This is a genomic window from Streptomyces sp. NPDC006207, assembly GCF_040613835.1.
GTDB lineage: Bacteria > Actinomycetota > Actinomycetes > Streptomycetales > Streptomycetaceae > Actinacidiphila.
Genome location: NZ_JBEXSX010000005.1, coordinates 1 through 56,989, shown reverse-complemented (window position 1 = coordinate 56,989; position 56,989 = coordinate 1). Strand labels below are relative to the sequence as shown.

Sequence of the window (56,989 nt, the reverse complement as noted above, 5' to 3'; positions counted from 1 at the left end):
CGGGGAGGCGTAGTTCTCACTGGCGATGAGCTTGAGCGAGGCACGCTGGTCCTCGATCTCCTGGCCGATGGCATCGGCCACGCGCGGCTCGACGCCCCTGATCACCTCAAGGGCACTGCGGAAGGCGGTGGATTCGGTGGAACCACTCGTCATGTCAGACCTCCTGCTGCACGGCACGGCATACGGGACGGCCCAGGCGCACGGCACACAGTTCACGGGCCGCTCCCCGATGGTCAATCCCATCCCAGCGCGCCAGTCACGACCCGTGGCCAGCCTAGCAACGCCCGTGGGGAAGCCGCCCGGCGCGAGGTTTCTTCGCATCCGGGACGAGCGACGATAGAAAGGGGCCCCACCGGGCCCCAGCGCCACAACTCCCGACGTACCACGAACGGAGCATTCACGTGTCGACCGCCGCCGAGCACATCGCCGCCACCGAGGCGCACAGCGCCCACAACTACCACCCCCTCCCGGTCGTCGTCGCCTCCGCCGAAGGCGCCTGGGTGACGGACGTCGAGGGCCGCCGCTACCTCGACATGCTCGCCGGCTACTCGGCGCTGAACTTCGGGCACCGCAACGCCCGTCTCATCGAGGCCGCCAAGGCCCAGCTCGACCGTGTGACGCTCACCTCGCGGGCGTTCCACCACGACCGCTTCGCGCGCTTCTGCACCGAGCTGGCCGACCTGTGCGGCATGGAGATGGTGCTGCCGATGAACACCGGTGCGGAGGCCGTCGAGACGGCGGTGAAGACGGCCCGCAAGTGGGGCTACCGGGTCAAGGGCGTACCGGACGGCCAGGCCAAGATCGTCGTCGCCGCGGACAACTTCCACGGGCGGACGACCACCATCATCAGCTTCTCCACCGACCCCGAGGCCCGCGCGGACTTCGGCCCGTACACCCCCGGCTTCGAGGTCGTCCCGTACGGCGACCTGGCCGCGCTGGAGGCGGCGCTGGACGACCGCACCGTGGCCGTGCTGATGGAGCCCATCCAGGGCGAGGCGGGGGTCCTGGTGCCGCCCGCCGGGTACTGGGCGGGCGTGCGCCGGCTCACCGAGGAGCGCGGGATCCTCTTCATCGCCGACGAGATCCAGTCGGGACTGGGCCGGACGGGCCGGACCTTCGCGTCGGAGCACGAGGGCGTCGTCCCGGACATGTACGTGCTGGGCAAGGCGCTCGGCGGTGGCGTCGTCCCCGTCTCGGCGGTCGTGTCCTCCGCGGAGGTGCTCGGGGTCTACCGGCCCGGCGAGCACGGCTCCACCTTCGGCGGCAACCCTCTGGCCTGCGCGGTGGCCCTGGAGGTCCTCGCGATGCTGCGCACCGGCGAGTACCAGCAGCGGGCCACCGAACTCGGCGACCACCTTCACCACGAGCTGGCACTGCTGACCGGCAGCGGCGCCGTCACGAAGGTCCGCGGCCGCGGTCTGTGGGCGGGCGTGGACATCGCCCCGGAGCACGGCACCGGCCGGCAGGTCTCCGAACGGCTCCTGGAGCGGGGTGTCCTGGTCAAGGACACCCACGGCTCCACGATCCGGCTCGCGCCGCCGCTGGTGATCTCCAAGGAGGACCTGGACTGGGGTCTCGACCAGTTGCGGGCCGTGCTGTCGGCCTGAGCCCCGGGAACCGGGTCCGGGTCCGGGTCCGGCCAGGGGTGTGCCCCGGCGGTCAGACGCCGTCGGGGCGGACCGCCGGGGACATCCGCGTCGTCACGCCGATGCGGTTCCAGGCGTTGATGGTGACGCACATGGCGATCAGCCGGGCCAGTTCCTCCTCGTCGAAGACCCGGGCGGCCTCGTCGTAGACCTCGTCCGGGACGCCACGCTCCCCGAGCCGGGTCACCGCCTCGCTCAGCGCCAGCGCGGCACGCTCACGCACGGTGAAGAACGGGGTCTCCCACCACACGGTGAGCCCGTTGAGCTTCTGCTCGGTCAGCCCAAGCTTGCGGGCGTCGTTCAGGTGCTGGTCCACGCAGTACGCACAGCCGTTGAGCTGCGAGGCACGGGCCTTGACCAGTTCCTTGATCACGGGGTCCAGGCCGCTGGCCGCCGCCGCGTCCAGCGCGATCATCGCCTTGTAGAAGTCGGGGGCAGCCTTGCCGAGCACCATGCGCGGCGCGTGGGCGGGCACCAGGTCGTCCGGGCCGAGGTCGGACGGAGCGCCGGCGGAAGTCGTGATCATCGTCATGCGACCCAACGTAGTGACAAGGTGGCCTCGGCCCGTGGTCCACTTGGAGGGTGAACGATTGGGCCATTTCAGGGGTCGACCTCCATCTGGACCTCGCCGGCGGCACCGGTGCGCGCGCCGGGCTCGAGGACGCGCTGCGTGAGGCCGTGCGCGACGGCAGGCTCTCCCCCGGCACCCGGCTGCCGTCCTCCCGGACGCTCTCCAAGGACCTGGGCGTCGCCCGCAACACCGTCGCCGACGCCTACGGGCAGCTGGTGGCCGAGGGCTGGCTGACCGCCCGCCAGGGCTCCGGCACACGCGTCGGCGACGGCTGGCGCGCGGCCGCCCCGCGCCGCGGCGGCCACGCCCGCGCCACCGCACCGCAAACGGAGGGCACCGCGGACCCCGCCGGCACCCCGGAGCCGGCCGGACCGCCGCAACCCCGGGAACAGGTCCCGTACGACCTGCGACCCGGCTCGCCCGACCTCGGCTCGTTCCCCCGCGCCGCGTGGTCCGCCGCCGCGCGCCGCGCCCTGGCGGCCGCGCCCAACGAGGCCCTCGGCTACACCGACCCGCGCGGCCGCCCCGAACTGCGCGAGGCCCTCGCGGCGTACCTGGGCCGGGTGCGCGGCGTGCGCACCACCGCGGAGCTCGTGGTGGTGTGCACGGGCTTCGTCCAGGCCGCCGGGCTGATCGGCCGTGCCCTGCGAACCCGGGGGGCCCGCAGCGTCGCCGTCGAGGCGCTCGGCTACCCACACACCCTGCGCATCGTGCGGAGGGCGGGGCTCACCACCGTCCCGCTGCCCGTCGACGACGACGGGGCGCAGGTCTCCCTCCTCGACGCCGGCGTCGACGCCGCGCTGCTCACGCCCGCGCACCAGTTCCCGTACGGCGCCCCGCTCTCCCCCGCGCGGCGCACGGCCGCGGTGGCCTGGGCCCGCGCCACCGGCGGCCTCGTCGTCGAGGACGACTACGACGGGGAGTTCCGCTACGACCGGCAGCCGGTCGGCGCCCTGCAGGGGCTCGCGCCCGAGCACGTCGTCTACGCCGGAACCGCCAGCAAGAGCCTCGCCCCCGGGCTGCGGCTGGCCTGGCTCGCCCTGCCGCCCGCCCTCGTGGAACCCGTACTCGCCGAGAAGGTCCTCGCCGACCACCAGTCCCCCGTGCTCGACCAGCTGACCCTCGCCGAACTCATCGTCTCCGGCGGCTACGACCGCCACGTGCGCCGGATGCGGCTGCACTACCGCCGCCGCCGCGACCGCCTCGTCACCGCGCTCGCCGCCCGCGCCCCCGCCGTGCGGGTGTCGGGCATCGCCGCCGGCCTCCACGCCGTACTGCGGCTGCCGCCCGGCACCTCGGCCGACGCGCTGGTCGCACGGGCGCGCGAGCACGGCCTCGGCCTGCAGAGCATCACCGACTTCGGCGGCACGGAGGACGACGCGATCGTCGTCGGCTACGGCGCACCGCCCGAGCACGCCTTCTCCGGCTGCCTGGAGGTCCTGTGCGCGCTGCTCGCCGCGCACACCGGCTGAGCACACGGAACGGCCCTCCGCCGCGCCCGTGCGGGGCGCGGCGGAGGGCCGTTCGTGGGACTCGGCGTCCCGGACTCAGATGAGGCCGAGGCCGCGGACCGCGTCGCGCTCCTCCTCGAGCTCCTTGACCGAGGCGTCGATGCGCGCACGGGAGAACTCGTTGATGTCCAGGCCCTGGACGATCTCGAACCTGCCGTCCTTCGCGGTCACCGGGAAGGAGGAGATGAGGCCCTCCGGCACGCCGTAGGAACCGTCGGAGACGACACCGGCGGAGGTCCAGTCACCCTCGGCGGTGCCGTTGGTCCAGGTGAAGACGTGGTCGATCGCGGCGTTGGCGGCCGACGCGGCGGAGGACGCGCCACGGGCCGCGATGATCGCCGCACCGCGCTTGGCGACGGTGGGGATGAATTCCTCGGCCAGCCACTTCTCGTCGTTGACGGTCTCGGCGGCGTTCTTGCCTGCGACCTCGGCGTGGAAGATGTCCGGGTACTGCGTGGCGGAGTGGTTGCCCCAGATGGTGAGGCGGCGGATCTCGCTCACCGGCACGCCGGTCCTCTTCGACAGCTGCGAGATGGCGCGGTTGTGGTCCAGGCGGGTCATCGCGGTGAAGCGGTCGGCCGGGACGTCCGGGGCCGAGGACTGCGCGATGAGCGCGTTGGTGTTCGCCGGGTTGCCGACGACGAGGACGCGGATGTCGTCCGCGGCGTGGTCGTTGATGGCCTTGCCCTGCGGGCCGAAGATGCCGCCGTTGGCCTCCAGCAGGTCCCCGCGCTCCATGCCGGCGGTGCGGGGGCGGGCGCCGACGAGCAGGCCCACGTTGGTGCCGTCGAAGGCGACGTTCGGGTCGTCGGAGATGTCGATGCCCTGGAGCAGCGGGAACGCGCAGTCGTCCAGCTCCATCGCGGTGCCCTCGGCGGCCTTGAGCGCCGGGGTGATCTCCAGCAGCCGCAGCTTCACCGGGACATCGGGGCCGAGCAGGTGGCCGGAGGCGATGCGGAAGAGCAGCGCGTAGCCGATCTGGCCGGCCGCTCCGGTTACGGTGACGTTGACGGGAGTGCGAGTCATTGCCTTCTCCTGGCCTTCTCCTGCTGGATCCCTTGCCGCCCCGGCAGCGTCCCTTGCCCCGGAACGGGGATCTCTCGGCGTCAAGAGACCCACGCCAGGCTATACCCGTGGCGTCGTGGCGGCTGCCACCCCCAGTGTGGCCCCGGTCACCGCCCCCGCGCAGCGGGGCCGGCCCGGACGCCGCACGGCCCGCGGGGCCGGCGGCGGTCGTCAGCCCGGCGGGGGTGTGGCGCAGCCGTGGGGGCCGGTGGTGAGGGTGGCGCAGGCGCGGGCGGCGCCGGGGGTGCGGACGGCGAGCATCGGCGTGTACGCCGCGGGGTCCTGGCCGATGCGACTGCGCTGGGAGCGGCGGGCCCCGCCGGCCTCAGTGACGCTGACCGTGTCGCCGGTGGCCCCGGCGGAGATGCGGGCCCAGGCGGCCGCACAGACCCGGCTGTAGCGCATCTCGACGTACGCGCCGCCCACCCAGGCCGCCGCGGCCGTACGGGCGTTGCCGCCGCCGCACCCCATGCCCTCCGGGTCCTTGCCGGTGCAGTCCTGGCCGGTGCACTTCACGCCCGCGGGCAGTCCGGCCGCCCGGGCGGTCGGGGACGGGCCGGGCCGCGCGCGGTCGTCCCCTCCCTCGCCGCCGGTCAGGAAGGTGGCGCCGACCACCGCCAGCACGACGGCCACGGCGCCCACCACGAAGAGCACGACCGGATGGCGCCGTACCGCGGAAGCGGAGGGAGAAGCAGAACCAGAAGGAGCATCAGAAGCAGAAGTGGACGCGGGAGCAGAAGCGAAAGGGGCCGGAGCCGGACCCGGGGCCGGGCCGAACTCCCCGAGCGCGGCGCGGGCCTCGGCGATCCGGAGCGCCTCCATCGTGACGTCGTGTCGGCCCTCGGCACGGCTCCAGACCCGCTCCGTGACCTCCCACATCGTGGTGAAGTGCGCCGGGTCGGCCCCCGTCGCCTCCGCGAGGGCGACCACGGCGTAACGGGGCGGCAGCAGCCGGCCGTTGAGGTACCGCTCCCACGAACTCCTGCTGTAGCCGGTCGCCTCGGCGAGGGCCGCGACGCTCAGGCCGCCGCGGTCGACCTGGCGCCGCAGTTGCTCGGTGAACTCCCGTACCCGCGGGTCCAGGTCATCGGCCAGTGGCCGCCAGCGGGCCATCTCCCGTTCCCCCTCTTGCTGTTGCCGTTCTGTCCCGGAAGGCTACCGTTGGAGATGCTTGGGGCGGCCCGTCCGGTTGCGCCCGTCATCCGATGCAGATGCCCAGGATGATCAGGCCCAGGCAGAGCCCCTTGCCGGAGCTGCGGCTCGGGGAGGGGGAGGGCGCCGCCGCCGGGGCGCTCGTCGCGGGCGGCGGTGCCTGGGTGGTGGGGGCGCCGCCACCGGGTGCCGCCGTCGTCGTCCCGCCCGTGACGGGCGGCGTGTGCGGGCCCTTGCCCGGGGCGGAGGACACCCCGCCGGTCTCCGCCACCTGCGCCGCGGGCGTGCCGCCGTCGGGGGACATGGCGCCCGCGGTACGGGAGGCCCGCGCGTCCGTCGCCTGCGCCGGGGGGACCGACCCGGGCCAGGAGGTGACGGCGGACCCGGCGGAGCCCGTGGCGGAGGGCGCGGGACCGGCCGGCACGCTGGCCGTGGGGCGGGCAGCCAGCGGCGCATCGGCCCGCCCGGTCCCGTCGGTGGCCACCCCGCTCGCCACGAGCAGCGCGAACACCCCGCCCAGCACCAGCCCGCCCGCGACCGTCAGCAGGGCCTTGCGCCGTCGCCGCAGGGCGTGCCGGGGCATCCCCTCGACGGGGGCCAGCGGGTCGAGCGGGTCGGCGTACGGGAAGCCCTTCATGGTGTCGGTGACCCCGCGGTCGGCGAGCTCCCACAGAGCGATCAGCCGGTCGTAGTCGGCGCCGCTGAGCTGGCCCAGCACCTCGACCGCGTCACGCGGCGGGATCCGCACGCCGTTGAGGTACTGCTCCCAGGCCCCGGTGCTGCTCGCCGTGTGCGCGGCGAGCGCCGGGACGCTCAATCCGCTGCGGTCCTTCATCCGGCGCAGGTGCACGGCGAGACGGCGCGCGCCACCGTCCAGTGTCTCGGGCAATGGCTCCCAGCGTGCCACCACGCACCCCCCGGCTCCGTCGGTCAACCCACGGTAGCGACGCACATACGCTCGATGCATGAAATCCGGAGAATCCTCATGCTCCCCGCGGGGTGACGAGTCCGGTCTCGTAGGCGAGGACGACCGCTTGGGCGCGGCTGCCGAGGTCGAGCTTGGACATCGTGCGGTTGAGGTGGGTCTTGACCGTCGCCTCGCTGATGAAGAGCAGGTCGGCGATCTCCGGGTTCGACAGGCCACGGGCGATCAGCCGCAGCACCTCCAGTTCCCGCGCGGTCAGCGCCGCCAGTTCGGCGGGCGGGGCGCGGTCCGCGCCGACGGGCGGGGCACCGGGGCGGGGCGGCGCGTAGGCCTCGATCAGCCGCCGCGTGACGCTGGGGGCGAAGAGGGTGTCCCCTCCGGCGACGGCGTGGACGGCGGCGATCAGCCGTTCGGGGCCGGCGTCCTTGAGCAGGAACCCGGAGGCCCCGGCGCGCAGCGCGGTGTAGACGTACTCGTCGAGGTCGAAGGTGGTGAGGACGAGGATCCGCGGCGGCGGGTCCGTCGCGGCGGCCAGGATGCGCTCGGTGGCGACGACCCCGCTGATCCCCGGCATCCGGATGTCCATGAGGATCACGTCGGGCGCGGTCCGCGCCGCGCGCTCCACGGCCTCCTCGCCGTCGCCCGCCTCCCCGACCACCTCGACGCCGGGCGCGGCGTGCAGCAGCGCGACGAGGCCGGCCCGGATCAGGAACTGGTCGTCGACGACGAGCACCCTGGTCATACGCCCGATGCGTCCCCTCGCCGCTCTGTCCCCCGCGCGGACGTGGGGAGCACGAGCCGTACCTCGAAGCCCTCGCCGAGCGGGCCGATGTCCACCGTCCCGCCGTAGAGCCTGGCGCGCTCCCGCATGCCGATCAACCCGTGGCCCGTTCCCGCGACGATTGTGGCCGGATCGGATCGGCCCGGTGGCGCTCCCGAACCGCTGCCCGGGCCGGTGCCGTCGTCGGTGCCGGTGCCGTCGTCGGTGACGGTCACCGTCAGGTGGTGCGGCTCGTAGGCGACCAGGACCCGGGCCCGCGCGAGGGGGGCGTGCTTGAGCACGTTGGTCAGCGCCTCCTGCACCACCCGGTACGCGCACAAGCCGACACCGGGGGCGACGGGCCGCGGCTCGCCCTCGATCCGCAGCTCGACGGCGAGGCCGGCCGCCCGCACCCGCTCGATCATCTCGCCCAGCCGGGTCACCGAGGGCATCGGATCGTACGAGGCCCAGCCCTCCTCCGGTTCGCCCGGCCCGGCGCGGAGCACCTTGAGCATGCGGCGCATCTCCTGGAGCGCCTCGCGGGTGGTGTCGGAGATGGTGTCGAGCGCGCCGCGGGCGGTCTCTGGGGAGGCGCGGAAGACGTACGCGGCCATGCCCGCCTGCACCGAGATCACCGACATGTGGTGGGCGACCACGTCGTGCAGCTCGCGGGCGATCCGCGCCTGCTCCTGCGCCACCGCCTCCCGGGCCCGGTCCTGCTGCTCGGTGCGCAGCTGCTCGGTGAGCCGGGCCAGCCGCTCCTCGCGCTTGCCCGACACCCGGGCGGACCGCCCGAAACGGCACATCACCAGGGGGAACACCACGGCCTGGGCGGCCACCGTGGCCATCGAGCTCTGCGCCGCCGTCAGCCCGGCGTACACCCAGACCGCGCCGGTCAGCGCTGCGCACGCCAGCCCGGTGCGGACCGGGCGCAGGGCCGCGACGGTGTAGAGCGCGAGCAGCGGAGCCATGGAGTTGACGACCGGCCAGTACCCGGCGGCGACGTACAGCGTCCAGGCGGCGCAGACGAAGACGCAGACACCGGCCGGCGCCCAGCGGCGCACCGCGACGGGCAGGTTGACCAGGGCGGTCAGCGCGTAGCCGAACAGGTCCAGCCGTATCCAGCCCCCGGGCGGCCGTTCGTGCCCCAGCAGCATGCTGGCGGCGGTGAAACCCACCGCCAGCAGGACGTCGACCAGCCCCTTTTTCCCCACGGGCGCAGCGTAGGCCCCGGCCGTACGGGTGTGCGTCAGTCCCCTGCCCTACCGCGGAAGTTGTACGTCCCCTTCCCAAAGGTCAAACCGGCACGGGACGACCTCCCGGCACCGCCGGCCGTAGCGTCGTCGCCGGGGGCCAGAGGGGGGCGCCCCAACACGACGGTGCCCCGTCCTCCGACGGGGGGAGGACGGGGTACCCGGTCGTGCGGGTGCCGCGCGGCGCCGGAGTTCCGGCTCAGACGGACATGCGCTTGCGCAGGTTCTCGTCGACGGCGGCGAGGAACCGCTCGGTCGTCAGCCACGGCTGCTCCGGGCCGACCAGCACCGCCAGGTCCTGGGTCAGCTGGCCGGCCTCGACGACCTCCAGGCAGGCGTTCTCCAGCGTCCCGGCGAACCGGGCGAGTTCGGGGGTGTCGTCCAGCCGGGCGCGGTGGGCGAGGCCGCGGCTCCACGCGAAGACCATGGCGATGGGGTTGGTCGAGGTCGGCCGGCCCGCCTGATGCCTGCGGTAGTGGCGGGTGACCGTGCCGTGCGCCGCCTCCGACAGCACGGTCCTGCCGTCGGAGGTCATGAGGACCGAGGTCATCAGCCCCGCCGAGCCGACACCCCGGGTGAGGACCCCGGACAGGATGTCGCCGTCGTAGTTCTTGCACGCCCAGACGTAGCCGCCGGCGCCCTTCAGGGCCGAGGCCGCCATGTCGTCGACCTGGCGGTGCTCGTAGCCCAGGCCCGACGCCTCGAACTCGCGCCGGAACTCGCCGTCGAAGACCTCCTGGAAGAGGTCCTTGAAGCGGCCGTCGTACTTCCTGAGCACCGTGTTCTTCGTGGACAGGTAGACGGGGAGCCCGCGCGCCAGCCCGTAGCGGAAGGCCGCGCGCGCGAACTCGCGGATCGAGTCGTCCAGGTTGACCATGCCGAGCGCCACACCGGCGCCCGGAAAGTGGTGGACCTCCAGCTCGACCGGGTCGGAGCCGTCGGCCGGGGTGAAGCTCAGGGCGAGGGTGCCCGCGCCGGGGATCCGCAGCTCGGTGGCCCGGTACTGGTCGCCGAAGGCGTGCCGGGCGATCACCACGGGACGGGTCCCGCCGGGCACGGCCCTCGGCACGTTCCGCAGGACGACGGGTTCGCGGAAGATCCCGCCGCCGAGGCGGTCACGGATGGTGGCGTTCGGGGAGCGGTACATCCCCTTGAGGCCGAACTCCGCGACCCGCGCCTCGTCGGGCGTGATGGTGGCGCACTTCACGCCGACGCCGTGCCTGCCGACCGCTTCCGCCGCTTCCGCCGTCACCCGGTCGTGGGTGGCGTCCCGGTGCTCGATGCCGAGGTCGAAGCGGACCAGTTCGATGTCGAGGTACGGCAGGACCAGCTCGTCCCTGATGAACCGCCAGATGATCCGCGCCATCTCGTCGCCGTCGAGCTCGACGACCGGGTTCCTTGCCTTGATCTTGGCCATGGGAGTCGTTCTCCCTCTCACGCCGGTGACGTGTGCCCGGGGTGCACGTCGTACGTCAGGACACTGGCCACACAGCGTAACCGGATCAACGCACGGAGAAGCGGACGACATCCTCCAGGAAGGGGATCTCCAGCACCGGGTGCGGCTGCGCCATCAGCGCCAGCAGCACGATCAGGGCGCCCAGCACACCGTAGGTGATCATGTCGGTGAAGCGGCTGCGGACGGCCAGCATGCCGACCGAGGGCAGCAGCCGGCGCATCAGCGCGCCCGCGAGCAGCGCCGAGCCGACCAGCACCAGGCCGGCCCGGGTGACGTCCGCGGCCACCAGCACCAGGCCGAGCAGCACCGCGCCGGAGACCACGAGGACCGGCCACTGACGGGCCGGGGCCGGGGCGTGGGCGCCCATGGCCCGGCCGCCGCCCTCGGGGCGCGCGGTGCCGCGGGTCAGCACCTGGAAGCGGCGGCTGCGGCCGGATTCGTCGGCCCCCTCCTCCGGCGCCGCCCCTTGCGTACGGGGACCCGTCCCGGTCATGCGTACCGGCCCTCCGCGGCCTCCACCACGTTCGCCAGCAGCATGGCCCGGGTCATCGGGCCGACGCCGCCGGGGTTCGGCGAGATCCAGCCGGCGACCTCGGCCACGCCCGGGTGCACGTCGCCGACGATCTTGCCGTTCTCGTCGCGGCTGACGCCGACGTCCAGCACGGCCGCGCCCGGTCGCACGTCCTCCGGCTTCACCAGGTGCGGCACGCCCGCGGCGGCCACGATGACGTCGGCCTGGCGCAGCTGGGCGGACAGGTCGCGGGTGCCGGTGTGGCAGAGGGTGACGGTGGCGTTCTCCGACTTGCGGGTCAGCAGCAGGCCGATCGAGCGGCCGACGGTGACGCCGCGGCCGACCACGGTGACGTGCGCGCCGTTGATCTCCACGCCGTGCCGCCGCAGCAGCTCCACGATGCCGTTGGGGGTGCAGGGCAGCGGGCCGCGCTCGTTGAGCACCAGCCGCCCGAGGTTCGTCGGGTGCAGGCCGTCGGCGTCCTTGGCGGGGTCCATCAGCCCCAGGACGCGGTTGGTGTCGATCCCCTTGGGCAGCGGCAGCTGGACGATGTAGCCGGTGCACTCCGGGTTGTCGTTGAGTTCACGGACGACCGCCTCGATCTCCTCCTGGGTGGCGGTCTCCGGCAGCTCGCGCTGGATGGACGCGATGCCGACCTCCGCGCAGTCGCGGTGCTTGCCCGCGACGTACCAGCGGCTGCCGGGGTCGTCGCCGACCAGCAGCGTGCCCAGCCCCGGGGTGACACCCCGCGCCTTGAGCGCCTGGACGCGGGTGGACAGTTCGGACTTGATCGCGGCGGCAGTGGCCTTGCCATCGAGAATCTGGGCGGTCATACCTCCATCTTCTCAGGTCCGCACACCAACGCTGGACAGCGGATGACGCCGCCCAGGACGATGTGGCCCGTCCCCAGTCCCATCCGCGCGAAAGAAGCCAACGTGAGCTACCCGCCCGGTCCCGGCAATCCGTACGGCCAGCAGCCGCCTCAGCAGCCCTACGGATACCCGCAGCAGCCCCCGGCCCAGCCCGGTTACGGCTACCCGACGCAGCCCCAGCCGCCCTACGGCGCCGTTCCGCCGCAGGCCCAGGGCCCGTACGGCTACGGCGGCCACCCCGGGGGCCCCGCCGGTCCCGTCCCGGGCATGCCCCCGTTCGCGAGCTGGGGTGCGCGGGTGGGTGCGACGCTGATCGACTTCCTGGTCGCCGGACTCGTGCCGATGATCCTCATCGGCATCGGCTACGCGCAGTTCATCGCCGAGGTGGTCGACGCGGCCCGCGCGTGCGACCAGAGCGGCACCTACTCCTGCCCCGCGCCCACGATGCCGGGTGGTGCCATCGCCCTGATCGGTCTGGGCTTCCTGCTGTCCCTCGCCGGCAGCCTGTTCCTGTGCTACCGCGAGGGCAAGACCGGCCAGACGCCGGGCAAGAAGGCCCTCGGCATCAGCGTGCTGCGGGAGTTGGACGGCCGTCCGCTCGGCTTCGGCATGGCCTTCGTCCGCCGGCTGTGCCACGGCCTGGACGGCGCCGCCTGCTACATCGGCTACCTGTGGCCGCTGTGGGACGACAAGAAGCAGACCTTCGCCGACAAGATCCTCAACTCGGTCGTCGTCAAGACCCAGTAGGCCCGCTCCCCCGGCCCCGTCCCCGCGAAGGAAGTGAGAAGTGAGCTATCCGCCCGGCCCCGGCGATCCCTACGGCCGGCAGCCACCGCAGCAGCCGTACGGATACCCGCAACAGCCCCCGGCCCAGCCCGGTCACGGCTACCCGACGCAGCCCCAGCCGCAGGCGCAGCCGCCGTACGGCTACCCCCAGCAGCCGCAGTCGCACGCGCCGTTCGCGGCGTACCCGGGCGGGCCGGAGGTCATGCCGTCGTCGGCCAGGACGGCCCGGGCGATGCTCTTCGTGCTCGGCGGGCTGCAGATCCTGGGCGGCCTGCTGCTCCTGCTCGGGGCCGCGGCGCTCAAGAGCGTGGACGACACCGACGAACTGACCATGCCCATCGGCCTGGTCTACGTCATGGGGGTGCTCTTCCTCGCCTTCGCCGTGCTGTCGATCGGCATGGGCGCCAAGTACAGCACCGGCGGCAACGGCACGCGGATCGGGTCCATCGTGATCGGCGTGCTGGTCGCGCTGAGCAGTGTCGCCACCATGATCAGCGGCGCTTTCCTGCTGCTCGCACCGCTCGCGCTCAGCGTGCTGCTGATCGTCTTCGCGGCGAAGGCCGAGACGGCGGCCTGGTTCAAGCGCCCGCAGTACTGAGCGGGTCCGCCCGCAGGCCGAAGGCCCCCGCACCGGCGGGGGCCTTCGGCGTTCCGGCACACCGGCCGGTCAGTGGAAGAAGTGCCGCGTCCCGGTGAGGTACATGGTCACGCCGGCCTTGCGCGCGGCCTCGACCACGGCCTCGTCGCGCACCGAACCACCGGGCTGCACCACGGCCTTGACGCCCGCGCCGGTGAGCACCTCCAGCCCGTCAGGGAAGGGGAAGAAGGCGTCGGAGGCGGCGTAGGAGCCCGCGGCCCGCTCCTCGCCGGCCCGCTGGACGGCGAGCTTGGCGGAGTCGACCCGGTTGACCTGGCCCATGCCGACGCCGACCGTCGCACCGTCCTTCGCCAGCAGGATGGCGTTGGACTTCACGGCCCGGCAGGCCCGCCAGGCGAACGCCAGGTCGGCCAGCTCGTCGGCGGTCAGCGGCTCGCCGGTGGCCAGCGTCCAGGTGGCGGGGTCGTCCCCGGCGGCCTGGAGGCGGTCCTTCTCCTGCAGCAGCAGCCCGCCCTCGACCGGACGGAACTCCGTCTCCGCGACGGGCGCCTCGGGGCAGCGCAGCACGCGGATGTTCTTCTTGCGGGCGAGGACCTCGACCGCGCCTTCCTCGAAGTCGGGCGCGACGATGACCTCGGTGAAGATCTCGGCGACCTGCTCGGCCATGGCCACGCTCACGGGCCGGTTGACGGCGATGACGCCGCCGAAGGCGGACAGCGGGTCGCAGGCGTGCGCCTTGCGGTGCGCCTGCGCGACGTCGTCGCCCACCGCGATGCCGCACGGGTTGGCGTGCTTGATGATCGCGACGCAGGGCTCGTCGTGGTCGTACGCCGCCCGGCGCGCGGCCTCGGTGTCGACGTAGTTGTTGTAGGACATCTCCTTGCCGTGCAGCTGCTCGGCGTTCGCCAGGCCCGTCCCGCCGTCGGTGTACAGCGCGGCGGCCTGGTGCGGGTTCTCGCCGTAGCGCAGCACGTTCTTGCGCTCGTAGGTGGCGCCCAGGAAGTCCGGGAAGGGGCTGTCGTCGGCGGGCGCGTACGAGCTCGCGAACCAGCTCGCGACCGCGACGTCGTAGGCCGCGGTGTGCTGGAACGCCTCGGCCGCCAGGCGCTTGCGGGTGGTGAGGTCGAAGCCGCCCTCACGGACGGCGCCGAGCACGTCCGCGTACCGCTCGGGGCTGGTCACGACCGCCACGGACGGGTGGTTCTTGGCCGCGGCACGGACCATCGAGGGGCCGCCGATGTCGATCTGCTCGACGCACTCGTCCTCCGAGGCGCCGGAGGCGACCGTCTCGCGGAAGGGGTAGAGGTTGACCACGACCAGGTCGAAGGGCTCGACGCCCAGCTCCTCCAGCTGCCGGCGGTGGTCCTCCAGCCGCAGGTCGGCGAGGATGCCGGCGTGCACCTTCGGGTGCAGGGTCTTCACGCGGCCGTCGAGGCACTCGGGGAACCCGGTCAGCTCCTCGACCTTGGTGACCGGCACCCCGGCGGCGGCGATCCGCCCGGCCGTCGAGCCGGTGGAGACCAGCTGGACGCCCGCCTCGTGCAGGCCGCGGGCCAGCTCCTCCAGACCGGTCTTGTCGTAGACGCTGACCAGTGCGCGACGGATCTCCCGCTTGGTACTCACGGCAACAGAACCTTTCGTCCCTCAATGCGATAGCCGTCGCGGGACAGCCGCCCCACGACGTCGACGAGCAGCGTGCGCTCGACTTCCTTGATGCGCTCGTGGAGCGCTTCCTCCGTGTCGTCCTCCCGGACCTCGACCGCGCCCTGGGCGATGATCGGGCCGGTGTCGACGCCGTCGTCGACGAAGTGGACGGTGCAGCCGGTGACCTTCACGCCGTACGCGAGGGCGTCGCGCACCCCGTGGGCACCCGGGAAGCTCGGCAGCAGCGCCGGGTGGGTGTTGACGAGACGGCCGCCGAACCGGGCGAGGAACTCCTTGCCCACGATCTTCATGAACCCGGCCGAGACGACCAGGTCGGGCTCGTGCGCGGCCACCGCCCCGGTCAGCGCGGCGTCCCACGCCTCACGGTCGCCGTGGTCGGTGACCCGGCAGACGAACGTCGGCAGCCCGGCACGCTCGGCGCGCTCCAGGCCGGCGATGCCGGACCGGTCCGCGCCGACGGCGACGACGTGCAGTCCCGCGTCGAGCAGCGCCTGCAGGTTCGTGCCCGAACCGGAGACGAGCACGACGAGTCGGGCGGGGCGGGAAAGGGGCGGAAAGACTGTGGCCACTGCGGGTCATCTCTCGGGATCCGGCGCTTTGGAGGATCGTACGACTCGAAGATCGCCGGAATTCCGGGGAACTCTACGAGGCCGTCGACCGTCAGCAACGATACCGGCACACCCGACCGCCCCCACGGGACGGGGGAGCGCGCGGGCGGTAGCGTCTGGGGTGAAGAACGGCGAAGTCACACGTCCCACAACTCGAGGAGTCGACGGCAAGGGGATGACCCAGGCAAGCATGAGCAGTGGCCGAGGCCGCGAGCAGGACAACCCGTTCGCCCCGCCGGCGGAGAACGCCCCCGAGCAGCCCTGGCAGCCGCGCCGGCCGGAGCAGCCCTCCGACTCCGGGGACGAGCGCCCCACGCCCACACCTCCTCCGCCGCCCCCGGCGTGGGGCGGCCAGTGGAGCGAGCGGCAGCCCGGCCGGCAGGACGGCGGCTACGGCGACCGCCCCGGTGGCGGCTACGGCGACGGACGGCGCCCGGACGGTCCGCGCTTCGACCCCACCGACCCCGCCCAGCGGCGTGCCCGCTACGCCATGATCTGCGGCATGTGGGGGCTGTTCTTCGCCCTCTTCCTGGGCTGGACGTACGTGGGGCTGCTGCTCGGCGCCCTCGCGCTGTACTGGAGCGTCAACGCGCTGCGGATGAAGCCCGAGGAACGGGCCAAGGCCCGCGCCGAGGCGGCCGCCCTGCTGACCGAGGGCGGCGCCACCCCTCCGCCGCAGCGGCCCACCGACCCCCGCAGCAAGCCGCAGCGCCCGGCCGCGCTCGGCGGTCTGATCATGGGCGGGCTCGCCCTCTGCGTCGTGGCGACGACCTTCACGACCCAGGTCGTCTACAAGGACTACTACTCCTGCACGCGCGACGCGCTGACCTCCTCGTCGCGCGACGCCTGCCAGCAGTTGCTGCCGACCCCGCTGCGCGACGTGCTCCACACCCCCTGACGCGCCGCTCGCGCCGGCCCCGGACGGAGGCTCAGGCCTCCGACGGGGCGGCGCCGGGCAGCGCGTCACCCCGCACCGCGTCGCCCTGCGCCTCCGCGTCCTCGCCCACCGCGTCCTCGCCCTCCACGTCCCGGCCCTCCGTCGCGGCGGCGGCACGGCGGACCCGCACCCAGCGCACCAGCAGGGCCGTGGGCGTACCGGCGGCCGCCGTCCACCCGGCCGCCGCGAACCCGGTGAGCCACCAGGACGGCCCGAAGTCCTCCAGCGCCCCGGTGCCCAGCGGCCCCGCCGCGAACCCGGTGAGCAGCGCCATGGCGATCCCGCACACCAGCCCGCCCAGGGCGGCGTGCGCCGCGGTGCGCCCGGGGCCGCACGGCTCCCGCCGGTCGACGGCGAGCACCCCCACCGCGACGCCGGCGAGCACCGGCACGACCAGCACCACCCAGGCCAGCGACGTCCCGGGCCCGGGCTGGGGCAGCGCCGCGAGGAGCGGGAAGTCCGGCAGCACCGGCTCCCCCGCCACGCCGGCCGGACGCACCACGGCCTGGGTGCCGAGCGCGAAACCGGGGCCGAGCGCATAGGCCGCGCCCCACACGGCGGCGTTCGGGATCAGGGCGACCGCCACCGCCAGCACCGCCAGCCGCCCGGACAGCGCCTCGCTGAGCCGGGTGAACGACGCACCCGCGGCACCGGGGTGCAACGCCAGGGTCACCGCCGTGAGCGCCGCACCGCCCGCGACGAGGACGCAGACGCCCGCCCCCGCCGAGCGCAGCACGACCGCGGTATCCCGCAGCGGCACCGTCACGGCCACGGTCACCCGGGACAGCCACGCGGGCAGCGGGATCCGCGGCCGCCCCCGCTCCGTCCAGGCCCCCGCGGCCGCCGCGAGGGCGGCGACGAGGGGCAGGTGCACCGCGGCACCGAGGGCGTCGCTGCGCACCGGCCCGTACGAGGTGTAGACGACCACCCCGGCGCCCACCGCGAGGTACCCGCCGATCAGCCATGCCACGGCGGACCGCGCGACCTCGTCGTCCGAGGCCGGCGCGACGGCGTCCGCCCCCGCCCGGTACAGCAGCCACACCGGGAACGCCATGGGCAGCAGCGGCGTGACGCCGATGGGCGCGGCGACGCCGGACAGGGTCTCGGTGCGCACCAGGCCGCCGCCGTGGGCGAGCAGCCAGCAGTCCGCGGCGACGTGGAGGGCGCCGTTCAGCCCGCTGTCGGGGAACGGCGAGACGACCCACAGGAAGAGCACGAGCATGGCGAAGCCGCCCAGGCCCAGGCCCGCTGCGACCACGCCGCCGGTGAAGGCGGGGGCGGACTCGGAGGTGCGCAGGGTCTCGTGGGCGGCCCGGATCCGGTGCACGATGTGGTTCAGGGCGCTTGCGGCACTCACGGATCTCATGCTGCCAAGAACACCCCCTTTCGCCGTGGCAGCATGCGAATGACCGTCGTGTCGCGGAATATGGCGTTATGCGTTTCTTCATTCGATCCGAGTGGTCGATCGCATGAGCCGCACATCCACGGCGAGGGCCGCGAAGGCCATCAAGAAGCGAAGGCGTCCCCGGCCGGCGAAGGCCCTCGGGGCGGCGCAGGCCGGGAACGCCGCGAAGGACCCGCAGGCCGCGCAGGCGGCCGGTGCGGGGGAATCGGGCGCGTCCGCGGAACGGGTGGAGCCGACGGGGGCCGAGCGGCCCCGCGACCCCGCCCCCGCGTCCGCTCCGCCCGGCAGGCAGCAGGCCCCGGAACCGGAGGCCGCGGGCAAGGCCGCGCGCAAGGCCGCGGACCCGGCCATCGAGGCCGTACGGATCGCCGAGGCCGCGCAGGCGGCCTTCGACGGGCTGTACACCCGCAACGCGCCCGCCCTGCTCCGCCAGGTCGAACTGCTCACCGGCAACATGCGGCTGGCCCGGCACGCCGTGCACCGCGCCTTCGACCTGGCCTGGCAGCGGTGGCCCGAGGTCGCCGTCGACCCCGACCCGGCCGGGTGGATCCGTGCGGAGGCGCACCACCACGCCCTCGCGCCCTGGCAGCAGACGCTGCCCTGGTACCGCACCCCGCCACGGGAGCGCAGCGCGTTCCAGCGGCTGCCGCGCGGCACCCGGCACGCCGTACTGCTCCACGACGGCCTGGGGCTGAGCCTGCGGCGCACGGCGGCGGAGAGCATGGCCACCACCTCGATGACCAGGCGGCGCATCGTCCGGGGGCGCGAGGCCCTGGGCGAGGGGGCGCCGGCCCGGCTGGGCGACCTGCTGGACGAGCAGCCGCAGCCGGAGTTCCCGGCGGCCATGGTGCGCGAACTGAGCGAGCAGTGGCTGCGCATCCGCACGGTGGGTGCCGTGGTGGCGACGGTGGTGATAGCGCTGGCGACCGCGGTCGGGCTGGTCTTCGGGCCGCTCAGCGACCGCGTCGCGGCCGACCACGGACCGGTCGGGCAGCGCACCTCCGCCCCCGTGCGCTGAGCGCGCCCGCGCACACGCACACGGGCCCGCCCCCCGGAGGGAACGGGCCCGTGTGCGTGCCTCCGTACGGAGGCGAGGATCAGCCCTGCAGGATGGCGCGCGCGAGGCGGGCCGTCTCCGACGGGGTCTTGCCGACCTTGACGCCGGCGGCCTCGAGGGCCTCCTTCTTCGCCTGGGCGGTGCCGGAGGAGCCGGAGACGATGGCGCCGGCGTGGCCCATGGTCTTGCCCTCGGGCGCGGTGAAGCCCGCGACGTAGCCGACGACCGGCTTGGTGACGTGCTCGGCGATGAAGGCCGCGGCACGCTCCTCGGCGTCGCCGCCGATCTCGCCGATCATGACGATCAGGTCGGTCTCGGGGTCGTCCTGGAACGCCTTCAGCGCGTCGATGTGGGTGGTGCCGATGATCGGGTCACCGCCGATGCCGACCGCCGAGGAGAAGCCGATGTCGCTGAGCTCGTACATCATCTGGTAGGTCAGCGTGCCCGACTTCGACACCAGGCCGATGCGGCCGGAGGTGGTGATGTCGGCCGGGATGATGCCCGCGTTGGACTGGCCGGGGGTGATCAGGCCGGGGCAGTTGGGACCGATGATCCGGGTCTTGTTGCCCTTGCTGCCCGCGTACGCCCAGAAGGCGGCGGTGTCGTGGACCGCGATGCCCTCGGTGATCACGACCGCGAGGCCGATCCCGGCGTCGATGGCCTCGATGACCGCGTCCTTGGCGAACTTCGGCGGGACGAAGATGACGGTGACGTCGGCGCCGGTCTTCTCCATGGCCTCGGCGACGGAGCCGAAGACCGGCACCTCGGTGCCGTCGAAGTCCACGCTGGTGCCGGCCTTGCGCGGGTTCACGCCGCCGACGATGTTGGTGCCCGAGGCGAGCATGCGCCGGGTGTGCTTGGTGCCCTCGGAACCGGTCATCCCCTGGACGATGACCTTGCTCTCCTTGGTCAGGAAGATAGCCATGATGTGGTGACCTGTCCCTTACTTCGCAGCCAGCTCGGCGGCGCGCTCCGCGGCGCCGTCCATGGTGTCGACCTGCTCGACCAGCGGGTGGTTGGCGTCGGTCAGGATCTGCCGACCGAGCTCCGCGTTGTTGCCGTCCAGACGGACGACGAGCGGCTTGGTGACCTCTTCGCCCTTGGACTTCAGCAGCTCCAGGGCCTGGACGATGCCGTTGGCGACCGCGTCGCAGGCGGTGATGCCGCCGAAGACGTTGACGAAGACGGACTTGACGTCCGGGTCGCCCAGGATGATCTCGAGGCCGTTGGCCATCACCTCGGCGGAGGCGCCACCGCCGATGTCGAGGAAGTTGGCGGGCTTGACGTTGCCGTGGCCCTCACCGGCGTAGGCGACGACGTCCAGGGTGCTCATGACGAGACCCGCGCCGTTGCCGATGATGCCGACCTCGCCCTCGAGCTTGACGTAGTTGAGGCCCTTGGCCTTGGCCGCGGCCTCCAGCGGGTTGGCGGCGGCGTGGTCGACCAGCGCCTCGTGCTCCGGCTGGCGGAAGTCGGCGTTCTCGTCCAGCGAGACCTTGCCGTCGAGCGCGATGACGCGGCCGTCGGCGACCTTGGCGAGCGGGTTGACCTCGACGAGGAGCGCGTCCTCGGAGATGAAGGTCTTCCACAGGGTCTGCAGGATCTCGGTGACCTGGTCGGCGACGTCGGCCGGGAAGGCGGCCGCCTCGACGATCTCGCGGGCCTTCTGCGGGGTCACGCCCTCGATGGCGTCCACCGGGATCTGGGCGACGGCCGCCGGGTTGGTCGCCGCCACCTCCTCGATCTCCATGCCGCCCTCGACGGACGCGATCGCCAGGAACGTCCGGTTGGCGCGGTCGAGGAGGAAGGAGACGTAGTACTCGGAGGCGATCTCCGGGGCCAGCTCGGCCAGCATGACCTTGTGGACCGTGTGGCCCTTGATGTCCATGCCGAGGATCTGACCGGCCTTGGCCACCGCGTCCTCGGGGTCCGACGCCACCTTCACGCCGCCGGCCTTGCCACGGCCACCGGTCTTCACCTGTGCCTTGACGACAGCCTTGCCGCCGAGCCGCTCCGCGACCTCGCGCGCCGCCTCAGGCGTTTCGATGACTTCACCGGCCAGCACCGGTACACCGTGCTTGGCGAAGAGGTCCCTCGCCTGGTACTCGAACAGGTCCACGCGCGTCCGTCCTTGGTTATCGCGGTTCGTTGTCTGCGTGCCGGGGCGGGTCGTCGCTGACGTCTTCGTAACGAACCATACGAACGGCCGTACGGGGGGCGCACACGTCGGCCGAGCACGCGGCATGTCCGTCTCGCAGGTTATCGCCGCGCGGGCGGCACGGGTAAATCCGAGATGGCGCGAGAGCGGTGAGAACGGTCACAGACCAGCCGTTCGGGGGGTTCCCGCGGCGGCGGGGACATGGGCGGGTCGCCCCGGCGGCGGCCGCCGGAGCGGGGTCCGCCGGGACGAGGTCCGCTCACCGAGGGTGGCGAGGCTGCTCCCAGCCGCCCGGTCCCGGCGTCACCCTCCAGGGGCAGGCTCGGGCACGGGCAGCGGCCGCTTCTCGATGGCGGCCGCCATGACCTCGGGGAAGAGATCCGGGGTGCAGGCGAACGCGGGCGCCCCCAGCTCCGCGAGCGCCGCCGCGTGCTCGCGGTCGTAGGAGGGCGCGCCCTCGTCCGACAGCGCCAGCAGTGCCACGAACTGCACACCGGACGCCTTCATCGCCGCGACCCGCTTGAGCATCCCGTCGCGTATGCCGCCCTCGTACAGGTCGCTGACGAGGACGACGACGGTCTCGGCGGGCCGGGTGATGAGGGACTGGCAGTAGGCCAGCGCCCGGTTGATGTCGGTGCCGCCGCCGAGCTGGGTACCGAACAGCACGTCGACGGGGTCGTCCAGATGGTCCGTCAGGTCGGCGACCGCCGTGTCGAAGACGACCAGCCGAGTGTCGATGCTGCGCAGGGAGGCGAGCACGGCGCCGAAGACGGACGCGTAGACCACGGAGGCCGCCATCGAGCCCGACTGGTCGACGCAGAGCACGACGTCCTTGCGCACCGCCTGCGAGGCCCGGCCGTGGCCGATCAGCCGTTCGGGGACGACGGTGCCGTGCTCGGGCAGGTAGTGCCGGAGGTTGGCACGGATCGTACGGTCCCAGTCGATGTCCCGGTGCCGCGGGCGGTGGACCCGCGCCGAACGGTCCAGCGCGCCGGTGAGGGTGGCCCGGGTCCGGGTAGCCAGGCGCCGCTCCAGGTCCTCCACGACCTTGCGGACCACCGCCCGCGCCGTCTCCTTCGTCGTCCCGGGCATCACCTTGTTCAGCGAGAGCAGCGTGCCGACCAGGTGGACGTCGGCCTCGACCGCCTCCAGCATCTCCGGTTCCAGCAGCAGCGCGGACAGCCCGAGCCGGTCGATCGCGTCGCGCTGCATCACCTGGACGACGCTGCTGGGGAAGTACCTGCGGATGTCCCCCAGCCAGCGCGCGATCTGGGGCGCCGAGCCGCCCAGCCCGGCGCTCCGCGGGGGCGGTGCACCGCCCCCGCCGTGCGGGGCGCCGCCGTACAGCGCCTCCAGTGCCTGGTCCATCGCCGCGTCCCGGCCGGTGAGCCGCCGGCCCGTGCCGTCGGCGGGTCCGCCGCCGAGCACCATCCGCCAGCGCCGCAGCCGCTCGTCGGCGTCCGCGCCCGTGCCTGTGCCTGTGTCCGTGCCCGTGTCCGTCATGCGTCGCGGCCCCCGTCCTCTCCGCCGGACCCGAGCAGCAGCCGTAGCGTGGACAGCGCCGCCTCCGCCCGTTCCTCGTCGAGCCCCGGAGCGAAGCCCGGCAGGCCCTCCCCCGCCGCCCCGCCGTCCGCTCCCCCGCCTCCCGGGCCGCGCCGCACCAGCTCCCCCACCGCGCGCCGCGCCCCCGGGTCGAAGCCGCCGAAGGTCCGCCGCAGCAGCGGCAGCACGTCGTCGAAGGCGGCCGCCGGCACCCCGGACAGCCAGCCGTCGACCAGCGCGAGCAGCCGCTCGTCGTGGACCAGCAGCATCCCGCCCCCGGCGAGGAAGCCCTCGACCCAGGCGGCCGCCTCCTGCGGCGCCGTGCCGTGCGACAGGGCGAGCCCCATCAGCCGGGCCACCTCCCCGGGCTCCAGGCGCGCGTCGTCGAGGAGCAGCCGTGCGGCGCTGCCCCGCAGCAGCCCCGGTACGCCGCGGTCGCGCACGGCCAGCCGCCGCAGCACACCGGCCCAGCGGTCGCGCAGCGCGTCGTCGCCGAGCAGGACCAGGGCCCGCTGCACCTCCGTGACATGAGCGCGCATCTCGGCGGCGCCGTCCGCGTCGAGCCCCGCGCACGCGGGCGGGAGCCCGACGCAGACGCGCTCCGCGAGCCCCTCGGCGACCTCGCGCAGCGCCCCCGCGTCCGTGCCCCGCACGTCGCCGTAGCGGAGGGAGCGCACCAGCGCGGGCAGTGCCTGGGCGAGGTGCGCGACGTCCACGTCGAGCGCCGCACGGTCGGCGAGCACCCGCATCACCGTCGGCAGGGCGTCGGCCAGCCCAGCGAGCAGGCAGCGTTCGGCGAGGCCCGTCACCTCGGCGAGCGCCCCCGCGTTCACCGCCGCTTCCTCGGCCCGGGCGGTGGCCGCGGACTCCACCGTGGTGCCCCACACCCCGGCCTCCGCGACCGCCACCGCGAGCTCCGGCTCCCAGCGCAGCCGCCAGCTCTCGCGGAAGGTGCCGGTGGCGGCCGTGCGGGACCGGCTCGGCTCGCCCCAGCCGACGCCGAGCATCCGCAGCCGGTGCAGCAGGCGGCTGCGTCCGGCGTCGGTGTCCTTGCGCAGGTCCAGGTCCACCTCCCTCTCCAGGGCCTCCGGCTTGATCCGCAGCCTGCGCTGCTCACGCGCCAGGTCGCGGGCGAGGGGCACCGCCGGCGCACCCTCGGGGACCTCGCCCAGCACGTCCCCCACCACCAGCCGGTCCCGGATCAGCGCCAGCGGCACGTCAGATCCGTCGCACATCACCGCCCGTACCGCGTCCGTGGTCTCGCCGAGCCCGGGCAGCGGACGGCCGCGCAGGGCCGCGAGGGTGCCGGCGAGCCGTACCGCCTCGATGACGTGCGCGGAGGAGACCGGGAGGTCCTCCTCGCGGAGCAGGCCGGCGACCTTGGTCATCCACCGGGCGACGGGCCGGTCGGTCGAGGTGAACAGATGGCGGTACCAGCCGGGGGAGTCGACGCCCGCCCCGTAGCCACTGGTCCGGGAGAGCCTGCGGTGCGTCCAGGGCACCCAGGTGACCTCCACCTTCGCCTTGGGCAGGCCCTTGAGCAGGGCCCGGTCGGCGGTGACCCGGCCGTCCCCGGCGAGCGCGGGCACGTGCCAGGCCCCGCACACCACGGCCACGCTCGCGTGCGCGCGGCGCGCCTCCCGTATCCGCAGCCGCATGTGGGCCTCGCGCACCGCGTCCTGCGGGTGCCCGCCGTCACCGTAGGTCTCGCGCAGCGCGCCCATGGCCTCGGCGAGCGCCCCGAACGCGGCCAGCGGGTCGCCGCCCCCCTCGCCGTCCCGGCCGCGGTGCTCGACGGCGTCCTCCCACCACCGCTCCGGGTCGTCGTGGCCGGCCGTGCGCGCCAGCACCGCGAGCGGGTCGATGCGCGCGTGCGCCGCCTCCGCCTCTCCTTCTCCCCCCTCTTCCTCTCCCCTTCCCTCTCCCTCTCCCTCTCCTCGCTCGTCGCGGAGCAGGAGCGAGTGCGCGGCGGGCAGGTCGATGAAGCGCACCGGCACCTCGCGTCCGGCCGCCCAGCGGATCGCCTCCCACTCGGGGGAGAACTCGGCGAAGGGCCAGAAGCCGGCCCGGGACGGCTCGTCGACGACGTGGGCGAGCAGCGCGACCGGCGGCCGCATCCCGGGATCGGCGGCGAGCGCCAGCACCGCGTCCGCCTCCGGCGGGCCCTCGACGAGCACGATCCCCGGCTGCAGCCGGTCGAGCGCGGCCCGCACGCCGCGCGCCGACCCGGGGCCGTGGTGCCGCACCCCCAGCAGCGCCACCCCCTCCGCGGCGGTCACGGCGGTCACGGGGTCACCTCTCGGCAGGCGCGGTAGAAGTCCTTCCAGCCCTCCCGCTCGCGGACGACGGTCTCCAGGTACTCCTGCCAGACCACGCGGTCGGCGGCCGGGTCGCGGACCACCGCGCCGAGCAGCCCGGCGGCGACGTCCCCGGCGCGCAGCACGCCGTCGCCGAAGTGTGCGGCCAGGGCGAGCCCGTTGGTCACCACGGAGATCGCCTCGGCCGTGGAGAGCGTGCCGGAGGGGGACTTCACCTTCGTGCGCCCGTCGGCGGTGACTCCGCCGCGCAGTTCACGGAAGACGGTGACCACCCGCCGGATCTCGTCCGCGCCCTCCGGGGCGGCCGGCAGTTCCAGCGAGCGCCCGAGCTGGCCGACGCGGCGGCTGACGATGTCGACCTCCTCCTCCACGGTCGCGGGCAGCGGCAGCACGACCGTGTTGAAGCGCCGGCGCAGTGCGCTGGACAGCTCGTTGACGCCGCGGTCCCGGTCGTTGGCGGTCGCGATCAGGTTGAACCCGCGCACCGCCTGGGTCTCGGTGCCCAGCTCCGGTATCGGAAGCGTCTTCTCCGAGAGGATGGTGATGAGGGTGTCCTGGACGTCCGCGGGGACGCGGGTCAGCTCCTCCACGCGGGCGATGCGCCCCTCGGCCATCGCCCGCATGACCGGGCTCGGGACCAGGGCCTCCGGGCTCGGCCCGTCGGTGAGCAGCCGGGCGTAGTTCCACCCGTAGCGGATGGCCTCCTCGGGCGTGCCCGCGGTGCCCTGCACGAGCAGCGTGGAGTCACCGCTGACGGCGGCGGCGAGGTGTTCGGAGACCCAGGTCTTCGCGGTGCCCGGGACACCGAGCAGCAGCAGCGCCCGGTCGGTCGCGAGCGTGCTGACCGCGACCTCCACGATCCGCCGTGGACCCACGTACTTGGGGCTGACGGCCGTGCCGTCGGGCAGCTCGCCGCCGAGCAGGTACGTGGCGACCGCCCACGGCGACAGGTTCCACCGGGCCGGGCGCGGCCGGTCGTCGGCCGCCGCGAGAGCCTTGAGCTCATGGGCGAACGCGTCTTCGGCGTGCGGCCGGAGTGCGGTGTCCACGGACATGGTTCTCCCCTGTTCTCACGCGGAGCGGATGGCGCGGACGCCCCGTCAGCCCCCCGCGGGGCGTCCGCGTTCCCACCATCGCGCACCCCACTGACAATCCCGTCCCGCCGTCAGGAACCCGCAGCTCAGGGCGGTTTGTCAGTGCCTGCCCGTAGCGTCGTGGCCATGGACGGGATGGACGGACAGCGGACGGAGCGGTGGACCGCCGACCAGGTCCTGGCACTCGCGCCCGACGCGTCGTCGCGCAAGGCCGGGACGGCGCTGGCGACGGCCGCCCGCTGGTCCGGGACGGGGTCCTCGGGCACGGCGGTGTGGGGGCTGTGCGCGGGCAGCGGCGGCACGCCGTACCAGACGGTGGTCGACACCGCGGGGCCCGCCTTCAGCTGCGGCTGCCCCAGCCGCAAGTTCCCGTGCAAGCACGCGCTCGCGCTGCTCCTGCTGTGGGCGGGGGGCGAGGTCGGGCCGGCCGCACACGGGGGCGGCCGGCCCGACTGGGTCACCGAGTGGCTGGACGCACGCCGCGCGCGCGAGGAGCGGACGCCCCCGGGCGGGCGCGGCACGTCCGGTGGCGGTGACCCGGAGGCGGCGCGCAGGCGGGCCGAGCGCCGGGCGGGGCGGGTGGCCGCCGGCGCAACGGAGCTGGAGCGACGGCTGGCGGATCTGCTGCGGGACGGCCTGGCGGGAGCGGACCGCGAGGGGTACCGGCGGTGGGACGAGACGGCCGCCCGCATGGTCGACGCCCAGGCTCCCGGGCTCGCCTCGCGGGTGCGCGAGCTGGGCGCGCTGGCGGGGTCGGGGGGCGACTGGCCGTCGCGACTGCTGGAGGAGACGGCGCTGCTGCATCTGCTGGCCCGAGGCTGTCTGCGGCAGGACGCGCTGCCCGCGCCGCTGGCGGCCACCGTCCGGTCCCGGGTCGGCTTCACGGTGGACTCGGCGGAGCTCCTCGCGGGGCCGACGGTGCGGGACCGCTGGCTGGTCCTGGCGCGGCACGACACCGCCGACGACCGTCTCACCACCCGCAGGACCTGGCTGCACGGGGAGGCCACCGGCCGTACCGCGCTGCTGCTGTCCTTCGGGGCCGCGGGCCGGGCGCCGGAGCCCGCACTGCCGGTCGGCCTCGGCCTCGACGCGGAGCTGGCCTTCCACCCGGGGGCCCGTCCGCTGCGGGCGGTGCTCGGGCCGCGGCACGACACGCCACTGCCCGGCCATGTGCCGCCGGGCGTGCCGGTCGCCGCGGCACTCGGCGCGTACGGGGAGGCCCTGGCCGACGACCCGTGGCTGGACGCCTGGCCGGTCGTGCTCGCCGGCGTCGTGCCGATACCGGGCGGGACGGGCTGGCAGGTGGCGGACGCGGACGGCAGCGACGCCGTCCCGGTCGCGGCGGGCGGCGCCGGTGCCGGAGCGGGGCTGTGGCGCCTGGCGGCGGTCTCCGGCGGCCACCCGGTGACGGTGTTCGGCGAGCTCGGCCACCAGGGCTTCCGGCCGTTCACGGCCTGGGCCGGCGCGGGCGCGGAGCCGGTGCCGCTGACGGTGTGATCCCGGCCGGGCTCCCGCGGGCGGCCGCACGGAGACGACGACGAAGGAGGACCGATGACGACGACCTGGGCCGACCTGGTCGGCACCGCGCTCCTCGGCACCGACCGCAGGGGCGGCGCACCCGAGGAGCTGCTGGACTCCGCCGCGCTCGCCGTCGTACGGCGCCGCGCCGGAGCACGGCCGGCAACGGCGGGGGCACGGCCGGCCACGACGCCCCACGACCCGCGGCCGCCGCTGCCCGAGGCGGCGCGACGGCGCCTGTCCCTGCTGCTGGCGGACCGCTCGGCCGGGGGCGGCGGGGGCAGCCGGCGTGGCGCCGCCCCCAACCTCGCCGAGCTGCTGCCCCAGTGGCTCGCCGTGGCCAACGCCCGCGGCTGGGCGGCCCCGCCGGAGCTGCTGCCCGCGCTGCTGGACGCCGCCCGCGCACGCACCGACCTGCGGCCGGACGCCCTGGCGCTGGCGGGACCGCGCGGGCTGTGGCTGGCGGAGCTGAACGCCGACTGGCGGTTCGCGCTGCGCGCCGGGGCGCCGGGCGTCGTGCCGGACACCGGTGACCCGGGCGCCGTGCGGACGCTGTGGGAGGAGGGGCTGTTCGCCGAACGGGTGGCCTTGCTGTCCCGGCTGCGGGCCCGCGATCCGCGGCAGGCGCTGGAGCTGCTGCGCTCGGGATGGGCCGCGGAGCGCGCCGAGGACCGGCTGATGTTCCTGGACTCGCTCCGCGAGGGCCTGTCGCCGCAGGACGAGCCGTTCCTGGAGCAGGCCCTCACCGACCGCAGCCGCAACGTGCGGGCCACCGCCGCGGAACTGCTGTCGGCCCTCCCCGGCTCCGCCCTCGCCGCCCGGATGGCCGCACGGGCCAGGACGTGCGTCGCGTGGGACCCGGGAGGCGGCCGGATCGGGGTGGAGGCGCCGTACGAGTGCGACGCGGCCATGGAGCGCGACGGCGTGGTGGCGATACCGCCCGCCGGGCGCGGGGAGCGGGCGTGGTGGTTCGGCCAGGTGGTGGACGCGGCGCCGCTCGTCACGTGGCGGGAGCGGTTCGCCGGCCGGACGCCGGAGGAGATCATCGCGCTGCCGGTCGCGGACGACTGGCAGGCGGATCTGCACGCGGCGTGGTGCCGGGCCGCGGTGCGCCAGGGGGACACGGCCTGGGCACGCGCCCTGCTGGGGCCCACCCCGGCGCCCGCGACGGCGGTCAGCCCCGTCGGGGACCCGGCGAAGCTGCTGTCGATCCTCCCGGCCCCGGAACGGGCGGAGTGGGTGGCCCGCTTCATCGCGGCGCACGGCCTGTCGGAGGCGTTCCAGATGCTCGCGGTCTGCGCCGTGCCCTGGGCCGAGCCGCTGGGGGCGGCGGTGGTGGACGCGCTGGACATCGCGCGGGACGCGGGCAGCTACCCGTGGAGCTTCAGCGGGGTGATGGGCCTGGCCGAACGGTGCATGGACCCCGCGGAGGCCGACCGGGCGGCCCCGCTGGCCGCGATGCCGGCCGAGTCCGCCGACACCTCACCGGGCGCCGGGGCGTACTGGGCGGAGGCCTTCCAGCGACTGGTCGGCACCTTGCGCCTGCGGGCCGCGATGCTGGCGGAGCTCGCCTGAGCCGGCGACCGGGAGCGGGCTACCGGGAGCGGGCGGCGGTCCGAGCGAAGGGCCCGCACCGCCGCCCGTGACGATCAGGCTTCGGCCGGATGGCGGATGTTGTCGTTCACCCAGGTGACGACGTCGCCGGTCGACGTGCCCGGGGTGAAGATCGCGGCCACGCCCAGTTCCCGCAGCGGGGCGATGTCGTCCTCGGGGATGATCCCGCCGCCGAACACCTTGATGTCCTCCGCGTCACGCTCCCGGAGCAGCTCGATCACCTTGGCGAACAGCGTCATGTGGGCTCCGGAGAGGATGGACAGCCCGACGGCGTCGGCGTCCTCCTGGATCGCGGTGTCCACGATCTGCTCGGGCGTCTGGTGGAGACCGGTGTAGATGACCTCCATGCCGGCGTCCCGCAGCGCTCGCGCGATGACCTTGGCCCCGCGGTCGTGGCCGTCCAGGCCCGGCTTGGCGACCACCACACGGATCGGTCCGGACACTCCCATCGCTGCCTCCATACACGATTGCTGCGCTCAGCGGGCACATGTGTGAACGAACGTTATCGCCAGCATCCCCCGTGCGGACAGTTTCACGAAGGGCCCCGAGGGGGAAATCACACATGGGACACGTTCACGTTAGAAACGCGTTCGGCCCGTGGCCGTCCTTCGTTCAGCAGGCGACACGGGCCGTCGCGTTCTCGGCGCACGGGGGACAGGGCCGTCTCCGTGTGCCCACGGGAGGTAGGCCATGGGCGTCCTGTCTTTCGGTGTCGGAGACCGCTTGGTGCGCCAGGCGGCCTACGTACGAGCCGCGGCGATCGAGATCGCCATCCTGACCGGTCACGTTTTCCTCTACCCGACCGGAATCTTCCAGGAGCGCGGGCCGCAGTCGGCGGCCGGCGACTCCGAGGCGCCGCCACGCCTCCCCACCGCCGGCCGCAGCCATCCCCCGGTGCTCCTGCTGCACGGCTTCGTGGACAACCGTTCGGTGTTCGCGATGCTCCGCCGGTCGCTGCGACGGCACGGCTGGCCGCATGTGCAGGCGCTCAACTACTCGCCGCTGACCTGCGACATCCGTACGGCGGCGGCCCTCCTCGGACGCCACGTCGAACAGATCTGCGAGCAGACGGGGCACCGCCAGGTGGACATCGTGGGCCACAGCCTCGGTGGGCTCATCGCCCGCTACTACGCCCAGCGCCTGGGCGGCGACACACGGGTGCGCACCGTGGTCACCCTGGGCACCCCGCACGCCGGGACCCGCGCCGCGCCCCTGCTGAACCCGCACCCGATCGTCCGCCAGATGCGGCCCAACTCCGACCTCATCGAGGAACTGGCCAAGCCGGCGACCGGCTGCCATACCCGTTTCGTGGCGTTCTGGAGCGATCTGGACGAGCTGATGAGCCCGGTCGAGGCCGCCCGCCTCGACCACCCGGACCTCATCGCCCGCAACGTCCACGTCGCGGGGGTCGGGCATCTGACCATGCCGGTCCACGCGGCCATCGCCGCCGGCATCCGGCAGGCGCTGCTGGGCGAGGAGCTGGCGTCGGGCGCCGTGGACGCCGCCTGACGGCCTTGCCCCCATAAGCATCGAAAGGCCATCGAACACAAGGCATCGGGGATACCCGAATCCCGCCGAAGATTGTGGGCGTCGCCCGCTGGGGGATACAGTCGCCGCTAATTCTCCTGCTGCCGAGGCGAAAGAGAAGCGGTGAACGACCGTCATCCGGCGGGGTACGCCCCCGAGTACAGCGGCTATGGGTACGAGGGGCATTCCGACGCCTCCTACGCGCCCATGGGCGCCGCTCACGCGGATGACGATCCACTCTTCGGCTCCTGCCAGGGCTACCCCGCCTACGACACGGGGTCCTACGCCACCGTCTCGTACGACACCACCTCGACCGGCTACTGGCCCTCGGGGCAGGCCGCCGGCACCGCCGCCTACGGCGACCACGTCGGCACGGCCACCGGCACCTGGTACCCGGACGCCACGCAGGCGCAGCAGGCGGCGGCCTACGACTACCCGCAGTACGAGCACACGGCCGTCCACACCGCCTACGAGGAGCCCGAGGCCGCTCACGCCCACGCTCCCGAGCCCGCCGCCTACGAGCAGCCGGACCGGTACGGGACCGGGACGTACACCCAGGAGCACTACGAGGCCGACCAGTACGAGCCGGAGTCGTACGAGGCCGAGCAGTACGAGCCCTACGAGCCCGACGCCCACGACACCGCCGAGGACGACGCGGAGGCGGACCCGGAGCACGACGCCGAGGACGGCGCCGCCCCGGCCGCCCTGCCGCGCCCGCGCAGCGGGAACGGCGTCGGGAGCCGTCGGCGCCGCCCGGCCCGGCGCTCCGCCCTGCTCACCGTCGCCGTCCCCTCCGTGGCGGTGATGGGCGTCGCCTGCGCGGCCGCCGTCACCGTCAACACCGACGACCCCGACAGCAGCCGCACCCAGGCCGACGGCGTGCCCGAGGCGGCCAACGCCCCGACCACGAAGCTCGACCAGCAGCTCGCCGGCGTGAACCGGGACGTCGACGACTTCACCGACCGGGCCAGCCGCAACCAGGAGCGCATCGACCTCAAGGAGCGCCAGGCGCTGGAGCGCGCGAAGAAGGCGGCGGAGGCGGCCCTCAAGGAGCAGCTGCGCCCCAAGTTCCTGCTCCCGGTCAAGCAGCACGGCCTGAGCGCCTACTTCGGTCAGGCGGGCGTGAACTGGATGTCGGTCCACACCGGCATCGACTTCCCGGTGGACTACGGCACGCCGGTGATGGCCGCGACCGACGGCGTCGTGCGCACCCAGTGGAACAGCGCCTACGGCAACATGGCGATAGTGACCGCCCCCGACGGCACCGAGACCTGGTACTGCCACCTGAGCAGCACCAAGATCCGCTCGGGCTCGGTCAAGGCCGGCGAGGTCATCGCCTATTCCGGCAACTCGGGCAACTCCACCGGGCCGCACCTCCACTTCGAGGTGCGTCCCGCGGGCGGCGCGGCCATCGACCCGCTGCAGTGGCTGCTGAAGCACGGGATCGACCCGCGCTGAGCCCGGGCGGGCCCCGCCGGAGCGGGACCGGGGCCGGAAGCGGTCCCGGAACCGGGCCCGGCCCGGACGAGGCCCGGGCGAGGACCGTTCCTGAAGCCCGCTAGAGCTTCTCCACCGGCGCGTACCGCAGCAGCAACACCTTCGGCCGCTCGTCGCCGAAGTCGATGGTGGCCTTGGCCTTCTCCCCGCTGCCGTCGACCGCGACGACCGTGCCCAGCCCGAACGTGTCGTGCGTGACCCGGTCACCGACCGCCAGCGAGATGACCGGGCGGTCCTGGGTGCGCCGCGTCGCGAATCCGGAGGGCCCGCTCTTCGACGGGGAACGCGACAGCATCGAGGCCGCCGCCGACACCGAGGCGGAGGGTGCCGCGGAGGCGCCCGTGCGCTTCCAGTCGATGAGCGGCTCCGGGATCTCCTCCAGGAAGCGCGAGGGCGGGTTGTACGAGGGCTGGCCCCAGGCGCTGCGCATGGTCGACCGCGTCACGTACAGCCGCTGCCGCGCCCGCGTGATGCCGACGTAGGCGAGCCGCCGCTCCTCCTCCAGCTCCTTGGTCTGGCCGAGCGCGCGCATATGCGGGAAGACCCCGTCCTCCATGCCGGTCAGGAAGACCACCGGGAACTCCAGGCCCTTGGCGGTGTGCAGGGTCATCAGCGTTATGACGCCGCCGCCCTCGTCGTCGTCCGGGATCTGGTCGGAGTCGGCGACCAGCGCGACCCGCTCCAGGAACTCCGCGAGCGTGCCGGGCTCCTCCTCGGTGCGCTCCTGCTCGAACTCCAGTGCCACCGCCGCGAGTTCCTGAAGGTTCTCGATGCGGGTCTCGTCCTGCGGGTCGGTGGAGGCCTGCAGCTCGGCCAGGTAACCCGTGCGCTCCAGCACGGCCTCCAGGACGGTGGCGGGGCCGGCGCCGGAGTCGACGACCGTGCGCAGCTCCTCCAGGAGCTCGTTGAAGCGCTTGACGGCGTTGACCGAGCGCGACGCCATGCCGAAGGCCTCGTCGACCCGGCGCAGCGCGGCGGCGAAGGAGATCCGCTCGCGCGAGGCCAGGGCGTCGACCATGGCCTCGGCGCGCTCCCCGATGCCGCGCTTGGGCACGTTGAGGATGCGGCGCAGCGGGACGGTGTCCTCGGGGTTGGCGAGCACGCGCAGGTAGGCCAGGACGTCCCGGACCTCCTTGCGCTCGTAGAAGCGGACACCGCCGACGACCTTGTAGGGCAGGCCGACGCGGATGAAGACCTCTTCGAAGACACGGGACTGCGCGTTGGTCCGGTAGAAGACCGCGACCTCGCCGGGGCGGGCGTCGCCGGCGTCGGTGAGCCGGTCGATCTCGTCGGCGATGAACTGCGCCTCGTCGTGCTCCTGGTCGGCGACGTAGCCGGTGATGACCGGGCCCTGGCCGGCCTCCGTCCACAGGTTCTTGGGGCGGCGGGAGGCGTTGCGCTCGATGACGGCGTTGGCGGCGGTCAGGATGTTCTGGGTGGAGCGGTAGTTCTGCTCCAGCAGGATCGTGCGGGCCTGCGGGTAGTCCTCCTCGAACTGGAGGATGTTGCGGATCGTGGCACCGCGGAAGGCGTAGATGCTCTGGTCGGCGTCACCGACCACGCACAGCTCGGCGGGCCCCTCGCCGCCCTCGTCCGCGTCACCGGTCCCGACCAGCTCGCGCACCAGGGTGTACTGGGCGTGGTTGGTGTCCTGGTACTCGTCGACCAGGACGTGCCGGAACCGGCGCCGGTAGTGCTCGGCGACGTCCGGGAAGGCCTGGAGCAGGTTGACCGTGGTCATGATGATGTCGTCGAAGTCGAGCGCGTTGGCCTCGCGCAGCCGCGACTGGTACATCGCGTAGGCCTCGGCGAGCTTCTTCTCGAAGGGGTTCTCGGCCTGGTCGGCGAAGGTCTCCTCGTCGATGAGCTCGTTCTTGAGGTTGGAGACCTTGGCGCTGAAGGACTTCGGCGGGAACTGCTTGGGGTCCAGGTCCAGGTCGCGGCAGACCAGGGCCATCAGCCGCTTGGAGTCGGCCGCGTCGTAGATCGAGAAGCTCGAGGTGAAGCCGAGCCTCTTGGACTCCCGGCGCAGGATGCGGACGCACGCGCTGTGGAAGGTGGAGACCCACATCACGTTGGCGCGCGGGCCGACCAGCTGCTCGACCCGCTCCTTCATCTCCCCGGCGGCCTTGTTGGTGAAGGTGATCGCCAGGATCTGGCCGGGGTGCACCTTGCGGGCACCCAGCAGGTACGCGATGCGGTGGGTGAGCACCCGGGTCTTGCCCGAGCCGGCACCGGCGACGATGAGCAGCGGGGAGCCGGTGTGCTCGACGGCGGCACGCTGCTGCTCGTTGAGCCCCTCCAGCAGCGCGGACGGGTCGACGACCGGGCGGGGGGCGCCGTCCCGGTAGTACGCGTCCCGGTCGACGGGCGCGTCGAAGCGCCCCTCGAAGAGGTCGTCGGGAGCCGTGTCGGGCTCGTCCTCGGGAGGCGGCGGGGGCTCCTCCTCCCTCGGTTCGAGGCCGGCCAGGAAGCTGTCGTCAAAGAGGCTGCTCATCGCCTCCCGAGTCTAGGGCGTGGGACGGACAGCGGTGCGCCGCTTGCCCCAGCCCGCGCCCCAGCCCGAGCCCGAGCCCTCCGCGGCACGGCCCGTCGCCGCCCGTGGCCGTCCGTGGCGGCCCGTGGCGGCCCCGCATGGTGAAGGTCACGAAATGATTGCGGACAATTCGAACACCAGGGTTCCCACGGACCCCCGCAGTTGACTACCGTGCCGCATCAGGCGGTCCGCTCCATGCGGCGGCGACCGTGCCGTCACGGGCCGCCTCCGCTGAGTCCGGCGACCGCCGGAGCCGGGGACCCACGACCTTGGGGTGAATCGGTCCGTACGAGCGCAGCGCGCCCGCACGGCCCGTAGGGCGGCCTTCCGAAGCCCGAACCCGACAGCTAACCCGGTAGGCGGTCCACGGAAGGAGCCGCCTGACTTGGCGACGCACCGCAAGCCGCGCCCGCGCGCGCTGACCGTCCCCGGCCCCCGGGCCGCGGTGGGGCTCACGACCGCCGCGCTGGCGACCGTCACCCTCTTCGGCGAGAGCGCGAGCGCGGCGCCCGCCTCACCCGACAAGCCCTCCATCACCGAGGTCAAGGCCCAGGTCGACAAGCTCCACCACCAGGCCGAGGCCGCCACCGAGCGCTACAACGGCGCCAAGGAGCAGACCGAGCAGCAGCGGGCGCGCGCCGACGCGCTGCTGGACCAGGTGGCCCGCAGGACCGAGACGCTCAACTCCGCCCGCCGCACCATCGGCGAGTACGCCGCGGCGCAATACCGGGGCGGCGGCCTGGACGGGACGACGAGCTTCCTGCTCACCTCCGACCCGCAGCAGTTCCTGGACCAGGCGCACCTGATGAACCGCCTGTCCGACCGCCAGGAGCACGCGCTGGAGACCTTCCGCTCCGAACAGGCGGAGACGACGGCCAAGCGCGCCGAGGCGGTCGAGAGCCTGCAGAAGCTGACGGACGCGCAGCGGCGGCTGAACGCGGAGAAGACCACGGTCAAGCAGAAGCTCGCCGCGGCGCAGAAGCTGCTGAACAGCCTCACCGCCCAGGAGAAGGCACGGCTGGCGGCGCTGGAGAAGAAGCGGCAGGAGGAGGCCGCCGCGAAGGCCGCGGAGATCGCCGCCAAGGAGAAGGCCGCGCAGGAGGCGGCCGGGGGGTCGGGCTCGACGGCCCCGGTGTCCGGCACCTACGCCGCCAAGGCGGCCAAGGCGATCGAGTTCGCGCGCGCCCAGCTGGGCAAGCCGTACGTGTACGGCGCCACCGGCCCCAACTCCTACGACTGCTCGGGCCTGACCCAGGCCGCCTGGGGCGCCGCGGGCGTCTCGATCCCCCGCGTCACCTACGACCAGGTCGACTTCGGCAGCCGCGTCACCGCCGACCAGCTGCAACCCGGCGACCTGGTCTTCTTCTACTCGGACGTCACCCACGTCGGCCTCTACATCGGCGGCGGCCAGATGATCCACGCCCCCCACACCGGGACCGTGGTGAAGATCGCCCCGATCACGGAGATGCCGATCTACGGCTACGCCCGGATGGCCTGAGCCCCCGCCCGGCCCGTCGCCTCGGCCGGGCTCAGGTCCACAGCACCGCGATGAAGATGTTGGCGGTGGTCAGCGCACCCACGGTGCCGAAGGCCGCCGCCGGCACCTTCTCCTCGTCCCGCTTGACGTAGACCAGGCCGAGGATCACCACCAGGATCGCGAGCTTCACGCCGATCTTGACGTTGTTGACCGGCTGGTCGTCGGCCTGGTTGAGGCCGACCAGCAGCGCGCCCGTGACCAGCATGGTCAGTGCGCCGTGCAGCATGCCCGGCACGAACCGGGCCTCGCCGCGGCCCATGGCCTTCATCTGGGTGAGGAAGCCGCCCAGCAGCGCGGCGATGCCGATGATGTGCAGGCCGACGATCAGGTTGATGAGTACGTCCATGGCTCAGGACCCTAGTCAGGCTCGTACCAGCACTCGGCACCGAGGTCGCCCTCTTCCGTCATATCGGTCACGGCCGGACCGCAAGTGACCAGGTCACCCGTCGAACAGCGGTCATCCGCGGGCAGTCCGCGGCCGAATCGGACCAGTCCCGCACAGTCCGGAGCCCGCTCACGGCGTCCAGGTTTAGCGTCCTGCCCCAGGTGGCCGATCCCCACTGCCGCGAGGACCCCGTCCCCGGCACGGCCGCCCCCGCCGAAGGTCCGGCGGTGGACGGCTCCCCGTCCGCCCGCCGCCGGACCGCAGGGGGGCGTACGGACAGCCCGGAAGGAGTGACGGCGCGTGGCGTCGCACAGAAGGCCCAAGGAACGCGGCCTGGCAGGCACGACCGCGCGCACCGCAGCCGGTCTCGCCCTGGCGGGCGCGGCCTCCGTGACGGTGTTCGGGGAGGCCGGGCACGCCGAACCCCGGCTGACCACGGACGAGGCCAGGGCCCGGGTGGACCGGCTGTACGAGGAGGCTGAGCAGGCCACCGAGCGGTACAACGGAACGAAGGAGAAGGCGGACACGGCCACCGGGCGGATCGAGCGCCTCCAGGACGAACTCGCCCGCAGGACCGAACGGCTCAACGTCACCCGCGACGGCCTCGGCTCCCTCGCCACCGCCCAGTACCGCAGCGGCGGCATCGACCCCGCCGTCCAGCTGGCCCTCGCCTCCTCCCCCGGCGACTACCTGGAGCGCGCCGGGATGCTGGACCGGATGAGCAGCCGCCAGAACGCCGCGCTGCGCGCCCTGTCGGCCCAGCGGCGGGGCATCGAGCAGCTGCGCACCGAGACCGAGGGCGAGCTGGCGGAACTGCGCGGCACCCGCGCCGAACTCGCCCGCCACAAGCACACCGTGGAGCAGCGCCTGGCCTCCGCGCGGCAGCTGCTCGGCCGTCTCACCGCCGCCGAGCGCGCCGAGGTGCTGTCCTCCGGGGGCCACGGTTCCGCCGACCCGGCCCGCGCCGGCCGCAGCGCCACCGGCTCCCGCGCCGGGCTGGCGCCCGCGGCCGCCCCCAACGCACGCGCCGCCCGTGCCGTCTCCTTCGCCTACGGCTCCCTCGGCCTGCCCTACGTCTGGGGCGCCACCGGGCCCTCGGCGTACGACTGCTCGGGCTTCACGCAGGCCGCCTGGCGGTCGGCCGGGGTCTCCCTGCCGCGCACGACGTACACCCAGATCAACGCGGGCACCCGGATCTCCCGTTCCCAACTGGAGCCCGGCGACCTGGTGTTCTTCTACTCGGGGATCAGCCACGTCGGCCTCTACGTGGGCAACGGCATGATGATCCACGCCCCCCGCACCGGTGACGTCGTCAAACTCGCCCCGGTCGACCAGATGCCCTTCGCGGGCGCCACGCGTCCGGCGTGACGCCCGCGCCGCGGGACCTCAGACCAGCCGGCGCGCGGTCGCCCAGCGGGTGAGTTCGTGCCGGTTGCTGAGCTGCAGCTTGCGCAGCACCGCCGAGACGTGCGACTCGACCGTCTTCACCGAGATGTAGAGCTGCTTGGCGACTTCCTTGTACGCGTAGCCGCGCGCGATCAGCCGCAGCACCTCGCGCTCACGCTGGGTCAGCCGGTCCAGGTCCTCGTCGACCGGCGGGGCGTCGGTGGAGGCGAAGGCGTCCAGGACGAAGCCGGCCAGCCGGGGTGAGAAGACGGCGTCGCCGTCGGCGACCCGGAAGACCGAACTGACCAGGTCGGGGCCGGTGATGGTCTTGGTGACGTAGCCGCGGGCGCCGCCGCGGATCACCCCGATGACGTCCTCGGCGGCGTCGGAGACCGACAACGCCAGGAAGCGCACGGGGTGTTCGGCGCCGACCATGAGGCCCGCGCAGCGCTTGAGGACCTCGACCCCGCCGCCGCCGGGCAGGTGGACGTCGAGCAGGACGACGTCGGGCCGCGTCGCGGTGATGACGGACACCGCCTGGTCCACGTCGGCGGCCTCGCCGACCACGTCGACCCCGGTCCGCTCGGTCTCGCCGATCTCGGCCTGCACCCCGGTGCGGAACATCCGGTGGTCGTCGACGAGGACGACCCTCACGCGTCGTTCCGTGCTCATGACGACCTCCCTGGTCCCTGGGCCCTGTCCATCTCCAGCTCCACTTCCGTCCCCCCGCCCGGCGCCGAGCGCAGCCGCGCCTCGCCGCCGTTGCGCCGCATCCGGCCGATGATGGACTCCCGGACGCCCATCCTGTCCGACGGTACGTCGTCGAGGTCGAAGCCGGGTCCGCGGTCGCGGACCGACACGAAGACCCTGCTCTCCTCGACCTCCGCGTACACCTGCACGGGCTCGTCCCCACCGTACTTGGCGGCGTTGACCATGGCCTCGCGGGCCGCCTGCATCTGCGCCACCAGGCGTTCGTCGAGCGGGCAGTCGCCCACGCACACCACTTCGACGGGGACGCCGTGCGCGTCCTCCACCTCGGCCGCGGCACGGCGCACCGCCTCGGCGAGGGTGGCCGGCTCGTCCTCCTTGCCGTTGCCCTCGGGCCGGTAGAGCCAGGCCCGCAGCTCCCGTTCCTGTGCGCGGGCCAGCCGGGCGACCTCGCGCGGGTCCTCGGCGTGCCGCTGGATGAGGGTCAGCGTGTGCAGCACGGAGTCGTGGACGTGTGCGGCGACCTCGGCCCGCTCCTGCGCGCGGATGCGGGCCAGACGCTCGGCCGACAGGTCCTGGGTCATGCGCACGAGGTACGGTCCGGCGATCAGCGCCACGCCGACCAGGACGGCGAGCGCGGCCTGGAGGATGGTCCCCAGGTGGCTGACCGAGCCCTGCACGACGAGGAAGCCGGTCACCCCCACGCCGACGAGGATCACCCCGGCGGCGCCGCGCGCGAACGGCAGCAGCCTCCTGCGGCGGCTCAGCTCGGCCCAGCGGGCCCGGCGGGCGTTGTCGGCCTGCCGCCACACCAGGGCGACGCCGAGCCCGATCAGCAGCAGCGGCCAGACGTAGGCGTTGGCCCTGCCGAGGTTGAGGTTGTCCAGCAGGATGCCGAGGCCGATGGCGAGCGCGATGAGCGCGACGATCTGGCCCCGGTCCGGCCTGCGCCCGGCGAGCCAGGAGCGGGCGTCGCGCGGCTCCTTGGCCTCGACCACCCCGCCGACGCCCAGCGGCACCACGAACCAGAAGACCGCGTACAGCAGGATGCCCAGGCCCTGGATGGTGGCCAGGACGACGAAGACGACGCGCACCCAGGCCACGGGCAGTCCGAGGTGCCCGGCCAGCCCCCGGGCGACGCCGCCGATCATCCGGCCCTCGGAGCTGCGGTAGAGCTTGCGGACCGGGGATCCGGCCGGGTCCGGCGGCGCGAAGTACGACGCCCCGTTGGGTGGGCTGGTCGGTGGTCCGGCGGCTGGCATGTCCCGATCGTCACACGTTTCGCGCACGGTGGGTATCAGGGTTGGCCCCCATGCGGGGTCAGGGTCGTTCCGGATACCGGCACACGTCCCGGCCCGCCACCATGGAGCCATGACGGAGCAGCACACGGAGACGGAGGCGGCCGGGGCACCGCCGGGCCGGCGGCTGGCGCGGTGCCGCGAACGGAAGGTGGTCGCCGGCGTCTGCGAGGGCGCGGGACGGTACTTCGACATCGACCCGGTGGTCTTCCGGATCGTGCTCGGCGTGCTGGCGCTCACCGGCGGCCTCGGGCTGGTGGCCTACGGCCTGGCGTGGCTGCTCGTCCCGCTGGAGGGGGAGACCGAGAGCGAGGCGCACCGGCTGCTGTCCGGCCGGGTGGAGGGGACCGCGCTGACGGCGGTGCTGGTCGCGCTGGTCGGCTGCGGGCTGTTCCTGTCGATGCTGGGCAGCGGCGGGAACCTGGCCTTCTCCCTCGGACTGCTGGCGGCCTTCGCCGGTGCCGTGTACTGGTCGGTGCACCGGCGCCAGGCGACCGAGGCGCCCGCCCAGCCGGTCGCGCCACCACCGACCCAGCCGCCGCCGCAGCCCGCCACGGCAGCGTGGTGGAAGGAGACCTCGGTCGAGGACGCGCCGGCCGTGCCGGGGCCGGGCGGCTACCTGTGGGGGCCGGACGACGGTCCCGCGGACGTGGAGCGCGACCGCCGCGAGTGGCGGGACCGGCGCCGGGCGGTGCGGCGCGAGGGCGCCTGGCTGGGCGTGGTCGTGTTCTTCGCGGCGACGGCGGCGGCCGCGGCCGGCCTGGCCGCGTCCTGGTCGTCCCAGCCGCTGGCCACCGGCGTGCAGATCGGCCTCGGTTCGGCGCTGGCCGTCTTCGGCCTGGGCTTCGTGATCAGCACCTGGTGGGGGCGGCTCGGCGGCGGCACCGTCTTCACGGTGCTGCTGACCGCCGCGCTGCTGGTGGGCTCCACGACGCTGCCGCGGTCGGTCGGCACCGACTGGAAGCAGCGCACCTGGACCCCCGCCACGCTCTCGGCGGTGCAGGACTCGTACGAGCTGGGCACGGGCCGGGCGACGCTGGACCTGTCCGGGCTCCAGCCGGGCGGCCGCACCGTCACGACGCGGGCCGAGGTCGGGGCGGGACAGCTGGTGGTCAGGATCCCGGAGGACGTCACGCTGCGGATGCACGTCCAGGTGGGCGTGGGCGACGTGCAGTTGCCCGGCGAGAAGGATAAGGACATCGACGTCCAGCCCGGACTGGACCGGAAGGTGACCCTGGACCCGGTGGACGGCCGGAAGTCCGCGGGCACGGTGGAACTCGACGTGGAAGTGGGCGTCGGACAGGTGAAGGTGGTGCAGTTCCCGTGAGACGGCATCGGTTCGCGCCCGCGGCGCTCCTGACCGGCCTGGTCCTGCTGGGACTGGCCGCGGTGTTCCTGCTCGACGCCGCCGGCGAGGTGTCGCTGTCCCCGCACGCCGCGGTGCCCCTGACCTGTGCGGGTCTGGGGCTCGCGGCGCTCGGCGCGGTCACCTCCCGGATGCTCCGGGGGCGGAGCGCCCGGCGCTCAGGCCAGGCCGCGCCGTCCCCGGCCGCGGCGTCCGGCGATCATCGCGTCGACGGACAGTAGCGGGGCGCCGGCGAGGACCAGCGGCAGCCAGGCCATCAGGTAGGCCAGGTCGTTGCCGTAGTAGTACGGCTGCGTGGCCCAGCTGACGGTGAGCCACAGGCTCAGCGAGATGAGCGCCCCTCCGAGGGCGGCGATCCTGCTGAGCAGGCCGACCAGCGTGCCGACGCCGACGGCGATCTCGCCGAAGGCGATCGCGTAGCCGAAGCCGTGCGGGTTCTTCAGGGCCAGGTCGACCATGGCCGGGATCGCGGCGCTGTCGCGCACCGCGTTCAGGGTGCCGACGAGCGAGCCCGGGGCGCCGTCGGTGAAGAAGCTGTCGGACATCAGTTTGTCGAAGCCGGCGTAGACGAAGGTCACGCCGAGGAAGATGCGCAGCGGCAGCAGGGCGTAACGCCGTGCCGTGTCCCGCCACGGTCCCTGACTGGGGTACCGCTCCGTGTCTCTCGTTCCGCTCATGCCCGTTGTGCCCGTCACGCTCATGACGTCCGCCCTCTCGCACACACCCGCCGTGGATCCCCTCCCGGACCGATTCTCCAGGAGCGCCCTAGGAGATACGTAGGCGAAGCGGCCGTCGTTCAATCAAAAAGCTCTGGATTATCGCGGGCCATCCGTTCATAGGTGGGCTGGTAGTTGATCCAGGCGACCAGATCGTGTCCCAATTGCTCACGCGTGGCGATCGCGTCCTCGTGCGCGATCCACACCGGCTTGCCCGCCGCCTTCGCGCTCAGCTGCACCTGGCAGGACTTCTCCATCGTCATGAACCACCACGCCGCCGCGTCCACGGTCTCGCCGACCGTCAGGAGCCCGTGGTTGCGCAGCACGACCGCCTTGTGCGCCCCCAGGACCACCGCGATGCGCCGCGCCTGCGCCTCGTCCACGACGACCCCGGTGTAGGCGTCGAACAGGGCGTGGTCCTCGTAGAAGGCGCAGGCGTCCTGGGTGATCGGCTCCAGCCGCTCCCCCAGCGCGGCCAGCGCCCGGCCGTAGGTGGAATGGCTGTGGACGACGGCCGTCGCGTCGGGCCGTGCGGTGTGCACGTGGGCGTGGATGGTGAAGGCCGCCTGGTTGACGTGGTGCCGGCCCTCGACGACGGCGCCGTACTGGTTGACCAGGATCACCTCGCCCACGGTGAGGTGCCGGAACGGCACCCCGAAGGGGTTCACCCAGTAGTGGTCCGGCAGCTCCGGATCGCGCACGGTGATGTGCCCCGACACCCCGTCCTCGAACCCCAGCTCCGCGAACGCCCGCAGCGCCACCACCAGCCGCTCCTTGCGGTGGCGGCGTTCCTCCGCCGGGTCCTCGAAGGTCGGCGGGAGGGCGAAATGGAGCCGATCGGGCGGTACGGGCTGCGGCACGGTGTCGGTCATGGCGCGGAAGTTACCCCGAGGTACCGCAGATGAACAGGGGCGATACCAGGTTTCCCCGGTATCGCCCCAAGCCTGCCCCACGCCGGGGGGCTACTCCCACTCGATGGTGCCCGGGGGCTTGCTGGTGACGTCCAGCACGACGCGGTTGACGTCGGCCACCTCGTTGGTGATCCGGGTGGAGATCCGGGCCAGCACCTCGTACGGCAGCCGCGACCAGTCCGCGGTCATGGCGTCCTCGCTGGAGACCGGGCGCAGCACGATGGGGTGGCCGTAGGTGCGGCCGTCGCCCTGCACGCCCACCGAGCGGACGTCGGCGAGGAGGACCACCGGGCACTGCCAGATGTCGCGGTCGAGACCGGCGGCGGTCAGCTCCTCGCGGGCGATCGCGTCGGCGTCGCGCAGCAGGTCCAGGCGCTCCTTGGTGACCTCGCCGACGATGCGGATGCCCAGGCCCGGCCCCGGGAAGGGCTGGCGCTGGACGATCTCCTCGGGCAGGCCGAGCTCCTGGCCGACCATGCGGACCTCGTCCTTGAACAGCTTGCGCAGCGGCTCGACGAGCTGGAACTGCAGGTCCTCGGGGAGGCCGCCCACGTTGTGGTGGGACTTGATGTTGGCGGTGCCGGTGCCGCCGCCGGACTCCACGACGTCCGGGTAGAGGGTGCCCTGCACCAGGAACTCCACCGACTCGCCGTGGGCGCCGGCCTCGGCGACGATCTCGCTCGCGGCCTGCTCGAAGACCCGGATGAACTCCCGGCCGATGATCTTGCGCTTCTCCTCGGGGTCGGAGACCCCGGCGAGCGCGGTGAGGAAGCGCTCCTGCGCGTCGACGACCTTCAGCTGCACGCCGGTGGCGGCCACGAAGTCCTTCTCGACCTGCTCGGACTCGCCCTTGCGCATCAGGCCGTGGTCCACGTAGACGCAGGTCAGCTTCTCCCCGATGGCCTTGTTGACCAGGGCCGCGGCGACCGCGGAGTCCACGCCGCCGGAGAGGCCGCAGATGGCGCGCTTGTCGCCGACCTGGGCGCGGATCGCGGCGACCTGCTCCTCGACCACGTTGTGCGTGGTCCAGTCGGGGGCGATGCCCGCGCCGCGGTAGAGGAAGTGCTCGAGCACCTGCTGGCCGTGGTCGGAGTGCAGGACCTCGGGGTGGTACTGGACGCCGTAGAGCTTCTTCTCGTCGTTCTCGAACGCGGCCACCGGCACCAGGTCGGTGGAGGCGGAGACGGTGAAGCCCTCCGGGGCGGCGGAGCAGGTGTCGCCGTGCGACATCCACACCGACTGCTCGGCCGGGGTGCCCTCGAAGAGCGTGGAACCGGTCTTGCCCACGTGCAGCGGGGTACGGCCGTACTCGCGCGACCCCGTGTTGTCGACGGTGCCGCCGAGGGTGATCGCCATCAGCTGGAAGCCGTAGCACATGCCGAAGACGGGGACGCCCGCCTCGAACAGGGCGCGGTCCAGCCGCGGGGCGTGCTCGGCGTACACGGACGAGGGGCCGCCCGACAGGATGATCGCCGCGGGCCGCTTGGCCAGCATCTCCTCGACCGGCATCGTGCTGGGCACGATCTCGCTGTAGACCCGGGCCTCACGGACGCGGCGGGCGATGAGCTGGGCGTACTGCGCCCCGAAGTCAACGACGAGGACGGTGTCGGGGGCGGCTGGGGTCGCTGATGCCACGGTGGGCCTTCCGGCGGTGTCGAACGTGGGGTCCCTGCCGATTCTACCGGGGCCCACGGCTTTACTTCCCCGGCCCGGGGGCGCAGACTGTGCCGCATGCTCCACGGCACGCGCTTCGCGTTTACCTATGGCACCGGCTGGTCCGGCTGCCATGGTCGTGCTGTCTGAGCGAGGAAACGCAACCAGACGTCACCAGGCGCCCCGGGCCACACGGCCCGGGGCGCCTGGCGTTTCCCGTCCCGTGCGGCCCCGGAGGCCCGGCCCCCGAGGAGGAACCCCATGAGCGGCACCCCGGCAGCACCGCGGACGACCGGCCCTGCAAACGCCCCCGCCACCGACCCCGCCGCCGTCATCGCGGACGCCCGCGAGCGCATCGACGACCTCGACGCGAGGATCATCGCGCTGGTGGGGGAACGCATGACCGTCTCGGCCGGCATCCAGCGCGCCCGCATCGAGTCCGGCGGCCGCCGGGTGCACCTCTCCCGCGAGATGGACATCCTGCGCCGCTACAGCGACCGGCTCGGCAAGCCCGGCACGACCCTCGCCATGACCCTGCTGGAACTGTGCCGCGGACGGGTCTGAAACCCCCGTGGCACCGGCCCCGTGACCCGTTCGGGGGGCATCACCCGTACGGCACGTGACCGCCTACGGGCGCCTTCGTTGAATCCGGTGTCCGTGCCAGCCAGGCGCGGTCACCCCGGGCCAGGGAAGCAAGGACGTCGAACACCACGCGTGGACACCGCTCAGACGCAGCTGGGCGGGGTGCCACCGGAGCGATGAGGCGCGCCCGCGCGAGTGGAAGCAATGCGGCGCGCCGTGGGACCTCGCTCCGGTGATCCGGTGACCGGACAGCAGGGGACAGCAGCCCGGTCACGACTCAAAGTGGCGGTCGGTTCCGGGGACGCCCGGGACCGGCCGCTCTGCGAGGAACACACTACTCATTTCGCGGCACTTGGGCAGGTATCCGACCCTCGATCGAGTGAGTCGGACCCCGCATCGCGCCCCGCGCGCGGTCCGGGACCCGTATGGAGCACGGCCGAGGGGGCCGCGACCCGGACGGGTGCGGGCCCCCTCGGCGTCCGGCGGGATCAGGCCTTGGGCGGGACCGGCGGGACGGGCAGCACCGGCAGCCGCAGGGCACCGAACGCGTCCGCCGGGACGACCGGGTGCTTGGGCTCGACCGCGGCGACGCGCCGGTAGGCCTCGCCCTGGGCCGGACGCGGGTCGGCGTCGCCCTTGTTGGGCCACAGGGACATGGCGCGTTCGGCCTGCGCGGTGATCGTGAGCGAGGGGTTGACCCCCAGGTTGGCGGAGACCGCGGCACCGTCCACCACATGGATGCCCGGATGCCCGAACAGCCGGTGGTACGGGTCGATCACACCGTGCCCGGCGTCCTCGCCGATCACGCAGCCGCCCAGGAAGTGGGCGGTGAGCGGGGTGCCCATCAACTCGCCGACGTTGCTGCCCGCGAAGCCGTTGATCTCCTCGGCCAGCAGGCGCGCGGCCTCGGCGCCCTCGGGGATGAAGGAGGGGTTGGGCGCGCCGTGCCCCTGCCGGGCGGTGAGCAGTCCCTTCCCCAGGCCCTTGGGCTTGCGGTAGGTGGTCAGCGAGTTGTCCAGGGACTGCATGACCAGGCCGATGATGGTGCGCTCGGACCAGCGGCGGTTGGACAGCGACCGCATCAGCAGGACCGGGTGACGGGCGCAGTGCGCCAGGTAGGCCAGCCCGCGCGGCAGCCGCGTGCCGTGCGGGACCTGCAGGATGGACAGGCCGCCCATCGAGTTGGAGCCCTTGCCGTAGCGGACCGGCTCGATGTGGGTGTTCCCGTCGGGGTGGATCGAGGACGTGATGGCCACGCCCCGCGTGAAGTCCACCCGCTGCTCGCCGGTGCGCCGGCGGTAGCGGCGGCTGTTGGTCTGGGCGCCCACCAGCGCCTCGGAGTTGGTGCGGGTCAGCTCGCCGAGCCGCGCGGACAGGCCGGGCAGCCGGCCCGCGTCGCGCATGCGGTGCAGCAGCGTCTGGGTGCCGTAGGTGCCGGCGGCGACGACCACGTGCCCGGCACGCAGCACGCGCGGCTTCGCCTTGCGCCGGCGGTCGGTGGGGACGACGGTGACGTCGTAGCCGCCCTCGGCGTTCTCCGACAGCCCGGTGACGGTGGTCATCGCGTGGATCTCGGCACCCGCCTTCTCGGCGAGGTGGAGGTAGTTCTCGTTGAGGGTGTTCTTGGCGCCGTGGCGGCAGCCGGTCATGCACTCCCCGCACTCCGTGCAGGCCCGCCGGGAGGGGCCGGCGCCGCCGAAGTACGGGTCGGGCACCTCGCCGCCGGGCGTGGCCCTGGCGTCGCCCGAGGCGTCCTGGCCGTCGCCGAAGAACACGCCGACCGGGGCCATGTGGAAGGAGTCGCCGACGCCCATCCGCTCGGCGGTCGCCTTCAGGTGGACGTCCGAGGGGGTCATGGTCGGGTTGAGCCGCACCCCGAGCATGCGCTTGGCCTGGTCGTAGTGGGGGGCCAGTTCCTCCTGCCAGTCGGTGATGTGGCCCCACTGGCGGTCCTCGAAGAAGGCCTTCGGCGGGACGTAGAGGGTGTTGGCGTAGTTGAGCGAACCGCCGCCGACCCCCGCACCCGCCAGGATCATGACGTTGTCGAGCAGGTGGATGCGCTGGATCCCGTACAGGCCGAGTGCCGGGGCCCACAGGTAGTCCTTGATGTGCCAGGAGTTCTTCGGCAGCGACTCCCGCGTCCAGCGGCGGCCCGCCTCCAGGACGCCGACCGTGTAGCCCTTCTCGGTCAGGCGCAGCGCCGACACGGATCCGCCGAAGCCGGACCCGATCACGATCACGTCGTAGTCGTAGGACATCCGCTCCCCCTCCATCAGCGGAGCCTCAGCGCCTTCATCAGCCGGAGGCTGCGGCTCATGAAGGCCGCGTACGCCGCGTCGTCCATGCCCAATGACGGGGCCATCGGCAGCAGGCGCTGCGTCGCCACCGTCTGCGCCTCGGTGTACTTGAGGATGCCCTCGGAGCCGTGCCTGCGGCCGAGCCCGGAGTCCTTCATGCCGCCCATCGGGGACTGCACACTGCCGTACGCCGGCGCGTAGCCCTCGTTGACGTTGACGGTGCCGCTGCGCAGACGCGCGGCGATGCGGGCGCCGCGGCGCGTGTCCTTGGTCCAGACGCTGGAATTGAGGCCGTACGGCGTCGCGTTGGCGCGCTCGACCGCCTCGTCCTCGTCGGTGAAGCGGTACACGGACACCACCGGGCCGAAGGTCTCCTCCGCGCACACGGCCATCGGCGGCTCGACGCCGTCCAGGACGGTCGGCTCGAAGAAGTACGGGCCGACGTCGGGCCGGGCCCTGCCGCCGGTGAGGACGGTGGCGCCCTTGGCGACGGCCTCCTCCACGTGCCGGGTGACGGTCTCCAGCTGGCGCTCGCCGGCCAGCGACCCCATCCCGGCGCCGTAGGCGAGGGCGGTGCCGAGCTTGAGGGCGCCGGCGCGCGCGGTGAAGCGCTCCAGGAAGGCGTCGGCGACGGACGCGTGGACGAAGAGCCGCTCGATGGAGATGCACAGCTGGCCCGCCGAGGAGAAACAGGCGCGGACCGCGCCCTCGGCCGCCTTGTCGAGGTCGGCGTCCTCCAGCACCAGCAGGGCGTTCTTGCCGCCGAGTTCGAGGGAGGCGCCGATCAGGCGGGCCGCGGCCCGCGCGGCCACGTCCCGGCCGGTACGGGTGGAGCCGGTGAAGGACACGTAGTCGGCGTGCTCCACGACCGCCGGGCCGACGACCGGGCCCTCCCCGATGACGACCTGCCAGACGTCGGCGGGCAGTCCGGCCTCGATCAGCTGCTCGCGCGCCCACAGGGCGGTCAGCGCGGTCTCGGTGTCGGGCTTCATCACCACGGCGTTGCCGGCCGCAAAGGCGGGCAGCGCGTCGCCGATGGAGAGTTCCAGGGGGTAGTTCCACGGCGCGATCTGGCCGACGACACCACGCGGGTGCCGCAGCTCCCGCACCTTGGTGAGGGCCGGGATGGCGCCGGTGTGCCGCTTGGGCCTCAGGTACGACGGGGCCTTGACGCCGTAGTGCCGCGCGGCGACGGCGACCGCGAGCACCTCCTCGTGCGCGTGCAGCCGCGTCTTGCCGGTCTCCAGCTGGATCAGGTCCAGCACCTCGGACTGGCGGGCCAGCACGAGGTCGTGGAAGCGCAGCAGCACCGCGGCGCGGCGGCGCACCGGCGTCGCCGCCCACGCCTTCTGCGCCTCCCTCGCCCGGTCGTAGGCCGCCGCCACGTCCTCCGGCGTCGACTCGGGGAGCTCCGCCAGCTTCTCGCCGGTCAGCGGCGTGTGGTTCACGGTGCGGCCGCTGCCGGCGACGCCCCGCGTCAGCCGCGCCACGAGGTCCGGTGTCACCACGTCCGCGGCGGTCCTGCTGCCGGAGGGGGCGACCGGATTGCCGTTACCGGCAGTAGGAGAGTCCGTCATGGCGGGAGCGTACGACGCGGTGACACCGCGTGCATACCCGTCAGTAGCCAGTTTTCACAATTACGCCAGCAAAAGCTGGCAGGAACGCCGCGACCCGTCCCCGGCCCGCCCGCGCCGGGACCTCATCCGGTGCGGAAGGTGACGCGGGCGGTGTCGAAGTAGTCCCGTCCCCGCTCGGCCAGCTGGAGGGGCGAGGAGACCCACAGGTCGTACTGGCGGCCGCCCTCCTCCCAGCACAGGTCGAAGGTGCGGCGCGGTTCGCCGGGTGTGAAGCCGTCCCAGGTGAACTGCCACAGCGCGGCCGGGTGCCCGTTCTGCGTGGTGGGGGTGACGAAACCGTCCCGGTAGCCCTGGTACGCCGCAGGGCCCGAGGCGTCCTGGGCCCGCATGACCGCCTCGGGGCCGCGGGCGTCCGGCGGCTGGCTGCGGATGCCGACGCGGAACTCCTCGCCGGCGGAGTAGTAGAAGATCCGCGGCGGTTCCAGGGAGCGCCGGAAGCCCTCCGGCAGGGCGAGCGAGAAACCGGCGGGATCGTCGACCGTGCGGAAGCCCGCGGGGAGCGCCGGGGCGGACGGCGCCGGGGCGGACGGCGTGGACGCGGCGGACGGGGTGGCGTGCGTGGCCTTGCCGCTCGTGGCGACGGTGCGGACCGGGGAGGCGCCGCCCCCCGGCGATCCCCCGTCCGGCAGCAGGGACGCCGCCGCGACACCGGCCCCCGCCAGCACCGCCACGCCCAGCGCGGCCGCGAGCGGGGCCCGCCTGCGCCGGGCCCGGGGAAGCGGCGCGTCCTGCCGCTCCGCCTCCGGGAGGGGCGCCGGCGCGGGCACCGCGGTGGGCGGCACGCCGGTCTCCGCGTAGGCGGCGAGCAGGGTCTCGGTCTCCTCCGCGGTCGGGCGCCGCCCCGGCTCGCGGCGCAGCAGCGCCTCGACCACCGGCAGCAGGGGCCCGGTCCGCTCCGGCGGCCGGATCTCGTCGAAGACGACGGCGTGCAGCACCTCCCCCAGGGAGTCGCGGCGGAACGGCGACCGCCCGACGACGGCCGCGCACAGCAGGACGCCCACCGACCACAGGTCGGAGGCGGGCCCGGCGGCCTGCCCGGACATGCGCTCGGGGGCGGTGTACTCCGGAGAGCCCACGAAGTCCCCGGCCTTGGTCAGCGTGGTCGCGCCCGCCACCCGCGCGATGCCGAAGTCGGTCAGCACGACCCGCCCGGTGCCGTGCTCGACGAGGACGTTGCCGGGCTTGATGTCGCGGTGGAGGACCCCGCGCTCGTGCGCCGCCCGCAGCGCACCGGTGACGGCGGCGCCGACGCGGGCGGCCTCGCGCGGTGCCAACGGGCCGTCCTGGGCGAGGACTTCGGCCAGGGAGCGGCCGTCGACGAGTTCCATGACGATCCAGGGGCGGCCGTCCTCCTCGACCACGTCGAACAGGACGATCACATGGGGATGCCGTATCTGCGCGACCGTGCGGGCCTCCCGCAGGGCGCGGTCCTCCTCGCCGTCGGCGTGCAACTCCTTGACCGCCACCCGGCGGCCCAGCAGTTCGTCGTCGGCCCGCCACACCGTGCCCATGCCGCCGCGCCCGAGCCGCCCCGTGATCCGGTAGCGCCCGGCGACCAGCCGCCCCCCGTCGCCCGTCATGGGGCCATGATGCCGCACCGTCAGTTCCCCGGATCCGGTCGCCAGGTCTGCAACGCCACCTGGAAAACGGCGGAGGCGGCGGCCCAGTCGCCCGCCGGCGCCCCCATGTAGAGGGCGTACTCGCTGCCGTCGGCCGCGACGTACGCCTGGTCGACGGCGCGGCGCGGGCCGGGGTGCTCCTTGGAGTCGGTCCAGCTGAACTCCCACAGGCAGCCGTCACCGCCCCGGAAGGTGTTCTGGTGCAGCCGCACCCGGGTGTAGCCGGGCAGCGCCCGGACGCTCTTCTCCAGTTCGAGCAGGTGCATGTACGGATTGAGCCCCGGCGCCGCGCGGCCGACGCCGATGCGCAGCCGGTGGGCGCCGTCGTCGGGCGTGTAGTCGATCTGGTCGCCGTCCAGTTGCCGCTTCCAGCCGCGCGGCACGGTCAGGCTGAACCCCGCCGGGTCGTGGACCCGCACGTAGCCGGCCGGGACCCCGGGGCCGTCGCCGTGCCGCTTCACTACCGCCAGGACGGCTCCGGTGCCCGCGAGCAGCGCCACCGCGACCGCGGCGGCCACGAGGGCGGTACGCCGCCCGCCGGGGCGGCGCCGGGGACCACCGGCCGCGATGGCCGCAAGGGTGGTCGCCACGTGCCCGGCCTCCGGCCGCGCGGCCGGTTCCTTGGCGAGCAGCGCCGCGATCACCGGCCGCAGCGGCCCGGCCGCCCGGGGTTCGGGCAGGTCCTCGTACACCACGGCCTGCAGGGTGCCGATCGGCGAGGTGCGGCGGAACGGCGAGCGGCCCTCGACCGCCGCGTAGAGCGTGGCGCCCAGCGACCACAGGTCGGACTCCGGCCCGGGACGGCCGCCGCGGGCCCGTTCGGGCGCCAGGTAGTCGACGGAGCCGACGAGTTCGCCGGTCCGGGTGATCGCCGAGTCACCCTCGACGACGGCGATGCCGAAGTCCGTCAGCAGGACCCGGCCGTCGCGGGCGAGCAGCACGTTGGCCGGCTTGACGTCCCGGTGGAGCACCCCCGCGGCGTGCGCCGCGCGCAGCGCCTCCAGCACGGCGGCGGCCACGGCGGCCGCCCGCCGCGGCGGCAGCGGGCCGTCCCGCCGCACCACCTCGTCCAGGGAACGGCCGTCGACCAGTTCCATGACGATCCAGGGCCGGCCGTCCTGTTCCACGACGTCGTGGACGGTCACCACGTTGGGGTGGTTGATCCGGGCGGCGGCGCGGGCCTCCTGCTTCATGCGCTCCTGGAGCACGGCGCGGTCGTCCTCGGCGAGGTGGGCGCCGGGCGTCAGCTCCTTGACGGCGACGGTGCGCCGCAGCACGACGTCCTGGGCCTCCCACACCCGGCCCATGCCGCCGCGGCCGATGACGTCGCCGAGCCGGTACCGTCCGGCCAGCACGCTTCCGCTCCCGCTCACACCCCTGCCCCCACGGCTTCAGCGACGCGCGCCGCAGCCGCGCGGTTCCGGTCCGGGCCGGCCGCACTCAGGTGGTGCGGTAGGTCTCCGCGGCCTTCTCGAAGTACCGCTTGACGTCGGCGCGCCGGCCGTCCGGCCCGATGACCAGGACCACGTGGTACCTGCCGTCGCGGATCATCACCAGGTTGCGCGCGAACAGCTGCCGCCCGGAGCCGTCGCTCCAGCTGAACTCCCCTTCGGCGGCGGCGATCCCGCCCATGTCGAGGCGGCGCAGGCCGGAGGCCGAGGACCAGCCGGAGGCGCGGAAGCCCGCCAGCTCCGGCTCGTCGTTCTGGTAGACGATCGGGTCGCCGCCCTTGTCGGCGACGGAGTCGCGGCCGGGTACGACGAGCAGCTGGTAGTCGCCGCCGGTGTAGCGGACCTGACCGTCGGCGTTCCTCCCGGTCCGCTGCCAGCCGTTGGGGACGGCGAGGCTGAAGCCGGCCGGGTCGGTGCGCAGCCGGAAGTCGCCGCCGAGGCCCGTGGTGGCGGCGTCGTCCGCGGGGGCGGACCGCGTGGGCGGCGGGGCGCTCGTGGCGGGGGCCGTGCTCCGCGGGGCCTTGGTGCCCGACGGCTTGGTCGTCTGCGGCCGCTCGTCGCCGCCGGGCACCTGCGCGGGCAGGGTCCGCGTGGCGCCGGCCGCGCCCCGGTCGTCCGCCGCCCCGCCGCGCGGCATGAAGAGCACCGCGTACAGCACGGCGGCGACCATCAGGAGCAGCACCAGGGCGACCAGGGTGACCCCGAGGCTGCGCGGGCCGCGTGCCGTCCCCTGCCGCCGCTCCTTGGTGCGCTTGTGGCGCCCGTGGGCGGGATGGGCGGGTACGGGGTCGGCGGCGGCCTTGCGGCGGCGCACCAGTTCGCCGCGGCGCCGTACGACCGGCAGCTTGTGCGGATCGTCGGCGGGCACGGGCACCGTGCTCAGCCCCAGGTCCGGCTCGGGCGCGGACCGGACGAGCGAGCGCAGCCAGCCGCGCAGCTCCTCCGCGTCGGGCCGCTCCTCCGGGTCCTGGCGGAGCAGGGACTCCACGACGGGCCGCAGCGGGCCGCACTCCTCGGCGTACGCGGGCGGCTCGGCGATGACCAGCTGGACCAGTTCCGCCGTGCTCTCCTCCGGGAACGGCGGATGCCCCTGGACGCTGCGGAACAGCAGGGACCCCAGCGCCCACAGGTCGGCGGCCGGGCCGACCGGCGGGGCGAGCTGCCAGTTCTCGTGGACCTCGGTGGCCTGCTCCGGGGCCCACCGCTCGGTGACCGGGCCGACCACGGTGAGCCGGGCCTGCCGGGCGCGCTCCAGCTCCAGCGCGGAGTGCGGGCCGTCCCAGCTGCCGCCGGGTGCCTCACCGCCCCCGGCCATGGCGGGCACCGGCACCGGGTTGTACCCGCACAGCGCCTCCTGGGCGGCGCCCACGGCCAGGCCCGAGAGCATCGCCCGGCCGTCGTCGCAGACCAGCACGGTCCGGCCGGTGACGTTGCGGTGGACCCAGCCCTGCGTGTGCAGCACGCGCAGCGCGGTCAGCACGTCGGAGGCCACTTCGGCGGCACGGTACGGGCTGAGCCGCTTGTCGGCGAGGACCGCGGCGAGCGGGCGGGCGGCGACCAGCTCGCTCACTATCCACACGCTGCCGTCCTCGACGAAGATGTCGAAGACCTGCACCAGCCGGGGGTGATCGGGTATCGCGGCCGCGGCCCGCGCCGCCTCCAGGGCCCGGCGGGCGGTGTCCCCTCCGTCACCGTGCTGGGGCTCGGGCTCGGCGCTGACGACCTCGGGGAGCAGGACCTGGCGTATCAGCACCTCCTGGTTGCTGAAGGTGTCCCAGGCCCGGGTCTCCACCAGTTCGAACTCGTCGGCGGGCGGCCGCGGCAGGCGGTAGCGGTCGGCCAGTACGCGTCCCGCGTAGTCGTCCACGACGCCTCCCCAAAGCGTCAGATCCGATCCGTTCTGGATGCGGACAGTCCGCAATGACTCACGATACGTGCTCGAGCGGCGTCACTTGGCCGGTTTGAAGGTCTTGTAGAGCGCCTCACGCATCTCCGTGGTCTTCTTGCCGTTCCACTCGGCGTCCGGCGCGATGAAGAGGATGGCGTATCCGTGACCGTCGTCCACGACGAAGCCGCGATTGACGGCGCGCATCTTGGTGCCGCCGGAGGTGTAGGTGAACTCCCAGTCGGCGGCGGTGCGGTAGCCGCGGTAGTCCACGTCCTTTATGGACACCCGCTGGTAACCGGGGAACCTGGCCGCGGTGCCCGACTCGTTCTGGCGCCAGGCGTCCGCCGCGCTCTTGCCCGGGCTGTGGGTGTAGTCGACCTGGACCCGGGGGCTGTGGCGGGCGTTGAAGATCCAGCCGTTGCCGGCCCGCTCCTTGTTCGCGGCCCAGCCGGCCGGCAGCGCTATCGAGAAGCCCTCGGAGTCGGTGTAGGTCTTCCAGCCGGCCGGAACGGCGGCGGCGCCGTCCTTCCCGCTGCCGGAGCCGCCCGAGGACCCGGAGGAGGAACTGCCCGAACCCTTGCCGGAGTTGTCGTCGTTCCCCTTGTCGTCGCCGCCCTTGCCGGAGCCGTCCTCGCTCCCCTTGCCCTGGTCGTCGCCGCCCTTGCCGTCCTGGACGCCGTCGTCACCGGACTTGGGGCTCGCCGAGGCGGGCGGCTTGGCGGGCTGCCTGGCGCCCGGGTCGTCGTCGCCCTGGGCGGCCCAGAACCCGATCCCGGTCCCGAGCAGCGCGAGGGCCAGCACGACCGCCGCGAAGAGCAGTCCGCGGCGGCGGCGCTCGTCCAGCGAGGCCAGGAGCGGCACCCGGGGGGCGGCGGCTGGGGCGGGGACCGGTACCGGCGCGACCGGCGCGGACGCGGTCGCCGGGGTGACCGCAGCCGCCGGGGCGGTCTCGGGCTCCGGCTTGGCCTTGGCGGCCCGCAGCGCCGCCTGGTCGGCGGCGGCGGCCCGGGTGGCCGGCGGCGCGTCGGTGGGCGTCGGCTGCGGGTCGGAGGGCGGCAGCGGCATGGTGCGCGTGGCTTCCGCGACCGGGACGTCCGGCGCGTGGGCGACGCCGGTGAGCAGCGGGCGCACACCCGCGTCGTCCAGCCGCAGCTCGGGGTCCTTGTTGAGCAGCCCCTGGATCGCGTCGGCCAGCGGGCCCGCGTTGCGCGGGGTGCGCAGCGGCTCGGTCATGACCGCCGTGAGCGTGGCGATGGCGGAGCCCTTGTCGTACGGCGGCCGGCCCTCGATCGAGGCGTACAGCAGGGCGCCCAGCGACCACAGGTCGGCCGGCGGGCCCGGCTTCTGGCCGCGCGCCCGCTCCGGCGAGATGTACGAGGGAGCGCCGACGAGCATGCCGGTGGAGGTGACCGACGGGTCGCCGTCGATCTGGGCGATGCCGAAGTCACTGAGCACGACGCGGCCGTCGTCGGCGATCAGGACGTTGGACGGCTTCACGTCGCGGTGGAGGATGCCCTCCTTGTGGGCGGCCCGCAGGACGTCCAGGACGGTCAGCCCGACCTCGGCGGCCCGCTTGGGCGTGAGCGGTCCGTCCTCGCGGATCGCGTCCGACAGCGAGCGGCCCTCGACCAGCTCCATGACGATCCAGGGCCGGCCGTCCTCCTCGACGACGTCGAAGACCGTCACGGCCCCGGTGTTGCGGATCCGGGCGGTCGCCTTGGCCTCGCGCAGGGTGCGGGTCACCAGGCGGCGCTTCTCGTCCTCGTCGATGTTGTGCGGGAAGCGCAGCTCCTTCACGGCGACCGTGCGACCGAGCGTCTCGTCGACGGCCCGCCAGACGGTACCCATGCCGCCCTTGCCGAGGACGGCGCCGAGACGGTAGCGGTCGGCGATGAGACGCTGGTCGGTGTCGTGCGCCTGGCCCATGAATTCCCTCTGCCGTCGCTGAAGATGAAGCTCCCTCATCGCCTGCTGTCGGCGACCGGGGGATGGAGACCTCCATCATCCCTGACTCGGGGCCGTGGTCCCACCCCGGCCCCGACGTGTGCTAGTCGTGGACGACGAGTCCGGCCACCGCGTTGTCGAAGACCGGCCGGAAATCACCCCATTGAGCCGTCGGCGCGGAGAGGTAGACGGCGAACTCGCGTTCACCGGGCTCCCCGAAGCCCAGGTCGATGGCGCGGAAGTCGCGGGCCTTGCCCTCGAAGCTGAACTCCCAGATGGCCGCCGGGCGCTCGCGCCAGCGGGTGCTCTGCATGCGCAGCCGCTCGTACCCGGGCAGCTTGGGGATGGTCTGCTGTTCCTCTTCCTCGAAGTGCTCCAGCGGGTCGTTGGCCGCGTAGTCCAGCGTGCCGATCCGCATGCCGGCCAGACCGGTCGGGTCGACGTAGATGACCTGCTGGCCGTCGTCGCTGACCTTGCGGGTCCACCCGTCGGGCACCGGGACCGAGAACCCGCGGTCCGGTTCCTCCGCGAGGTGGTAGCCGGCCGGCACGGGCGACGGGCCCGGCACGGACGGTGCGGGCGAGGATGGCGAGGAGGGTGAGGGGGGCGACGACGTCGCGGAATGGCTCGGCCGCGCCCCGTCGCCCTGCGCGCCGCCGGCGCTGCCGAAGTGCTCGGCGGCGTAGAACCCGCCGCCCGCGAGGGCGGCGGCCAGCGCCACGGCCACCAGCACCCGTACGCCGGTGCGGCGACGCCGCTCCGGGGCGGGCGGCGGGACCGGGACCCCCGAGGGGACCGTGGGGGCGGGCGACGGCGCGGGCTGCGCGGCCGGTGCCGGGGGCCGGGCGACGGCGGTCGGCGCGGTGTGCAACAGGGTGAGGCTCTCGCGGGGAACGCTGGCGGTCTCGGTCTCGGCGGCGCTCGCCCGCAGCATCCGCTCGGCCTCCGCCGCCGACAGACGCCGCTCCGGCTCCCGCACCAGCAACCCCGCGATGACCGGCGCCAACGGCCCCGCCCGGCCCGCCACCG

Annotated in this window: 48 protein-coding genes and 2 riboswitches (1 of these 50 cut by a window edge); of the genes, 15 read left to right on the top strand and 33 right to left on the bottom strand. The window is 73.8% G+C overall.

Translation table 11 applies throughout. The annotated features are described in order from the left end of the window. On the bottom strand, positions 1-153 hold the 5' end (the start) of the coding sequence (locus ABZ312_RS05265; RefSeq protein WP_500359439.1) for a glycine hydroxymethyltransferase. The gene continues 1,290 nt to the left of window position 1, outside the view; the window shows 153 of its 1,443 coding nt (coding positions 1-153); it begins with the start codon at positions 151-153; the stop codon falls past the left edge of the window. A 30-nt stretch (positions 154-183) separates the two neighbouring features. Then, positions 184-270, bottom strand: a riboswitch (ZMP/ZTP riboswitch). A 131-nt stretch (positions 271-401) separates the two neighbouring features. On the opposite strand from ABZ312_RS05265, the gene rocD reads away from it, so the two are divergent. After that, entirely contained in the window at positions 402-1,607 is a 1,206-nt protein-coding gene (gene rocD / locus ABZ312_RS05260) for an ornithine--oxo-acid transaminase (protein WP_500332144.1), read from the top strand. Between the two features lie 52 nt (positions 1,608-1,659). On the opposite strand, the gene ABZ312_RS05255 is transcribed toward rocD, so the two are convergent. Continuing rightward, positions 1,660-2,178: a carboxymuconolactone decarboxylase family protein gene (locus tag ABZ312_RS05255; RefSeq protein WP_500332143.1), complete on the bottom strand. Its 519-nt coding sequence runs from the start codon at positions 2,176-2,178 to the stop codon at positions 1,660-1,662. 50 nt (positions 2,179-2,228) lie between these two features. Here ABZ312_RS05255 and pdxR point away from each other — a divergent pair, with 50 nt between their 5' ends. After that, complete coding sequence (pdxR, locus tag ABZ312_RS05250; RefSeq protein ID WP_500436520.1) at positions 2,229-3,689, top strand: MocR-like pyridoxine biosynthesis transcription factor PdxR; 1,461 nt, start codon at positions 2,229-2,231, stop codon at positions 3,687-3,689. A gap of 75 nt (positions 3,690-3,764) precedes the next feature. Here the strand turns inward: pdxR and ABZ312_RS05245 are convergent, their stop codons facing one another. From ABZ312_RS05245 to ABZ312_RS05210, 8 genes are all read right to left on the bottom strand, one after another. Next, positions 3,765-4,754: a malate dehydrogenase gene (locus ABZ312_RS05245; RefSeq protein WP_500332141.1), complete on the bottom strand. Its 990-nt coding sequence runs from the start codon at positions 4,752-4,754 to the stop codon at positions 3,765-3,767. Between the two features lie 210 nt (positions 4,755-4,964). Beyond that, positions 4,965-5,906 (bottom strand): helix-turn-helix domain-containing protein, encoded by a 942-nt coding sequence (locus tag ABZ312_RS05240; protein WP_500332140.1) that lies wholly within the window; start codon positions 5,904-5,906, stop codon positions 4,965-4,967. 85 nt (positions 5,907-5,991) lie between these two features. Next, positions 5,992-6,834, bottom strand: a complete 843-nt coding sequence (locus ABZ312_RS05235) for a helix-turn-helix domain-containing protein (protein ID WP_500332139.1) — start codon at positions 6,832-6,834, stop codon at positions 5,992-5,994. A gap of 94 nt (positions 6,835-6,928) precedes the next feature. Next, the gene (locus ABZ312_RS05230; protein ID WP_500332138.1) at positions 6,929-7,612 is read right to left on the bottom strand and encodes a response regulator; all 684 of its coding nucleotides are present in this window, start codon (positions 7,610-7,612) and stop codon (positions 6,929-6,931) included. Further along, complete coding sequence (locus ABZ312_RS05225; RefSeq protein ID WP_500436518.1) at positions 7,609-8,844, bottom strand: sensor histidine kinase; 1,236 nt, start codon at positions 8,842-8,844, stop codon at positions 7,609-7,611. The genes ABZ312_RS05230 and ABZ312_RS05225 overlap by 4 nt, the downstream gene beginning before the upstream one ends. A gap of 238 nt (positions 8,845-9,082) precedes the next feature. Continuing rightward, on the bottom strand, positions 9,083-10,300 hold the full coding sequence (locus ABZ312_RS05220) for an NADP-dependent isocitrate dehydrogenase (RefSeq protein ID WP_500436516.1): 1,218 nt from the start codon (positions 10,298-10,300) through the stop codon (positions 9,083-9,085). 85 nt (positions 10,301-10,385) lie between these two features. Then, the gene (locus tag ABZ312_RS05215; protein ID WP_500332135.1) at positions 10,386-10,832 is read right to left on the bottom strand and encodes a DUF3017 domain-containing protein; all 447 of its coding nucleotides are present in this window, start codon (positions 10,830-10,832) and stop codon (positions 10,386-10,388) included. Beyond that, the gene (locus ABZ312_RS05210; protein WP_499513523.1) at positions 10,829-11,683 is read right to left on the bottom strand and encodes a bifunctional methylenetetrahydrofolate dehydrogenase/methenyltetrahydrofolate cyclohydrolase; all 855 of its coding nucleotides are present in this window, start codon (positions 11,681-11,683) and stop codon (positions 10,829-10,831) included. The genes ABZ312_RS05215 and ABZ312_RS05210 overlap by 4 nt, the downstream gene beginning before the upstream one ends. A 102-nt stretch (positions 11,684-11,785) precedes the next feature. Here ABZ312_RS05210 and ABZ312_RS05205 point away from each other — a divergent pair, with 102 nt between their 5' ends. Continuing rightward, positions 11,786-12,469 carry an RDD family protein gene (locus ABZ312_RS05205; protein ID WP_500332134.1) on the top strand — a complete coding sequence of 228 codons (684 nt, stop codon included), beginning with the start codon at positions 11,786-11,788 and terminating at the stop codon, positions 12,467-12,469. Positions 12,470-12,509: 40 nt separating this feature from the next. Further along, positions 12,510-13,106, top strand: a complete 597-nt coding sequence (locus ABZ312_RS05200; protein ID WP_500436514.1) for a hypothetical protein — start codon at positions 12,510-12,512, stop codon at positions 13,104-13,106. Positions 13,107-13,175: 69 nt separating this feature from the next. Here the strand turns inward: ABZ312_RS05200 and purH are convergent, their stop codons facing one another. Together purH and purN are read right to left on the bottom strand one after the other, a co-directional pair. After that, the gene (purH, locus tag ABZ312_RS05195; protein ID WP_500332132.1) at positions 13,176-14,729 is read right to left on the bottom strand and encodes a bifunctional phosphoribosylaminoimidazolecarboxamide formyltransferase/IMP cyclohydrolase; all 1,554 of its coding nucleotides are present in this window, start codon (positions 14,727-14,729) and stop codon (positions 13,176-13,178) included. Beyond that, entirely contained in the window at positions 14,726-15,340 is a 615-nt protein-coding gene (gene purN, locus ABZ312_RS05190) for a phosphoribosylglycinamide formyltransferase (protein ID WP_499513519.1), read from the bottom strand. Before purN ends, purH begins: the two co-directional genes overlap by 4 nt. A gap of 229 nt (positions 15,341-15,569) precedes the next feature. Between purN and ABZ312_RS05185 the strand changes: the two genes are divergently transcribed. Next, on the top strand, positions 15,570-16,277 hold the full coding sequence (locus ABZ312_RS05185) for a hypothetical protein (RefSeq protein ID WP_500332131.1): 708 nt from the start codon (positions 15,570-15,572) through the stop codon (positions 16,275-16,277). A gap of 31 nt (positions 16,278-16,308) precedes the next feature. Here the strand turns inward: ABZ312_RS05185 and ABZ312_RS05180 are convergent, their stop codons facing one another. Beyond that, positions 16,309-17,673, bottom strand: a complete 1,365-nt coding sequence (locus ABZ312_RS05180; RefSeq protein ID WP_500436512.1) for a cell division protein PerM — start codon at positions 17,671-17,673, stop codon at positions 16,309-16,311. Between the two features lie 112 nt (positions 17,674-17,785). On the opposite strand from ABZ312_RS05180, the gene ABZ312_RS05175 reads away from it, so the two are divergent. Continuing rightward, positions 17,786-18,739, top strand: a complete 954-nt coding sequence (locus tag ABZ312_RS05175; protein ID WP_500332129.1) for an RNA polymerase sigma factor — start codon at positions 17,786-17,788, stop codon at positions 18,737-18,739. Positions 18,740-18,818: 79 nt separating this feature from the next. Here ABZ312_RS05175 and sucD read toward each other — a convergent pair whose 3' ends face one another. From sucD to ABZ312_RS05150, 5 genes are all read right to left on the bottom strand, one after another. Then, the gene (sucD, locus tag ABZ312_RS05170; RefSeq protein WP_499513515.1) at positions 18,819-19,703 is read right to left on the bottom strand and encodes a succinate--CoA ligase subunit alpha; all 885 of its coding nucleotides are present in this window, start codon (positions 19,701-19,703) and stop codon (positions 18,819-18,821) included. 18 nt (positions 19,704-19,721) lie between these two features. Further along, positions 19,722-20,897 carry an ADP-forming succinate--CoA ligase subunit beta gene (gene sucC, locus ABZ312_RS05165; protein ID WP_500332128.1) on the bottom strand — a complete coding sequence of 392 codons (1,176 nt, stop codon included), beginning with the start codon at positions 20,895-20,897 and terminating at the stop codon, positions 19,722-19,724. A gap of 342 nt (positions 20,898-21,239) precedes the next feature. After that, positions 21,240-22,439 (bottom strand): vWA domain-containing protein, encoded by a 1,200-nt coding sequence (locus ABZ312_RS05160; protein ID WP_500332127.1) that lies wholly within the window; start codon positions 22,437-22,439, stop codon positions 21,240-21,242. Further along, complete coding sequence (locus ABZ312_RS05155) at positions 22,436-24,757, bottom strand: DUF5682 family protein (RefSeq protein WP_500436598.1); 2,322 nt, start codon at positions 24,755-24,757, stop codon at positions 22,436-22,438. The genes ABZ312_RS05160 and ABZ312_RS05155 overlap by 4 nt, the downstream gene beginning before the upstream one ends. A 5-nt stretch (positions 24,758-24,762) precedes the next feature. Continuing rightward, entirely contained in the window at positions 24,763-25,851 is a 1,089-nt protein-coding gene (locus ABZ312_RS05150) for an ATP-binding protein (RefSeq protein ID WP_500332126.1), read from the bottom strand. A gap of 165 nt (positions 25,852-26,016) precedes the next feature. Between ABZ312_RS05150 and ABZ312_RS05145 the strand changes: the two genes are divergently transcribed. Together ABZ312_RS05145 and ABZ312_RS05140 are read left to right on the top strand one after the other, a co-directional pair. Continuing rightward, positions 26,017-27,387, top strand: a complete 1,371-nt coding sequence (locus ABZ312_RS05145) for an SWIM zinc finger family protein (RefSeq protein ID WP_500332125.1) — start codon at positions 26,017-26,019, stop codon at positions 27,385-27,387. A gap of 54 nt (positions 27,388-27,441) precedes the next feature. Then, the gene (locus ABZ312_RS05140) at positions 27,442-28,983 is read left to right on the top strand and encodes a DUF5691 domain-containing protein (RefSeq protein ID WP_500436510.1); all 1,542 of its coding nucleotides are present in this window, start codon (positions 27,442-27,444) and stop codon (positions 28,981-28,983) included. Between the two features lie 74 nt (positions 28,984-29,057). On the opposite strand, the gene icmB is transcribed toward ABZ312_RS05140, so the two are convergent. Then, entirely contained in the window at positions 29,058-29,471 is a 414-nt protein-coding gene (gene icmB, locus ABZ312_RS05135) for a coenzyme B12-dependent isobutyryl CoA mutase small subunit (RefSeq protein ID WP_500328053.1), read from the bottom strand. A 241-nt stretch (positions 29,472-29,712) separates the two neighbouring features. Here icmB and ABZ312_RS05130 point away from each other — a divergent pair, with 241 nt between their 5' ends. Together ABZ312_RS05130 and ABZ312_RS05125 are read left to right on the top strand one after the other, a co-directional pair. Then, positions 29,713-30,531 carry an esterase/lipase family protein gene (locus ABZ312_RS05130; RefSeq protein ID WP_500436508.1) on the top strand — a complete coding sequence of 273 codons (819 nt, stop codon included), beginning with the start codon at positions 29,713-29,715 and terminating at the stop codon, positions 30,529-30,531. A 141-nt stretch (positions 30,532-30,672) separates the two neighbouring features. Then, the gene (locus ABZ312_RS05125; RefSeq protein WP_500436506.1) at positions 30,673-32,007 is read left to right on the top strand and encodes a M23 family metallopeptidase; all 1,335 of its coding nucleotides are present in this window, start codon (positions 30,673-30,675) and stop codon (positions 32,005-32,007) included. Between the two features lie 100 nt (positions 32,008-32,107). Here ABZ312_RS05125 and pcrA read toward each other — a convergent pair whose 3' ends face one another. Beyond that, entirely contained in the window at positions 32,108-34,543 is a 2,436-nt protein-coding gene (gene pcrA / locus ABZ312_RS05120) for a DNA helicase PcrA (RefSeq protein ID WP_500328056.1), read from the bottom strand. 258 nt (positions 34,544-34,801) lie between these two features. Next, positions 34,802-34,959, top strand: a riboswitch (cyclic di-AMP (ydaO/yuaA leader). A gap of 8 nt (positions 34,960-34,967) precedes the next feature. On the opposite strand from pcrA, the gene ABZ312_RS05115 reads away from it, so the two are divergent. Next, the gene (locus ABZ312_RS05115; protein ID WP_500328058.1) at positions 34,968-36,080 is read left to right on the top strand and encodes a C40 family peptidase; all 1,113 of its coding nucleotides are present in this window, start codon (positions 34,968-34,970) and stop codon (positions 36,078-36,080) included. A gap of 31 nt (positions 36,081-36,111) precedes the next feature. On the opposite strand, the gene ABZ312_RS05110 is transcribed toward ABZ312_RS05115, so the two are convergent. After that, a complete protein-coding gene (locus ABZ312_RS05110; RefSeq protein ID WP_500328059.1) occupies positions 36,112-36,465 on the bottom strand; it encodes a hypothetical protein in 354 nt (117 codons plus the stop codon). A gap of 339 nt (positions 36,466-36,804) precedes the next feature. Between ABZ312_RS05110 and ABZ312_RS05105 the strand changes: the two genes are divergently transcribed. Next, positions 36,805-37,872, top strand: a complete 1,068-nt coding sequence (locus ABZ312_RS05105) for a C40 family peptidase (RefSeq protein ID WP_500328060.1) — start codon at positions 36,805-36,807, stop codon at positions 37,870-37,872. A gap of 18 nt (positions 37,873-37,890) precedes the next feature. Here ABZ312_RS05105 and ABZ312_RS05100 read toward each other — a convergent pair whose 3' ends face one another. Both ABZ312_RS05100 and ABZ312_RS05095 read right to left on the bottom strand, forming a co-directional pair. Beyond that, positions 37,891-38,562: a LuxR C-terminal-related transcriptional regulator gene (locus tag ABZ312_RS05100; RefSeq protein WP_499513502.1), complete on the bottom strand. Its 672-nt coding sequence runs from the start codon at positions 38,560-38,562 to the stop codon at positions 37,891-37,893. Beyond that, the gene (locus ABZ312_RS05095) at positions 38,559-39,860 is read right to left on the bottom strand and encodes a PspC domain-containing protein (RefSeq protein WP_499513501.1); all 1,302 of its coding nucleotides are present in this window, start codon (positions 39,858-39,860) and stop codon (positions 38,559-38,561) included. The genes ABZ312_RS05100 and ABZ312_RS05095 overlap by 4 nt, the downstream gene beginning before the upstream one ends. 109 nt (positions 39,861-39,969) lie before the next feature. Here ABZ312_RS05095 and ABZ312_RS05090 point away from each other — a divergent pair, with 109 nt between their 5' ends. Both ABZ312_RS05090 and ABZ312_RS05085 read left to right on the top strand, forming a co-directional pair. Next, complete coding sequence (locus tag ABZ312_RS05090) at positions 39,970-41,223, top strand: PspC domain-containing protein (RefSeq protein WP_500436504.1); 1,254 nt, start codon at positions 39,970-39,972, stop codon at positions 41,221-41,223. After that, a complete protein-coding gene (locus ABZ312_RS05085; protein WP_500436502.1) occupies positions 41,220-41,483 on the top strand; it encodes a hypothetical protein in 264 nt (87 codons plus the stop codon). Before ABZ312_RS05090 ends, ABZ312_RS05085 begins: the two co-directional genes overlap by 4 nt. On the opposite strand, the gene ABZ312_RS05080 is transcribed toward ABZ312_RS05085, so the two are convergent. The 3 genes from ABZ312_RS05080 to guaA all read right to left on the bottom strand — a co-directional run bounded on the left by ABZ312_RS05080 (position 41,421) and on the right by guaA (position 44,524). After that, complete coding sequence (locus ABZ312_RS05080) at positions 41,421-41,939, bottom strand: DoxX family protein (RefSeq protein WP_500328064.1); 519 nt, start codon at positions 41,937-41,939, stop codon at positions 41,421-41,423. The two genes, ABZ312_RS05085 and ABZ312_RS05080, sit on opposite strands and share 63 nt — an antisense overlap. A gap of 119 nt (positions 41,940-42,058) precedes the next feature. Next, complete coding sequence (locus tag ABZ312_RS05075; protein ID WP_500328065.1) at positions 42,059-42,850, bottom strand: class II aldolase/adducin family protein; 792 nt, start codon at positions 42,848-42,850, stop codon at positions 42,059-42,061. A gap of 90 nt (positions 42,851-42,940) precedes the next feature. Beyond that, positions 42,941-44,524, bottom strand: coding sequence for a glutamine-hydrolyzing GMP synthase (gene guaA, locus ABZ312_RS05070; protein ID WP_499513496.1), 1,584 nt, complete (start codon positions 44,522-44,524; stop codon positions 42,941-42,943). Positions 44,525-44,803: 279 nt separating this feature from the next. Between guaA and ABZ312_RS05065 the strand changes: the two genes are divergently transcribed. Further along, positions 44,804-45,106: a chorismate mutase gene (locus ABZ312_RS05065; protein ID WP_500328066.1), complete on the top strand. Its 303-nt coding sequence runs from the start codon at positions 44,804-44,806 to the stop codon at positions 45,104-45,106. Between the two features lie 506 nt (positions 45,107-45,612). Here the strand turns inward: ABZ312_RS05065 and ABZ312_RS05060 are convergent. From ABZ312_RS05060 to ABZ312_RS05030, 7 genes are all read right to left on the bottom strand, one after another. After that, positions 45,613-47,397, bottom strand: a complete 1,785-nt coding sequence (locus ABZ312_RS05060; RefSeq protein WP_500358925.1) for a GMC oxidoreductase — start codon at positions 47,395-47,397, stop codon at positions 45,613-45,615. Beyond that, positions 47,397-48,998, bottom strand: a complete 1,602-nt coding sequence (locus ABZ312_RS05055; RefSeq protein ID WP_500358923.1) for a succinic semialdehyde dehydrogenase — start codon at positions 48,996-48,998, stop codon at positions 47,397-47,399. The genes ABZ312_RS05060 and ABZ312_RS05055 overlap by 1 nt, the downstream gene beginning before the upstream one ends. 122 nt (positions 48,999-49,120) lie before the next feature. Further along, the gene (locus ABZ312_RS05050) at positions 49,121-50,638 is read right to left on the bottom strand and encodes a serine/threonine-protein kinase (protein ID WP_500328070.1); all 1,518 of its coding nucleotides are present in this window, start codon (positions 50,636-50,638) and stop codon (positions 49,121-49,123) included. Positions 50,639-50,658: 20 nt separating this feature from the next. Further along, positions 50,659-52,032: a serine/threonine-protein kinase gene (locus ABZ312_RS05045; RefSeq protein ID WP_500328071.1), complete on the bottom strand. Its 1,374-nt coding sequence runs from the start codon at positions 52,030-52,032 to the stop codon at positions 50,659-50,661. Between the two features lie 85 nt (positions 52,033-52,117). Beyond that, positions 52,118-53,995 carry a serine/threonine protein kinase gene (locus ABZ312_RS05040; RefSeq protein ID WP_500328073.1) on the bottom strand — a complete coding sequence of 626 codons (1,878 nt, stop codon included), beginning with the start codon at positions 53,993-53,995 and terminating at the stop codon, positions 52,118-52,120. Positions 53,996-54,076: 81 nt separating this feature from the next. Beyond that, positions 54,077-55,942 (bottom strand): serine/threonine-protein kinase, encoded by a 1,866-nt coding sequence (locus ABZ312_RS05035; RefSeq protein ID WP_500436500.1) that lies wholly within the window; start codon positions 55,940-55,942, stop codon positions 54,077-54,079. Between the two features lie 121 nt (positions 55,943-56,063). Next, positions 56,064-56,989, bottom strand: a 926-nt coding sequence (locus ABZ312_RS05030; RefSeq protein WP_500436498.1) for a serine/threonine kinase C-terminal domain-containing protein, incomplete at its 5' end; no start/stop codon positions are given.

Excerpts from the sequence above, each read along its gene's own strand:
- ABZ312_RS05185 (WP_500332131.1), top strand. The coding sequence starts at position 15,570 with ATGAGCAGTGGCCGAGGCCGCGAGCAGGACAACCCGTTCGCCCCGCCG.
- ABZ312_RS05145 (WP_500332125.1), top strand. The coding sequence starts at position 26,017 with ATGGACGGGATGGACGGACAGCGGACGGAGCGGTGGACCGCCGACCAG.
- ABZ312_RS05065 (WP_500328066.1), top strand. The coding sequence starts at position 44,804 with ATGAGCGGCACCCCGGCAGCACCGCGGACGACCGGCCCTGCAAACGCC.
- ABZ312_RS05255 (WP_500332143.1), bottom strand. The coding sequence starts at position 2,178 with ATGACGATGATCACGACTTCCGCCGGCGCTCCGTCCGACCTCGGCCCG.
- sucD (WP_499513515.1), bottom strand. The coding sequence starts at position 19,703 with ATGGCTATCTTCCTGACCAAGGAGAGCAAGGTCATCGTCCAGGGGATG.
- ABZ312_RS05075 (WP_500328065.1), bottom strand. The coding sequence starts at position 42,850 with ATGACCGACACCGTGCCGCAGCCCGTACCGCCCGATCGGCTCCATTTC.
- ABZ312_RS05090 (WP_500436504.1), top strand. The coding sequence starts at position 39,970 with ATGACGGAGCAGCACACGGAGACGGAGGCGGCCGGGGCACCGCCGGGC.
- ABZ312_RS05230 (WP_500332138.1), bottom strand. The coding sequence starts at position 7,612 with ATGACCAGGGTGCTCGTCGTCGACGACCAGTTCCTGATCCGGGCCGGC.
- ABZ312_RS05110 (WP_500328059.1), bottom strand. The coding sequence starts at position 36,465 with ATGGACGTACTCATCAACCTGATCGTCGGCCTGCACATCATCGGCATC.
- ABZ312_RS05095 (WP_499513501.1), bottom strand. The coding sequence starts at position 39,860 with ATGCCAGCCGCCGGACCACCGACCAGCCCACCCAACGGGGCGTCGTAC.
- ABZ312_RS05100 (WP_499513502.1), bottom strand. The coding sequence starts at position 38,562 with ATGAGCACGGAACGACGCGTGAGGGTCGTCCTCGTCGACGACCACCGG.
- ABZ312_RS05060 (WP_500358925.1), bottom strand. The coding sequence starts at position 47,397 with ATGGAGGGGGAGCGGATGTCCTACGACTACGACGTGATCGTGATCGGG.
- ABZ312_RS05035 (WP_500436500.1), bottom strand. The coding sequence starts at position 55,942 with ATGGGCCAGGCGCACGACACCGACCAGCGTCTCATCGCCGACCGCTAC.
- ABZ312_RS05245 (WP_500332141.1), bottom strand. The coding sequence starts at position 4,754 with ATGACTCGCACTCCCGTCAACGTCACCGTAACCGGAGCGGCCGGCCAG.
- ABZ312_RS05055 (WP_500358923.1), bottom strand. The coding sequence starts at position 48,998 with ATGACGGACTCTCCTACTGCCGGTAACGGCAATCCGGTCGCCCCCTCC.
- icmB (WP_500328053.1), bottom strand. The coding sequence starts at position 29,471 with ATGGGAGTGTCCGGACCGATCCGTGTGGTGGTCGCCAAGCCGGGCCTG.
- ABZ312_RS05080 (WP_500328064.1), bottom strand. The coding sequence starts at position 41,939 with ATGAGCGGAACGAGAGACACGGAGCGGTACCCCAGTCAGGGACCGTGG.
- ABZ312_RS05160 (WP_500332127.1), bottom strand. The coding sequence starts at position 22,439 with ATGACGGACACGGGCACGGACACAGGCACAGGCACGGGCGCGGACGCC.
- ABZ312_RS05150 (WP_500332126.1), bottom strand. The coding sequence starts at position 25,851 with ATGTCCGTGGACACCGCACTCCGGCCGCACGCCGAAGACGCGTTCGCC.
- ABZ312_RS05175 (WP_500332129.1), top strand. The coding sequence starts at position 17,786 with ATGAGCCGCACATCCACGGCGAGGGCCGCGAAGGCCATCAAGAAGCGA.
- ABZ312_RS05220 (WP_500436516.1), bottom strand. The coding sequence starts at position 10,300 with ATGGCCAAGATCAAGGCAAGGAACCCGGTCGTCGAGCTCGACGGCGAC.
- ABZ312_RS05210 (WP_499513523.1), bottom strand. The coding sequence starts at position 11,683 with ATGACCGCCCAGATTCTCGATGGCAAGGCCACTGCCGCCGCGATCAAG.
- ABZ312_RS05215 (WP_500332135.1), bottom strand. The coding sequence starts at position 10,832 with ATGACCGGGACGGGTCCCCGTACGCAAGGGGCGGCGCCGGAGGAGGGG.
- ABZ312_RS05130 (WP_500436508.1), top strand. The coding sequence starts at position 29,713 with ATGGGCGTCCTGTCTTTCGGTGTCGGAGACCGCTTGGTGCGCCAGGCG.
- ABZ312_RS05140 (WP_500436510.1), top strand. The coding sequence starts at position 27,442 with ATGACGACGACCTGGGCCGACCTGGTCGGCACCGCGCTCCTCGGCACC.
- ABZ312_RS05050 (WP_500328070.1), bottom strand. The coding sequence starts at position 50,638 with ATGACGGGCGACGGGGGGCGGCTGGTCGCCGGGCGCTACCGGATCACG.
- ABZ312_RS05240 (WP_500332140.1), bottom strand. The coding sequence starts at position 5,906 with ATGGCCCGCTGGCGGCCACTGGCCGATGACCTGGACCCGCGGGTACGG.
- pcrA (WP_500328056.1), bottom strand. The coding sequence starts at position 34,543 with ATGAGCAGCCTCTTTGACGACAGCTTCCTGGCCGGCCTCGAACCGAGG.